This window comes from Blautia glucerasea (assembly GCF_020537505.1).
Lineage (GTDB): Bacteria > Bacillota > Clostridia > Lachnospirales > Lachnospiraceae > Blautia_A.
Map to the genome: position 1 here is coordinate 57672 of NZ_JAJBMO010000011.1, position 41367 is coordinate 99038.

Here is a 41367-nt window from a genome sequence, read left to right on the forward strand (position 1 = left end):
GTTGAAGGACTAACCGCCTACCGTTATGATAGCACCCATGATGTAAATTATAGCAGTCAGGGACATTGTATGCAATAAAAAAATACGAAACATAAAAGAGGCTGTAATGAAGATAAAAGATGTTGAAAAACGAACTGGAATTACAAGTTATAATATCAGATTTTATGAGAAAGAAAATTTATTAATTCCGAAAAGAAATCCTGTAAATGGATATCGTGAATATACAGAGGAAGATATTCTTTTGTTAAATCGTATAAAAATGTTAAGGATGTTAGATATTCCGGTTTCAGATATTAGAAAAATTTTATATGAAAAGGAAACATTAACCAGTGTTTTAAATACACATTTGCTTAAAATTAAAGAAGAAGAAAATAGACTTAGGCAGAATTATTTTTTATGCGAAGAGTTGATAAAAATGGATATGAGTGTGACTGATTTATCAGAAGAGATGTTAGATAAAATGGTATCTGGAAAAGAGGAATATATTTACCAATTGGAGAGAATAAAACGGCAGGACAGGATACAAAAAATTTTCGATACTTCTAAATTAATTGTTTGTATTGTAGGGGGAGTAATTGCAGTCATTATGTGCGTGCAATTATATTTGAAATTATGTAATACATATATGAGTGCTCCGTTTAAAGTAATAACTCTTATTTTGAGTTTGATTTTGGTGGTTTCAATATTACGGATTATAGTGTGTAATGAAACAAAATAAGAATGCGAAGATATTTTTGAGAAAAAGAGGACAAATAGAAAATGTTCTCTTTTTTTCTTGACCTTAAACTTTCTCTAAGGTGTATATATAAGAAAAACAGGGAGGCGAGAGATATGTATGTAAATGTAGAAAATGTAAATTTTGCTTATGATAAGAAGCCAATATTACATGATATTAATTTTGGAATGAATAAGGGAGAGATAACAGGCTTAATTGGTCCTAATGGCGCAGGAAAATCAACAATGCTAAAACTCATGATAAAAAAAATGAAACCTGATAATGGTAAAATTATTATTGGTGATAATGATATATTTTCTATTAAAAGAGAGAATAATCCTGTGACGTTCATTCCAGATATTCCAGTGTACTATGAAGAGTTGACTGTTTGGGAGCATCTTCAGTTTATTAAAGCACTGTACCCTGAGAACTCAGTGACAGTTGATTCATTAATTCGAGAATTTAATCTTAATCAGCACCTTAACAAAATTCCATCAGCACTTTCAAAAGGAACGTTGCAGAAACTTATGATTGCACTTGCATTGTTGCGGCAATACGATGTGCTACTGGCAGATGAACCGTTTAATGGGTTGGATCCAGCACAAACATATAAATTCAAAAATACTTTAAAAAATTTGAAGAAACAAGATAAAACGATACTCATATCTACACATTTACTAAGTTTGGCTGAAGATTTTTGTGACAGATATATTTTTTTATATGATGGAAGAATAGTCGAACAAGGAACAAAGGCAGAAATATTACAAAAGCAGCAGATGAATAAGGGAACTTCGTTGGAACAAATATATATGTCCTTAATTGGTGGGGGAGAGCATTATGCAGGAGTACAGAAAACTGTTATGTGTGAATAAGATTAGAGAAACTAAAAGATTAATAGAAAATATGCTGATACCTATATTGTCTTTGGTAGTTGCGGCAGCTGTTGTTGGATATCAAATTGTGATTAATTTTTTTCCAATAATTCGGAAGATAAATGCATGTAATCTTCGAATATGTTATCTGGTATTTGGATTTTTGATATTATACTCGTTTGGCGTTTGTTTTATTAATGTTAAACCGGCAATTATAATAAAACCGGCATCATTGTTTTTCATTCAAGAGAAAAGGATAAGACAAATGATATCAATAAAATATATAGGGTTAACCTTAAAGGACATTATATTTTCAATCATTCTTTCAGCTTGTATTAATGGAATCCATTTGAATAGAAATTTTCTATTTATATTACTCATAATATTCTTGCTATTAAATACAACCAATTTAATGAGATGGAAAATATATCATGCAAATCAAAGAAGAGATATTGGAATATGGCTGTTGTTTAGTATAATCTTGGTAATATCGCTTAAATATTTTTTTATGTGCATTATAGATATAGGAATATGGATGTATATGCTAGTTTATGATTTTGGTGTTCTGGAAATAAATGCTTTAAAGTATGAAGATGAGATGCAATTTTTGGAAAAGGTACGTATTGCTCAAAATTTTAATAATACTGTATTGTTAAATCAATATGCAAAAGAAAAAACGGTGAGATATTTACAGAGAAAAAATAAAGTATCCAATTTTTTATGCCACTTTCCATTGATATGGAAAGCTCAAATATCTATTTATAGATTAGGCAGAAATTGGATAATAATGGGAATGATTTTGTTTGCGATATGTTTAGGAATTTATAAAATGCCTTTCTGTTGGACGCTACCGTTTTTGCAACAAGAAGAAATTCGTTATATGTTATGGTTAGGAAGTATATTTGCCGTTTTTCGATTGACCTTACGGAGTATGGTTCAACAGCTGGATAGTATTCTTGAAAAAGCCACAGACGGCTTATTTATTCCTATATCGGAAAATCAAATTGTGAAACAGTTTATAGTTATACCAATTACAATTATTTGTGGTGAAGGAATTATAATGGCTTTTGCTGTAAACAGCAGTATAGTGCAAATACTGTTAGGATGTGCAATACTTATATGTGCGACAGTCCTGAATCTCTGGCTAGAAGTAAAATATAAAGATTTTCTGGTGAAAAAGGATTTTATTTTAAGTATTGCTGTTTTCTTAGGAGCATTGATACTTACCAAATAGATGAGAGATATTATAGTGAGAAATGAAGTCGCTGTGATACCATTTTGATACTAAAAAATGCAGAGAATAGAAATATAGCCTGGAAAATCCACAACACAAGAAAATATGGACACGGAAATCACAGAAAATAATGGAATTTTAAGAACCTCACAAACGTGAAGGTGGACGTACTGTAGGATCAGGACGTGTTGCTACAATCATCGAGTAATACAATCTGAATATAGATTTGTTATCGTAAGATAACATTGTGTCCAAACGTAAGATACCCCGGAACCGCAAGGTTTCCGGGGTTTTTCTGTACTCTAAGAAAAGAATTATTCGTAAATTTATCAGGTTAGTAATAGTGAAACATTTATCAGCAAGATGAAATACAGATAAATTTATAATTGAAAAATAAGACCAGCGGTGCCAAAACGGTGCCAAAAAGAAACTCCTGCGAATGTTTGCTATTCACAGGAGTATTTTTTTACCAGCCTTTGATCTGTTTGATTTGTTCAGCACGTTCTGGATCACGATGATATTGTAATTTCAGACGGATAGTTTCCACAACTTCCTGTCTGGATTCATCATCAAGCTGATAGAACGATGTAAGCAGATTATCTACATCAGGCATACTGTTCTTACCGAAAAGGTACATCAGCGGATACATAGAATTTTTTAAGTAAGTCTTTACACGACTTGCGTCTAATGCTCCGTTCAAACCGTCTGGAAGTGTAGGATAAATCTCTTCTTCCTTAATTGTGCCAGAAAATGGACTGGCAGAACATATCTCATTCACATCAATTTGCAATTCATTCGCAAGTCTTAATGCAAAATCAAATCGAATATTGGAATCTTTTTGAATAATTGAATATAAGGTTGTAGCACTGATTCCGGTTGCCTTTGCAATTTTGCGGACATTTGTGCCTTTTTCATCAAGATATTTCTTTAAATTTTTACCGTCACCCATAGAATCCTCCTTTTTCATATATTAGAAAATTACGAAAAACATAAATCTATAAAATATCATAACACAGACGTGGAATAAAATAAAGAAAAAATAGTGTACGAAGTTCGTAAAAATGTGTTTACGAAATATTGACAACGATAGAAATACATGATATTATCAATTTACGAAAATCGTACAGATATAGAAATACAGTAAACGTATTCTATATCTGGAGAGGAAAGGAGGAGGCAATATGGCAAGTTACAATTATATGATGAGTGCTGATGAAGTGGCACAGGAATTAAACTGCTCAAAATCTCATGCCTATAAACTGGTGAAAGCTATGAATAAAGAATTATCTGCACAGGGATATATTACGATGGCTGGAAGAATACCAAAGGCGTTTTGGGCAAAAAAGATGTATGGCTATGAAATAGCAGAAAATTAGGGAGGATCAATATGGCTTACAGAGAAAAAGACACAAAAAAATGGACAGCCCAGTGGTTTGAGACAAATGTCATGGGTGAGAAGAAAAAACGCAGAAAGCGTGGATTTGAAACAAAGCGAGAAGCATTGGAGTTTGAACGAAGCAAAAAGTTGAGCAATGAGCGAAGTATGGATATGAAGCTGAGCGATTTTATTGAGATTTATTTTTCAGACAAACAAAATGATCTGAAAGATCGAACAATCAAAAATAAAAGATATATGATGCAACAGCATATCGTTCCATACTTCGGAAATCAGATGATGAGTGAAATCAAGGCTTCACAGATTATTCAGTGGCAGAATGAAATTCAGAAAAAAGGCTATTCAGATTCTTATCTGAGAATGATTCAGAATCAGTTGACCAGTCTGTTTACACATGCAGCTAAAATCTATGACTTGCCGGTTAATCCATGCAAGAAAGTGAAACGAATGGGAAATTCAGATTCAAGAAGTTTGAACTTCTGGACACTGGACGAGTACAAACAGTTTATACAGACAATGGAGCAAGGAACAAGATATTATCTTATGTTTGAGATGCTGTTCTGGACTGGATGCAGGATCGGGGAGCTGCTTGCGATTACAAAAGCTGATATCAATTTTGAAAAGAATCAGCTTAGTATCAATAAGACTTATTACCGGACAGGAATGCAGGATATTATCACAGAACCGAAAACAAAACAGTCCTTTCGGACAATCGAAATTCCGGAATTTCTGAAAGAGGAAATTAAGGAATTTGTAGATGGTCATTACGGAATGCCGGATACAGAAAGATTATTTCCGGTTGTTCAGGAAGCGGTACAGCATAAGATGAAACGGCAGATTGAGCTGGCAGGAGTGAAGAAAATTCGAGTGCATGATATCAGGCACAGCCATGTGGCTTATCTTATTGAGAAAGGTGTGGAACCGTTATTGATTCGGGACAGATTAGGTCATAAAGATATTCGTATCACATTGAACACTTATGGACATCTTTATCCAAATCAGCAGAGAAAGATTGCAAATCTTCTGGATAATGAAAATGGAAATGCTGTTACCGGATTGGGAGAAGAAAGAGATGAATGTTGAAAAGGCAAAAGAAAAAGCCCAGATAAATAATCTGAGCAAGTTCTCTGATAATCAGATTCACTGATATACCATCTTGGCAGATTCAGTATATCACGAATCGGGAAATACGACAATTCCCGAATATCTGTTCATCAGAGACTTGCCCGGAAGGGCAGGAGGAGATGATGGAATGAATATGAATGAAAAAAATAAAATTGAGAATTGTAGAATAGAACCAAAACTGAAACTGATCAATATGGATTCAGTAGAGGTGGAACAGGTAGAATGGCTGCTTTATCCGTTTATTCCTTATGGAAAAGTGACCATTATACAGGGAGATCCAGGAGAAGGCAAGACAACGATGGTACTTCAGATTATTGCAAAACTGACCAGAGGAGAGCCGATTCTTCCTGTTACTGATAAAACGAAAACAAAAGAAAAACGAAGTGATGAAGTCGATAGTGAGAATGAAGATTTAGATGCTGAAGATAATATGCAGGAACAGTCTTCTGTGTCACCTGTAAATGTAATCTATCAGACAGCAGAAGATGGACTTGGAGATACTATCAAACCCAGATTACTTGCTGCAGGTGCAGATTGTTCAAAGGTGTTGGTGATTGATGACAGTGACCAGCCACTGACAATGGCAGATGTCAGATTGGAAGAAGCAATCGTGCAGACAAAAGCAAAAATGGTTGTTCTTGATCCGATACAGGGCTTTCTGGGAGCGGACGTAGATATGCACAGGGCAAATGAGATCAGACCACTGATGAAGCGTATCGCAGTGCTGTCAGAAAAATATCACTGTGCAGTTATTTTAATCGGTCATATGAACAAAAACAGCAACGGCAAATCTTCTTATCGAGGACTTGGCTCCATTGATTTTCAGGCTGCTGCAAGAAGTGTTCTGATTGTCGGGCGAGTGAAAGATGAACCGGAAGTAAGAGTGGTATGTCATACGAAGAGTTCTCTTGCACCGGAAGGAACGTCCATTGCATTCAGACTGGATAAGAATAATGGGTTTGAATGGATTGGAGAATATGATATCAGTGCCGATGAACTTCTTAATGGAGACGGAAGAGGACAGAAAAGTCGGAAAGCAAAAGAATTTCTCCTTGAGATACTGGCAAATGGAGGAATGACTCAGAAGAAAATTGCAGAAGAAGCAGAAGCCAGAGGAATCAAAAGTAAAACGCTATGGAACGCCAAACGGGAACTTGAAATTGATTCCGTAAAACGTGGAAAGCAATGGTATTGGATGTTGCCAGAATAAAAATGGAAGATGGCAAGATTACCATTTCTTAAGAAGAGGGGATCTTGCTACCTTGAAAGGAGAACAGATGCAAAATAAAAGTGTACAGATTCCATACGAGTTATTCTTTCAGCTCTTGCAATATTTTTTGATGGATAACTACGATGGTGAAGAAATAATACGGTTGGGATTGGAGAAAAAACTGGATGCAATGGTGAATCGTGAAGTATACAGCAAATCCAAAACAGCACCAACGGAAGAAGAAAGAGAAAAGTTCCGGCAGGAATATCTGGACAGACGGGAAATACCGGAGAACTTTCGATGGTAAAGGTTCTTTCTGAACACTTTATTACAGGAGCGTGTCACGCACCTGTAGATAGCAGACAAGGAGAATGTTGGTAAGGTGTAGTCGGGAGTTGACTGGCGTAGAAGAGAATTTTCAAAAGGGAGCCCTGATTCAGGGCGCCCCTGCGGAAACGGTAGATGAAAGGAGATTGGCACAATGAGAGAAGGAAGATTAGGATATAACAGTTATAACAAAAGATATGGATTATTATCATCAGATCTATGGATTGATACAGGATTTCACTGTGGAGAATGCCTGGAAGTGTTGCTTGATGATGAATGGGTTCAGACCAGAATGGAAATGAATCCTGCAAGAGAATGGTATCTTGTAGGGACACCGTATTGTGGTGATTTGGAATATATTCGGGCAAGGATACCGGAGTAAAGGTCTCTGTACCCCCGGAGGGCGCAAGGGTACTTTTGATGGACGGTACGGCTGTCGAAAGTGCTTTTGCGTTACTTTTGACAAAAGTAACAAAACCGCCGTATCCGGCGAATATTTCTTTTTATACTATAGCTGGCAAAGATACAAATTTATGTGCCATGTCTGGCACTGGTTTTAGAAAGCGGGGTGAGGAATATGACGATGAAACGAACAATCAGTGGTATGATCGGGACAGGGTCTCTGGCTCATAACAGACGAGATTTTATAGCAGAAAATGTTGATCCAGACAGAGTGCAATTAAATATTTGTTACCGGAATGAGAATCTGAAAGAAGTCTATAAAGAGCTGTTTGATGAAGCTGTAGAACGGTATAATGTCGGGAAAAGAAAAGATCGGCAGATTACAAATTATTATGAAAAGATTCGCCAAGGAAAACAGGAAAAGTTGTTCCATGAAGTGATTTTCCAGATTGGAAACCGAGAAGATATGGCTGTTGGAACAGAAGCAGGAGATCTGGCTGTAAACGTACTGGATGAGTATGTAAAAGATTTCCAGAAACGGAATCCGACACTTCGGGTATTTAGTTGCTATCTGCATCAGGATGAGGCTACTCCACATCTCCATATTGATTTTATTCCTTATGTGACGGACTGGAAAGGAAAAGGAATGGATACCAGAGTTTCACTGAAACAGGCATTAAAAAGTCTTGGATTTCAAGGTGGAAATAAGCATGATACGGAACTGAATCAGTGGATAAATCATGAAAAAGAAGTTCTGGCAGAGACTGCAAAGCAGTATGGAATTGAATGGGAACAGAAAGGTACTCATGAGGAACATCTGGATGTCTATAACTTCAAGAAAAAAGAACGGAAAAAGGAAGTACAGGAATTGGAGCAGGAGAAAGAGCATCTAACTGCTGAAAAAGAAGAATTAACAGCACAAATTGCAGAATCCAGAGCAGATATCCAGAATTTAAAAGACGATAAGGAACAGGCAATCAAGGCGAAGCAAGAAGCAGAACAAAAGGCAGGGAGCGCAGAAAAAGAACTAAAAAGCCTGGAAGATCGCAGAGAACAGCTACAACCGATTATGGATAGTGTGAGCAAAGAAATCAAAGAATATGGAACGGTTAAAATGTTACTGCCGGAGGCGGGCACGCTAGAACGGGCAGTAACCTATCGAGATAAAAAAATTAAACCACTGTTTCTTCAAATAAAGAATAAGGTTGCTGTAATGGCGGCTCAGGTTAAAGAACTTACGAAAGAGGTGGAAGGTTGGAAGAGAAAATATCAAAAGGTGAAACAAAAATATAATGCTATTCAGAGAGAACTGGATGATATACGTAAAGATAATCAGAAATTGTCAGAAGAAAAAGATATATTACAAGGTGTTTCTGATAGGTATGATCGTGTTGTGCGTGTTCTTGGAATAGAAACTGTAGATACAGCAGTACAGCAGGATATTCAAAACGAGAAAGTCCTGGAAGAAAAGCGACGGATGGAACAAATGCCGAAGGGAAATATTCATGAAAGATTGGCATGGGGAATGAAAAAAAGCGAGATGGAGAATCAGCAGCGTAAGAAAACTAAATCAAAAAACAGAGAAATGGAGAGATAAGATTATGGAAACACACATTTATGATGAAAAGAACGGATTAAGCTATACTTTGCATGGAGATTATTATTTGCCGGATTTGGTATTGAATGAAGAAGAACCGATATATGGGAAATATGGAATGCTGAGGAAACAGTTTCTGAAGGAACACAGATTAGCAAAATATCAATATTTGTTGTTGACTGGAAAGCTGACGGAACACCTGAATCAAATTGATCAGGAGAGCAGAGAGCAGGTGGAAATGCTTATGGAACAGATGGCAGAAAAACAGGGCGTAACTGAAGAATTAAAGGTACAGAATCGGACGAAGTGGGTTAGACTGATGAATAATATAAAAGTTAGTGCAGAAGAAATGGTGTTGAAAGAAATACTTTATATATAAGTATTGTTTGTAAAGGACTGAACAGGAAAAGCATAATACTATCCGGCTTATTAAGATTTATTTCACATCTCTTGATTTTTATTACGGTTACTGATATAGTTATTACAGTAACCGTAATAAGGAGGGAATGCCATGAGGGATAATGTGAAAAGTGGTGCACTCACAGAAGTGACATTCTATATTTTGCTTTCACTCTATTCACCTAAACACGGATATGCTGTCATGCAGTTCATTGAAGAAAAAACAGGTGGGCGGCTTTCATTGGGAGCAGGCACTTTATATGGTGCATTAAATTCAATGCTGGAAAAGGGATGGATTGAGCTTTTCGGAGATAGTGAAGGTAGAAAAAAAGAGTATCTTATCACTGTAAAAGGAAAGGAGATAGCTGAAAAAGAACTTATCAGACTTCGTGAACTTGTAGGTATTGCAAGCGGAATTGTAGGAGGTACACTATGAGCAAAAAGTGTTATCGTTTTTTTGGTGGGCTATTAACGGTACAGAAAAACTGGCTGAATAAGATGGCTGAAAAAGGTTATCGCCTTATTCGAACGGGAAAATTACTCTATGAATTTGAAAAATGTAAGCCAGGTCAAGTTCAATATTGCGTGGAGTTTATAGGACAAAAATCAAAAGCTAATGCTGAAGATTACCATGATTTCTTGGAAGAAATGGGATATTCCGTATTCTATAAAAATATCAATCTTAATTATTCTGTTGGTAAAGTTCGCTGGCGTCCGTGGGCTGAAATTGGCGGTCGTGTTGCAACAAACACTACAACATTTAACAGGGAATTGCTGATTGTAGAAAAAGAAAATGATGGAAAACCTTTTGACCTTCATACGTCCTATGAAGATAGGGCAAATTATTACAGTAATTTGCGAAATCCCTGGCTTTTATTAATGCTTATGCTCGCGGTATTTGCTACTGTAAATCGGTCTGTTATTTTAGGCATAGTTGCTGTGATTTTTCTAATCCCTGTCATTATATACCAGTTGCAAATTATGAAAAATAGGCATGAAGCGAAGATGAAGGAGTGGTGATTCAGGATAACAAGGTTGGTTTAGTTGATGCAATGTAATACACTGTCGTTTGAGGGTTAGTAGCTCGTTCTTAAACTTGTGGGCAGTTTGTTGCTGATGATATAAATATTAGAGAAAATTAATTGAAAGTTAAAAAAAGAAAGTAATAAGTAAACAAAGGCTCAATTGTAAACATGTATTGGGAACGCTATAATGGAAATAAGGACAGGAGGTGTGAACAATGCGTATTGGTGAGCAGATAAAAAACTATCGAAAAACTGCGGGATTAACACAAGAACAGGTGGCAAATTATCTGGGTGTTTCTACTCCAGCGGTAAATAAATGGGAAAAGGGAAATACATATCCCGATATCTCATTACTTCCAGCTTTGGCACGACTATTGAAAATTGATATGAATGAATTGTTTTCGTTTCATGAAGAATTGACAGAAAAAGAGATTGGACAATTTGTGAATGAACTTTCGGAAGTTTCATTGGACAGCTTTACAGAGGCTTTCGAGATGGCATCTCGTAAAATACAGGAGTATCCTCATTGCGACTTATTAATATATACGATCGCAACCGTTCTGAACGGATCTTTGACTTTGTCAGATCTTAATGACGAAGAACGAATGGAATATAATACAGCTATTATTGAGTGGCTGGAACGAACAGCAGATAGTCAGGATGAAAGAGTGAGAAATTCAAGCGTTTTTATACTTGCAACAAAATATGTCCAAATGGAGAAATATGAAGAAGCAAATGCCCTTTTGAAAAAAATTCCTGATACTGTAATTGATGCAACGATTATGAAAACAAGTGTATTAGCACATCAGGAAGGAATAGATACGGCTGCATTATTCTTAGAAGGGAAATTGCTACAGGCAGTTATCAATATCCAAAGCTACTTGTATAAGTTAATAGAAATGGAAGAAGAGACAGGAAATCATGATAAAGCAGAGAAAATTGCTGAGATTACAGATCACATGATATCATTGTTTGGACTATGGAATTATGGCAACACAGTTCCATATCTGCTGATTGCTGGATATCGAAAAGATGTAGAAAAATGTATCCAGTTAATTAAGCGATTATTAAGTGAATCACAGAAGCCTTGGAATATGACACAATCCCCTTTGTATTACAGGTATGAAGATACTGCACAGGGAAAAGCTTTTTCGGGACTTGGAAAAAATTTTGTTCGTGAATTGTATTCGGAAATTGAAAATAAGAAAGAGTATGAATTCTTGAGGGGGAATAAGGAACTCGAATCAATTTTTGAGGAACACTTGAAATAGGTTGTAAAAATGTATGGAAATAGATGTAGTTGAGAAAGAAGAAAATTTTTGACATTTCCACAGATGCGTGCTAATATGATTATAGAAAAAGAGTGCTACCGATAGACGGTTAGTCCACATACTTATTGATTACAAAAATAACCGTTCAGTTTGCAGGCTGGGGCGGTTATTTTTGTGGTTTATGATTATCTTTGCCTAATGTATATCCGATACTAAAGCAGGTTAAGCCGAAGCTCACTACTGCTATGAAGTCCACAATACTCATTGGCTTAGCCCTCCTTTCCACTGGATTCCTTTACAGGTTTCTATGTAATCAGAGGGTCACAGTCCCTCTGGAGAAGGACTAACCGCCTACCGTTATGGTAGCACCCATGTTTCGATTATAACAGTTAAAAATTACCGGTGCAATATAAAGTTGGTAGAGAAGTATCTAGTATCTACAGAAGAGAATCGGTTTGAGTATTCTCCGGTGCCAAAACGGTGCCAAGAAATCAGGCAAATCAAAATAGGTGGTGCAATTCAGCTGTTTTTCACTGTATTTTGGAGAGAAAACCATAAAAAATATGAGATAAAACGGGATTAAAGTATCGTGAAGGTGGACGTACTGTAGGATCAGGACGTGTTGCTACAGTTATCGAGTAATCACTGACTACAGATAATAATATAAATTTGGTATCGTAAGATACCGTGTGTCCAAGCGTAAGATACCCCAGAAACCTTGTGTTTCTGGGGTTTTTCTGTTGTGTAAGTAGTACAAAAGTATTATTTAAAATGGAATAAGACAAACTAGAGTCAGTAAATGAAAAATTCGCTTTTTACAAAAATGAATAGTTCTGGTTCTATTTTGGTTCTAAAAAAGAAAAGCAGACCTGCATGAATGTGAAAATTCATGTGGGTCTGCTTATTTTGTATCAGTAAAAAATGAATGAAGAAATGCTTCCAAGAGCTTACGTTGTTCTGGTTTGAGTCGCCATATTTCTCTAATCAGTGAATCAACGTTTGAGGTATGATTGCAATATTCATCAAAAAATTCTGCCAAAGAAATATGAAGTGCGTCACATGAGGATATTGCTTATGTTTATCTGAACAAGCGGGATGGGCTTCCTATTGATTTTACTGCAAATGCCCGAAATACCATACAGGATGGGGTTCTTTATATGTGCGGAACTATCGGGGCGGCCAGCATTGATCTGAATGCCAGACCTGTGGAGAAACCGATCCGGCTTTATGTGGATCAGGTTACAGAGGATGGGAAGGAAGTTGATTTTTCCAGCGGGAATATCGTATTTTCTTCCAAAGCGCACCGTGTAAATATGGATGTAAAAACCATCAATTTTGTACATCGGAAAATGTATGTGGGCTATTTCCTTGAGGGAATGGACAGTAGTGAGACGATAGTAAAGAATACAGATTCAATAGATATCAGCTATACCAATCTGGCTGGTGGGAATGATACCTACCATTACAAGGTATACGATGCCGATTCCAACCAGTGCCTGGCGGATCTGTCTGTTTCTTTCCGGAAAAATTACAAATTCTGGGAGCAGGCCAGGGTGAAGGTGCAGTGTTATCTGGAATTTCTCCAGGAAAAGGAGGCAGAGATTTCGGAGCTTGCTTATAAGGACCTGGTGACAGGTGTGTTCAACCTGAATTATTTTGAACAGGAAAGAGCCAGGATTGATGTGAAAAAGCTGACCGCGCTTGTGTCTGTAGGTATCAATCACGTAGAATATTTCAAGAGCAAATACGGAATTTTTTATACGGAAAATATTTTGCGGACGGGTGTATCAGTTATGAAAAAATGCGCTCCCGAGGAGATTAAAATCTGCAGAGTGTCTGAAAATATCTTTTACTTTTGGTTTACGAAATCGGTGCAGCTGGAAAACTACATTCAGGATATTAAGGACATGTTCCAGAAAAAAGGGGAAGAATCGGATGTGCCCTATTCTTTCTCGGTAGGTGTGATTTATAATAATACAGTGGGAAAAGAGAACATCGATGAACTGATCGACCGCTGCGGTAAGATGAGATTGCTGGATGAGAAGCATGCGGAGGCGAAGTTTATTGAAGGGAAGATGAAGATGCTGTAGGGAAAAATGGCGGCTGACCAGGCTGCGCACAAAAAAGGCTGCTTCTGTGGATAAAATGCTAAAAAGTAGTCCTGCATGGGGATAATTGCTTCATGCAGGACTACTTTTTTATAGTTTAATTAAATTCCTCTGGCTCTATATATTTCTCGTTGGAGTAGCTGAACCCATTCTGATATTTCACAGTCAGATATAATGTCTTGTCACCATCTGCAATTTTGACGAAGCAGATCCCTTTGTCATTAAATTTGTCTGTAATATCAATAGACTGGTTATGGTAGTAAACCCATACGCTTCCGTCATCTTCGTATTCCACGTCTGGGGAGTCGATTTCGGACATAAGTTCTTCTTCGGTAAGAGGACGTTCCGTTCCGTCGGCGTTTATTGCAATGCCACCGCCGCCAGATTCGTGAAGCTGTCCATTTTCATCGGAGTATTTTAGGGTGTATGTGCCGTCATCAGAGACATCTAGGGCAGCGGTGGTCTGATCTCCGTGAAGCCAGAGCTGGATGGTGCGCTGGATTCCGCCTACATTTGCGGCGTAGGCAGTGCCGGTTCCTCCAAGGATAATGCAGCCTGCGATCACGGCTGCCGCTGTCTTCATTTTTGTTCTTTTCTGTAATCTAGCCATAGTTTCAACCTCCCGAAATGAGCTCTCAGAGGTCTGCAATACGGAAAAAGCTTTTTTATATTTTTCGTGGTTAGTCATTTTCCCATTCCTCCTTCAAAGAATCCTTAAGCAAAGCCCGTCCACGGGAAAGCCGGACCTTTACGTTGCTTTCTGAAAGCTTCAGTATATCGGCGATTTCCCGGACGGAATAGTCTTCATAATAAAACAGGTGGATCACAATACGGAACTTATCTGGAAGCTTCATCACTTCCTCGAACAGATCCCTGGACTGTGAATCTGGAAAAGTAAGGGTTTCCATATAATCTTCCAGAGAGCATTTATTTTTCTTCCAGAAAGTCCGGTTGATATTCTTTGCCTTATTAATGACCACCCGAAGGAGCCATGCCCGGATGTGCTGCTCATTTTCAAATTCTTTTCTGCTGGTGTAATATTGAACGAACGTCTCCTGAACTACATCCTCTGCGTCCATCTGGTTCTGGCAGATGTTAAAAGCCGCCGCGTAGAGGCTGTTCTGGTAAAGCTCGATCAGCTGTTGAATCGGTTGTCTCATGAGAACTCCTTTTGCCGCAGCCCCGGTCGCTGTGGTAAATGTGCGCTGGTGGAGGAGCGGTTTTTTATGTTTTCTTTTAGGTACCTTCACTAATAATACAAATGAGAGAACAGAAAGGTTACAGAAGAAAAAAATTTAGGAAAATATAATGTCCCTGAAGTAGCGTCCAGGGACATTGAGGTCGATTGTTTAGATGATAAATACGACATATTGTTGTAAAGTAATTGATTTCCATATATGTTGATGCTGCTGGCTGTGATTGGGATATTAGGAAAATCATAGTGGGATAGGTTAGTCTACTACAGGAATTTTGCTGATATCCTGCTTTACGTTGCGGAACTGGGGCGGGAGGTCTTCCGGGGACATCCGCTTGAGGGCTTCCACAGAGCCGGTTTCCTTGGCGGTCTCGTAATACCAGCATTTGTAATCCAGCACATCCATAGTATGCTGCAGTTCCTCCATCTGCGCCTGGAGAAGCTGGTGCTGCTTATAGAAAAGCTGGAGACGTTCGTCAATCGTGCTGTCTCCTTCCATAGTCAGATGAATATATTCCCGGATATCCTTCAGGGACATGCCCGCTTTTTTCAGGCAGCTGATGACCTGCAGCCATTCATAATCCTTCTCGTGGAATACGCGGATTCCGTTTGTGGAACGTTCCACGAAAGGCAGAAGCCCTTCCTTATTGTAATAGCGCAAGGTGGAACTGGGAACACCCAGCAGCTTTGCCATTTCTCCAACTGTGTATGTCATTGTAAATTCCTTCCAGGGTAAAATGAATTGTTACTGTTCACTGGTAGCGTTCCGCGAGGTGTTTTTTGTGAACAAAGTTCACAGAAAACCCGAGAATTGCGGCGCAAAATCATGCGAATACATGATTTCTGTGCATCGCGAAGCGTGTTGCTGTGAACGGAGTGAACAGTAACAAATGAATTTCGTGTTCAATGAGAAAATTATAGCATAAATTGTGAAAGATAGCAAAATATGGTATGCTATAAAAAACAGAAATTAGTTTAATGGAGAGTAAAAAATAATATGGATAAAACAGATGAAGGCTTACTTGGAAATGAGAAAATCGAGGAGGCAATCGCGGCGCTTCAGCAGCAGCCCACACAGGAATTGCTGGCGCATGCCTTGACAGTAGTGCGAAGACGCATGCGTGAAAACGGCCAGGTGATCATTGCCGTAGAGCCAAACGCGGCAGCTGGACAGATGAAATTACAGGCGGTAAAAACCTCCGACGGAAAGAACTGGTGGGCAGTTTTCACCAGCTTTGACGAAGAACTGAAAGGCAGTGGAAGCGTTATGTCAACCTTTATGACTGACATTGGAAAAGTCCTGGAGGCAGCGCTGTCCGAGGAAGAGATCAGCGGCGTGATCATCAATCCCTGGAACCGGACCTTGATGTTGGACAAAACGCTGATTCGGATCATATTAGGAAATGTGGCACAGTAGTTAAAAAATGCCAGGTGGGAAGATTTTCTCAGCTGGTGTTTTTTTATGCAAGAAATTATTGACAAACGATAATTCTAAGCTATAATAAAATTATAAATTATCGTTTTTCAATAATTTATAGGCCAGTTATTGCAAAAAGGAGGTTCTCCATGAAAGAAAAACACTTATTTACCCTCTTATCCGTGGAAGCCGCAGCCTGCGTTCTGTTCTGCATTTTACAGCGCAGTTTGTCCGGATTGTTTTCCACTTTGATCGCCTTTCCCTTTGAGCAGATCGGGGCTGGCCTGCGGGCCATGTCACTGTCCGGGACAGTTGGAAATGTGATCGCGATTATTCTATACATATTGCTTGGACTTATCCCTGCTGGAATCTGGGGATTCCTGCACTGGCGCAAGAAATCAGAGCCACTGGACTTCATGCTTCTGGTTATCAGCGTCCTTCTCTTCGTAACCCTGTATTACATGGTAAATCCGGGACTTTTGTCCTCCGGAGTGCCCGGCACTGGAAAATGGTCCCTGGGCAGCACCTTCTATTCAATCCTTCTGGGATACCTGCTGATCCGCGCTTTGCTTCACTATAAAAATGCAGGAACAGAAAAATTGCAAAAGGGACTCTGGTTCCTTCTGGGCGCGGTGAACGTGGTACTGGTGTACGGTATTTTCGGACAGGAGCTGGCGAACCTGCTTCAGACTCTGGAAACGGTGCAGAAGGGAAATACAGGCATAGAGTTGAGCGATGGATTTTTTACCTTTTCCAATCTCACTCCAACTTATGTGTTCCTATTTCTCCACTTTGCAATCCGTATTCTGCCTTATGTGCTGGATATTATAGTTGTTTTCCTGGCAAGAAGGCTTCTGGCAGCAATGAAAGAAGATCTGTATCAGGAAGAAAGCATAAAACTGGCAGAAAAACTTTCCCATTTTTGCATGTGGACCTTAGTCGCTACTATAGGGCTGGATGCAGCATTTAACCTACTGCAGTTGTTTTTCCAGAGCAGTCTTTACCAGCTTGAATATGTGGTGACCATCCCGGTATTTTCCCTGGCTTTTGTGCTGGCTGTGCTGCTGTTTGCAAGATACATCCGAGAAATGCAGAGGCTGAAAGAAGACAATGACCTGTTTATTTAAGGAAAGGAAATGATTTATGGCAATAAAAGTATGCCTTGAAGACGTATTGAAGGAGCGGGGAATGACGTCCAAGGAATTGTGCAGTCTGGTAAATATCACAGAAGCCAATCTTTCCGTCCTAAGAAGCGGGAAAGCCAAAGGCGTGCGGTTCCACACCATCAACCGGATTTGTTATTTCCTGCAATGCGATGTTGGGGATATCTTAAAATTCGATGGAAATCTGGAGGAGGATGAAAATGAAGATTAAGAAATCAAAGGGTAGTGGGGTGCTAAAAAGCTTGTTCGGATTTTCGGTTATGTTCATGGCATTTACCGCCAGTGGCTGTACTCTTGCAGTCTCGGATGCAGGCACAGACGGAAATGGTGACCGGCTGATCGGCGCCTTTATCACCTCCGAATATCTGGACCTATATGACATGGAAGGCTATCTGAATGATCATGCCTCCTCCCTTGTGAACAACAGCAGCATTACCATAGGAAACGACAGCCGTTATGAGGGAAAACTTGTGGCAACTGTGGATAAAGAAGGTGCCCAGTCTTCCTCTGAGTGGAAAATTTCCTTTGGAGATGTAAAAGGGGAATATATCCTAATGCCAGTGACGGAAGACGAGGATGGAAACACCTCTGTGGGAAGCCTTTGCTCCAATGGAGTAGGAGATCCGTATTTGAACTACAACGTGACCGATGATGGAGAAACCCAGGAAATCAGCGCCACCGTTTACCAGGTCTCTGGCAAAACAGAACACACCCAGTATGTAAACCCGGTTTTCCAGAAGGAAGATGGAGAAATTTATGCCATGGCTGGAAACGGTTATTCCAACGGCGTGGATGGCTCAGAAGGAAACACCATGGCAGCCACCCTTTCCGGTGAAACTACCACAGTGGAAAATGGAAAGACCAAGACAGAAGGCTGTAAAGTGACGGTTCAGTTTGCCACTATGTACAAGCCAGTGCGGACCATCATTTACCAGATGGATGAGGCAAATAAGATACTGAAGCAGACGACCTACAAGCCATCTGATGTGCCGGATACCTTAAAAGTGGAAGCTGGAACCGCTTATATTCTGGAAGAAACCAGAAAGGAAGACGCGTCTGGCAAAATGGTGACCACCAGGACAATTTTAGATCTGGATTCGTCCGCAGATGAGGAAAAACAGTACTTGGAAGCCTGGTATCCGATGGATGACGGGCTGATCGGTAAAAAAGACGTGGAGATTAAAAATTGAGAAAAATGCCGGGGCAAAGGTCACCCCGGCATTTTTGCGAGAAGTTGGGACGCGGAATATCTGGCTATAAGAAAATCCTATAGCCAGATATTATTTATCTGTATTAGACGTGAAACTCCAGGACTGGTATTATAATATCAGAAAATAAATCACAGTTAATTGATAGGAATAACGGAGATAATACGGATGAAACAGATTTTATGTTTTGGCGATTCAAATACATGGGGATACGACGGCGAGAGCAAGAAGCGTCTGCCATGGGGAAAACGGTGGACAAGCCTTCTTCAGGAACGGTTTGATGTGGAAAGTCAGAAATCTAATGCTGCCGAAGAAGCCGGAGACAACTGGAATCTCTCAAGCCAATCACACGCAAACGAGAATACAGGCACTAAAGAGAGTGTACGCATCATCGAAGAAGGTCTCTGCGGCAGAACCACCATCTTCGAAGATCCTCTGCGCGACGGCCGCCGGGGAACTGCCCTCCTTCCCACCTTATTAGAAACCCATGACGGCATAGACGCAGTGGTCCTCATGCTGGGCACCAACGACTGCAAAACTGTTTTCGGCGCCTCCGCAGAGGTAATCGGAAAAGGCATCGCCCGTCTTCTTGACCAGATCACTGCCTACGCGCCAAATGTGAAAGTCCTTCTGATCTCCCCAATCCACCTGGGGGAAAAAGTCTGGCAGGAAGGCTACGACCAGGAATTTTCCAAAGATTCCATCCAGGTATCCAAGGACCTGGAAAACGTATACGAGCGCATCGCAGGCGAAAGACACGTCCAGTTCATGCGCGCCGCTTCCTACGTAACCTGCTGCGAAGCCGACCAGGAACACATGAACGCCGCCGGCCACCAGGTTTTTGCGAAAGCCGTATATGAGAAGCTGGCACCATTGGTAGCATAAGCCGAAAATTGATACTTACTGCGCTGAGAAACAGTTGTTTTTCAGCGTATTTTTTTCGCGTATTTCCCACGAAAAAAGTCGAACTTGTTCCAAAAGAATACGAAATTCATACAGAATCAATCCAAAACAATAAAAAGTAATAAGGAATAATAAAAAACAATTGACAACACTACAACACTTTGCTATACTAAAATTACCAAAAAGAGGCGAGCAAAGAGAACATTTTTTATTTATGCAAAGGCGCATGAAACTACATCGTGACTAAGTTGCTAAATAGAAAGTGTTTTTTTACTATAAAGGCATTGACACCAGAATTTTATAAAATATTTTCTAAAAAATGTCCTGTCTTTATAAGAAAACACCTGCGGCAGCAGGCGATTCCGCTTCCTGCAAAGGCTTACTACCGTACCTGCATAAAGGACGGATAAGAAAGGAGAAAAACTATGAAAATGATGAAAGCAGCAGTTGCACTTGGCATGGCGCTTACCATGACCGTTACTGGTGCATCAGCAGTATTCGCAGAGGGTGAGTCACTCAGCGTTGCTACTGATTTCGAGATCAAGACACTTGTACCGTGGGCTGCATCCGAGGAGAATGCATTCCTGGTACTGAACCAGGCAGAAGAGGGTCTGTTCCGTATGGACGAGAACAACCAGCCTCAGCCGGCTCTTTGCGATACCTATGAGGTATCTGATGACAAGCTTACATACACATTCCACTTAAGAGACGGAATCCAGTGGAGCAATGGTGAGCCTGTAACAGCAGCAGATTTCGTATATGCATGGCTGAAACAGATGAGCGCAGACGCAACAAACGGCTACAGCTTCATTATGACAGACTACATCGTAAACGGACAGGAGTATAATGAGGGAAGCGTTGAGGCTTCTGAGGTAGGTGTTAAGGCTGTTGACGACCAGACACTGGAAGTTCAGCTGAAGAGCCCGACACCATACTTCCTGAACCTTACTACAATGGATATGTTCTTCCCGGTTAACGAAGCATTCTGCGAAGAGCAGGGCACAAACTTCGCTCTTTCCCCAGACAGCATGCTCTACTGTGGACCGTACGTGATCACAGATTATGATCCGGCTGTAGGCGTTACCTTCGCTAAGAACGACAATTACTGGGATAAAGATAGCGTAGCGGTCGAAGATGCACAGGTTCGTGTAATCAAAGATGCTGCAGCTGCATTAAGCGCATATCAGGCTGGAGAGCTTTCCCAGGTTAAACTTGATTCTGCAAACGTAGCAGCATACAAGGATGATCCGGAATTCTCCCAGGAGATCGATTTCCGTACAAGCTATGTACAGTTCAACCTTACAGATGACGTAATGAGCAATGTAAACATGAGAAAAGCTATTTCTCTTGCTATGAACAGAAGCGCTCTTACAGATAACATTCTTGCTGATGGTTCTGCACCAGGATTTGGTCTTGTAGCAGACGGCATGAGCGGTGACGGCGAGAAGACATTCCGTGAACTGAACGGAGATGTTTCCCCATACGATCCGGAGCAGGCAAAAGAGTACTATGACAAGGCAGTTGAGGAGCTTGGAAGCGCACCTTCAGAGGTTACTCTTCTTGTAGCGGATGACTCTGTATCCAAATCCGTTGCTACATTTATCCAGAGTGAGCTTGTTACAACACTTGGTCTGAACGTAGTAATCGATACCAAGACTGTGCAGGGACGTGGAGAGCTGATGGATGCGAACAACTATCAGTTTGCTGTAACTGCATGGGGCGCTGACTATGATGACGCTATGACATACCTTGATCTGTGGACAAACGGAACTCCATACCGTGGAAACTACAATGATGCTGATTACAATGCACTGATCTCTGACGCTAAGACTCAGACAGATGACGCAGTTCGTCTTGACGACATGCTGAAAGCTGAGAAGAAGCTGGTTGAGGAAGATGCAGTTGTTGCTCCTGTATACCACAGAGGTTCCGCTGTTCTGACAAAATCCAATGTCAAGAATCTGATCAGCCATCCGATCGGTGTTCCGCTTGAGTTCAAGTACGCTTCCTTCGAATAATCTCTTATTCAGGTGATTATTGGATATAAACCGGAAGCGGAACAAATCTCAGAGGTTTGCTTCAAATTCAAGTAATATTCCTTAAGGAATAAGTAACGGACCGTATACAGCAGTGGCTTACACAGCCGGTATACGGTCTGTTTTTCACAGAAAGAAAAGGAGTACTGTTCACTACGTGCACAGTAACAGAAAAGGTGATGTCATGCTGAAATATGTATTAAAGCGATTAGGGTACATCCTGGTTACCTTGTGGGTAATCGTAACCTGTACCTTTTTCATGATGAAAAATCTTCCTGGTACACCTTTTGACGCTGAGCGTTTTAGTATTATGACACCTCAGCAGCAGGAACGTGTGCTGGAAATGTACGGATTAAATGATTCTCTTCCAATGCAGTATGTGAAGTACATTAAAAACATGCTGAAAGGAGATTTAGGTACCTCCTTCACTTATGTAAACCAGGATGTTTCCAAGGTTATCACAGGACGTCTTGGACCATCTGCTCTGATTGGTATCCAGGCAGTACTGATCGGACTTGCAATCGGATTAATTTTAGGAATCCTGGCTGCCTGGAAGCACAATAGCGGAATTGATTACTTTACTATGATATTGGCAGTGCTTGGAGTCTCGGTGCCGAACTTTGTCGCCGCAGCCCTTCTTCAGTATTACATAGGTCTGAAATGGGGCGCTCTCCCGGTTGGATTCTGGACTGGCTGGAATTGTTCCGTATTGCCGTCCATTGCGCTTTCGTTCAGTGCAACAGCTATGGTTGCCCGTTTTATGCGTACCGAAATGCTGGATGTACTGGATCAGGATTACATCGTAACTGCAAGAGCCAAGGGGCTGAGCCAGATGAAGGTTCTTATGCGCCATGCAGTCCGTAACTCTATCCTTCCTGTTGTAACTATTTTAGGACCAATCGTAGTAAACCTTATGACTGGATCCCTTGCTGTAGAGAACATCTTCAGTATTCCTGGAATCGGAAGCCTTTTCGTAGACTGTATCAAGGCCAATGATTATCCGGTGATCATGGGTATTACTATTTTCTATGCCGCATTCTATATGCTGATTGTACTGCTTGTTGACCTGGCTTATTCTCTTATTGATCCGAGAATTCGTCTTGCCAAAGGAAAGGAGAGCTGATCGTGGACAAATCAAAAATTGACCGCAGCATGTATCAGAAAGCGAAAGTAGAAGCCTCTGAAAAAGAGCACATCGCAGCTCCTGCTTCCACTATGCTGGCTGACGCATGGATCCGTCTGAAAAAAAACAAGGCAGCAGTTGTAGCATTATTTATTCTGATCGGAATTATCCTGCTTGCCATTTTTGCACCGATCTTCAGTAAATATTCATTTAGAGACACTGATTATAACAATGTATATGGACTTCCAAGTGCAGCACACATTTTTGGTGCTGACCAGTTTGGACGTGACCTGTGGGTACGTACCTGGATGGGAACCAGAATTTCCCTTATGATCGCACTGGTAGCTGCAATCCTGGATCTGGTTGTAGGTGTTCTTTACGGTGCTGTTTCCGCTCTTTTCGGGGGAAAGGTAGACGCTGTTATGCAGCGTATCATTGAGGTACTGGTTGGAATCCCAAGCCTTATCATTGTAATCCTTTTCCTGATGGCATTCCCGGCTGGTGTAGGAACTATTATCGCTGCACTTTCCATTACCGGATGGGTAAACATGGCCAGACTGGTTCGTGCCGAGATCCTGAAGCTGAAGAATCAGGAATTCGTACTTGCTTCTCAGGTTCTTGGAACCAGCAAATTCAACATTATTATGAAGGATCTGATCCCGAACACAGTCAGCGTTATCGTAATCAACGTGATGTTCACAATCCCAAGCGCTATCTTTACCGAGGCATTCTTAAGCTTCATTGGTATTGGTCTGGCAGAGCCGCAGGCTTCCCTTGGTGTATTGATCAACGGTGGTTATCAGGTACTGCGAATGTATCCACATGTACTGATTTTCCCGGCAATTGTTATCGTACTGATTATGGTATGCTTCAGTATTCTGGGCGACGGACTTCGTGATGCCCTTGATCCGCAGATGAGAAAGTAGGTACAGCTATGGGAAAAATATTAGAAGTTAAGAATCTTACAGTCCACATCAAGACGCACAAGGGCGTTGTCCAGGCTGTGCGCGGCGTGGATTTTTACCTGAATGAGCAGGAGACACTTGCAGTAGTAGGAGAGTCCGGTTCCGGAAAATCCATTACTATGAAGGGCGTTATGGGAATCCTCCCAAAGAACGGAAAAGTAGTAGATGGAAGCGTAATGTTCCAGGGAAATGATCTGACCAAATATTCAGAGCGCCAGATGCAGCAGGTGCGCGGAAGTGAGATCGCCATGATCTTCCAGGACCCAATGACTTCCCTGAACCCGACTATGAAGGTTGGAAAACAGATCGAGGAAATGCTGAAGGAGCACCGCAAGGAGATGAGCAAGGCTGACCGCAAGGCAAGAGCGATCGAGCTTCTTTCCCTGGTTGGAATTTCCAATCCGGAGGCACGTTATGACCAGTATCCCCACCAGTTATCTGGTGGTATGAGACAGCGTGTTGTTATCGCCATCGCACTGGCTTGTGATCCAAAGGTGCTGATCGCAGATGAGCCTACCACAGCCCTTGACGTAACCATCCAGGCACAGATCCTGGATCTGATGCGTGATCTTCAGAAAAAGATCAAAACATCCATTATCATTATCACCCACAACCTTGGTGTTGTAGCAAATATTGCTGACCGTGTTGCGGTTATGTACGGTGGTAAATTAGTTGAAACTGGAGATGTGGCAGATATTTTCCATAATCCATGTCATGAATATACAAAAGGCCTTCTTCGTTCCATTCCAAAGGCACACGAAAAAGGTGGTGAGCTTCAGGCAATCCCAGGAACTCCTCCGGATCTGATGGAGCCGCCGGTTGGATGTCCTTTTGCGGCAAGATGTAAGGAAACTATGATCGTCTGCCAGAAATACATGCCGGATTATACCGATTGCGGCAAGAATCACAAGTCCGCATGCTGGATGCTTGACGAGATGGCACAGGAGGTAAACTCTGATGAAAAATGATGGTAAGCAGGTACTTCTTGATGTCAAGAACCTGAAGAAATACTTTGATGTTGGAAATAAAAAGATCCTGAAGGCCGTGGATGACGTTTCCCTTCAGATTTATAAAGGAGAAACTCTTGGTCTGGTTGGAGAGTCCGGTTGTGGTAAGTCTACTTTCGGAAGAACTGTGATCCATCTGTATGAGCCGACGGAAGGATCTGTAACCTTCGATGGCACCAGGATCGACAAGAACCTGGACGCGAAACAGAGACATGATCTTTGCAGAAGAATGCAGATGATCTTCCAGGATCCATATGCTTCCCTGAACCCAAGAAGAAAAATCCTGGATATTGTAGCAGAGGGAATTGACGCTCATGGCCTTGCAGCCAACAAAAAAGAGCGTAATGAGAAGGTAATTGAGCTTCTGGAGACTGTTGGTCTTCAGGCAGAGCATGCGGACCGTTTTCCACACGAGTTTTCCGGCGGACAGCGCCAGCGTGTTGGTATCGCCCGTGCCCTTGCAGTAAACCCGGACTTCATTGTATGTGATGAGCCGATTTCCGCTCTGGACGTTTCCATCCAGGCGCAGGTTATCAACCTTCTGGAGCAGCTTCAGAGAGAGCGTGGACTGACTTATCTGTTTATTGCCCATGATCTTTCCATGGTGAAGCATATCAGTGACCGTATCGGTGTTATGTACCTGGGATCTCTTGTTGAGCTTGCTGACAGCGAAGAGCTTTTCGAGAACCCAATGCATCCGTATACCAAGGCGCTTCTTTCCGCTATTCCGATTCCGGATCCGGATATTGAGAAGAACCGTCAGAGAATCATGCTGGAGGGTACACTTCCCAACCCCATCGGGCTTGGAGATGAGTGTAAGTTCTGCAGCCGCTGTCCTGTTTGCAAGGATAGCTGCCACAAGAGCCAGCCGAAGCTTGTTGAGGTGAAGCCGGGACATTTTGTTGCTTGCAGCCAGTGTGCGGAGTAATATTTCAGTTAGCGGATAAATAAGACAGCAGGAAACAGGAGGAAGAAGGATGTTCATTGAGGAACGGCAGACTGCCATCGAAAAAGTCCTTCGGGAACAGGGAAAAGTCCGGACCAAAGAACTAAGCGAAATGTTCCAGGTCACAGAGGACTGCATCCGTAAAGATTTGAAAACTCTTGAGAATGCCGGCAAATTAAAAAGAACTTACGGTGGTGCGATTCTTTCCCAGGATTACCCGCTGGAAAGAGATGTTATTGATAGAAGAAATTATCATGTGGAAAAGAAGATGGTGATCGCGGCCAAGGCGATGACGCTGATCAAGGAGCGGGAAGCCATTTTCCTTGACATTTCCACGACTAATATTGAGCTTGCCAAGCTTCTTGCAAAATCAAAAATGCAGCTTACGGTAGTAAGCAATATGATCGATATTTTGCAGCTGCTTGCGCAGAATCCCAAGATTACAGCTATAGGAACTGGCGGTATCATGTACCCTACGGTAAACGGATTCCTGGGTTCCGCAGCAATCCAGGTGATCCGGCAGTACAGCTTTGACCGGGCATTTATGGGAAGCTGCGGAATTGATATGATGGATCACACTGTCACCACACTTGGCGTGGAGGATGGACTGACCAAGAAGGCGGCAATTGAGAGCAGCCGTCACAAATATGCTGTGATGGAGCGGGAAAAATTTTATTTTAATGAATCTTACAAATTTACACAGCTTGATGAGCTGGACGGGATCATTACAGATGAGTTCCCAGACCAGTCGGTGCAGGATATGCTGGATTCCCTTGGAGTGACGCTCTATTAAGAGCTGGCAGCCCGGGAATGGAGCAACGAACTGTGAAGACTGGCAGGAATGCGGATTGATCCCTGAAATTTCCAGAGCGCAGAGCATTGTGAGAATAACTGGTTACAATGCGCTAATATCTTGCTGGGTGAAAGGAAAAAGAGGATATGAGCAAATTTACTTTGGAGGTTTGTGCAGATTCTGTGGAATCTGTACTGGCCGCTGAGAAAGGCGGAGCAGACAGGATTGAGCTTTGCGGGAATGTGGTGATCGGAGGAACGACCCCGTCCGAGAGTCTTTATCGTGAGATCCGTAAGCACAGCGATATTAAGATCCATGCGCTGATTCGTCCAAGATTTGGCGATTTTTGTTATACAGAATATGAATTTGATATTATTCGTTCAGAAGTGAGAAGATTCCGTGAGCTGGGCGCCCAGGGCGTTGTAATCGGTATGTTAAGACCGGACGGTTCCCTGGATGTGGAGCATCTGGCACAGCTTATGGAGGAAGCGAAGGGGATGTCAGTTACATTGCACAGAGCGTTTGATGTGTGCAAAGATCCTATGGAGGCTTTGGAGCAGGCGATTTCTCTTGGCTTTCACACGATTCTTACATCCGGACAGAAGAATAACTGTGTGGAGGGAACGCCTCTTCTTGCAGAACTTGTTAAGAAGAGTGCTGGTCGTATCCATATTATGGCCGGTGCAGGAGTGAATTCAGATGTGATTGCTCCAATCTATGAGAAAACCGGAATCACAGATTATCATATGACGGGCAAGGTTTTGCTGGACAGTGAAATGAAGTACCGCAAAGAGGGCGTGAGTATGGGACTGCCATCTTTGAGCGAGTATGAGATTTTCCGCACCAGCGAGGGTGAGGTGAAGAAGGCCCGGAAGGTATTAGAAACTTTGTGATAAGCATAAGGAAGCGAAAAGCGGACTGTGATTATCATGTAGAACGCTCTTTCACAAAAAAGAACATATCTTTCGTGAAAGAGCGTTTTTTGCTACAAGGAGGATGAATAGATGTTTCTTCAAAACAGTCAGAAGAAGATTGAAGAAGAATTTTTGAAATTAACAGAGAAGCTTGGAGCGGACAGGGAGCCGTTGAAGACAATCTGTGAGAAGCTGGATGGATGTGGAAGAGACCTGGGGCTGGCGATGAAGTATTTGTATGTGACAGCGCCTTATAGTGATCTGGTGAATTATTCCTTTGAGGATATTCAGGATTTCGCGGGACATGGACTGTTTCTTTATAATACTTTGGAGCGTGTGAAAGAGCTGCCGGAGGAAATGTTTTTGAATTATATCCTGGATCATAGAGTGAATGAGGAAGAGGTGCTACCTTGCAGAACTCTTTTCTGGAATGAGTTAAAAGACAGAATTGAAGGAAAAAATGCGAAAGATGCAGCAATAGAGGTAAATTACTGGTGTGCAGAGGAAGCTACTTATCATAGCGGGGACGACCGTACACTTCCGGCACTTACAGTGTACAGAAGAGGCTACGGACGTTGCGGCGAGGAGTCTGTTTTTCTGGTAAATGCCCTTCGAAGTGTGGGAATTCCGGCCAGGCAGGTGTATGTGCCAAGATGGTCCCACTGTGATGACAATCACGCATGGGTGGAGCTTTGGTGCGATGGAAAATGGTATTTCACAGGAGCCTGCGAGCCGCTTATGATCCTGAATAAGGGCTGGTTTACCAATGCCTCTTCCAGAGCCATGATGGTGCATTCACGCCTGTTTGATCTTTTCCCGGCAGAGGGGGAGGATGTGATCGGTAAAGAAGGTGCAGCAGTTATGCTGAACCAGACTGCGCGCTATGCTAAGGTGAAAACAGTTTCTGTGAAAGTGCTGGATAAGACTGGTGCTCCGGTGAAAGGTGCGCAGGTGCAGTTCCAGGTGCTGAATATGGGAGAGTATTTCCCTATTGCAAAGGCTGAGACAGACGAGAATGGAACTGTTTCTTTGGTAACTGGTTTGGGAAGCGTAAGAGTTCTGGCGTTCCTTCCGGGAATGGAGGGATTCGCACAGGCAGATCTGGATACCAGAGCGCTAGGTGAGATTTCCCTGACTCTTACTGGTGAGGCTGTGGAAGCTGAAGATTGGAGAGCAGTAGATGTGATTGCTCCAGTTGACACCCCGGTGAACCCAGACATGCCTACCCCGGAGCAGAAAGCCGAGGGAACCAGACGCATGAACGAGGCGAACAAGATCCGCAAAGAAAAGAAAGAGAACTGGGTGAATCCGGAACTGACCGCTTTTCTTGCAGGTGAAGATGAGAAGGAGCTTCGCCAGGCAATGGTGGATGTGCTTTCAGAGAAGGATCATACAGACTGTGTTTGCAATGTGCTGGAAGAGCATCTGGAATATGGAAAGGTGTATGCTAAGGAGTACCGAGATCTTGTTTTAAATGCTAATGGCTATAACCTCTATATTAATTACGTGTTAAATCCCCGTGTGGAAGACGAGCTCCTTCGTCCATACCGAAAAGAAATTCTCTCCTTCTTCACAGACGAGCAGAAAGCCGCTTTCCGTGTAAATCCGGCAGAAATCTGGAATTATATTCAGACCCATATCGTCGCTTACCCGGACAACGAGCGTGAAACCGTAATGGAAACTCCATATGAATGCCTGGTATCCGGCATTGGTACCCAGCGTTCCCAGAAGGTACTTTTCGTGGCAATTGCCCGGACGCTGGGAATCCCGGCAAGATTGAACCCGGATAATAAGGTAATGGAATATTGGGCAATGGATCATTTCGTTCCCGTTTTGAAACAGCAGGAGGGCGGCGCAGTTCTCATACTGAAAAAAGAGGCAGATGCTGTATGGAACTACTATCAGAACTGGACAATGGGACGTCTGGTTGGAAATGAGTATGTTTCCCTGAATCTTACAGGCAGAAGCTGGGAAGGGGACACTTTGGAGCTTGCACTGATTCTGGGAACCTACCGGATCATCACCACCAACCGTCTTCCAAACGGAAATCAGTTTGCCTGGGAGAAAACGTTTATTATAAAAGAAGGTGAGAAGCTGGAAGAAACCCTGCATCTTCGTGAAGCCCAGCTTGGGGATATGCTGGAGCGCATTTCTCTGCCAGAATTCAAGGTGAAAGATGCTGATGGAAACCAGGTAACCTGCGCTGATTTAACCAAAGGCGGCAAGAAAATCCTCATGTGGCTGGAAGAGAGCCAGGAGCCTACGGAGCATATTTTGAATGAAATGCTGGAACATGCAGAAAAATTCCATAAATTTGAAAATTCCATTTCCTTTATGATCCGTACCCAGGAAGCCAAACAGGATCCGCTTTTGGCAAAAGTACTGAAGATATTCCCGAATGTTTCTGTCTATTACGATTCCTTTGAGGAAAACATCGAGCTTCTGGGACGAAGAATGTATGTTGATCCGGACAAGCTTCCGCTGATCCTGGTAACAAATGGCGAGTCTGTAGGGATTTATGCAACCAGCGGATATAATGTAGGAACTGGCGATATGCTGATCCGTATTATGGAAGAAGTGCCGGAGGTGCAAGTATGAGTAAATACACAGAAATTCACCCAGATGGACAACGCGCATACCAGTTTGTAGCTGACACGGCATACGTCCGTGAATCCGGCACAAAGGGTGAGCACAAAGCAGCAGAATACATTCTGAAAGAAGTAGAGCAGGCTTCTGCCCAGCCAGGAAGGTCCGCCTACATCCAGACACCCCGCATGGAATTTTTCCAGTGTCCGGATTTTCAGCAGAAAAAGGCAGAGCTGGTAATCTGCCAGCCTTATGAGAAGGCTTATCCGGTGCGTGCCTACCTGAATGGCGCCTGTACCCCGGAGGAAGGCATTACCGCACCATTTCTCTTCGTGGGAAAGGGCGACGACATCAGTCTTTCCAAGGCAAAAGGGGCAGTTGTGCTGGTCTGCGATCCTATTCGTGAAGATATGATAAATAAAATAAAAGCAGCAGGTGCACTTGGCTTTGTAACCGTATGCGGCACGCCACTGGATCAGGGGGAAGCCCGGATTCCCACCCAGTACCGCCGCAAGGCAGGTGATCTTCCAGGCGCATCTGTCCATTATCTGGATGCAGTGGAAATCGTGGAGAAACAGGCTTCCCAGTGCTGCCTGAACATTCAGCAGAGCGAGATTTCCCGCAATTCCGCCAATGTGGCAGTACGCATTCTGGGAACTGATTTTCCAGAAGAAATTGTTACAGTAACAGCTCACTATGATTCTGTTCCGGAAGGCCCTGGCGCATATGACAATATGTCCGGCGGAGCCATGGTGATGGAAGCTTTCCATCATTTCGCAGAGCACAGACCAGCCAGAACCATGGAGTTCATCTGGTTTGGCTCCGAGGAAAAAGGTCTGGTTGGAAGCCAGAATTATGTGAAATCCCATGAGGGAGAAATGAGCAGCCATGTGTTTAATCTGAACGTAGACCTGGCAGGGCAGCTCCTGGGCGGAAATGTACTGGGAGTCACCGCTGATCCTACGGTTTGCGTAGAACTGAAGAATCTTATGGAAGAGAACCAGCTTGGTGTTACCATTAAAAATCAGGTCTGGGCCAGCGATTCTAATACTTTCGCATGGAAAGGTGTGCCAGCGCTTACCTTAAACCGTGACGGCTTTGGCATGCATACAAGACACGATACAGTAGAATATATATCCCCTCGCGCACTGGAAGAAGGGGCGAAAACTCTCTGCACAGCAGCTGCATGGGTGGCAAACGAGCCAGAGCTTTCCTTTGAACGGGAAATTCCAGAGGATATGAAGCGGGAGTTGGAAAAATATTTTGCCTGATGATAAAATTCTGAAATATAATTTCACAGAGATATGGGCGATTATGTAAATTTATCCGTAACTATTCCGTCAGGTGTTTTTGGTGAACAAAGTTCACAGAAAACCCGAGGATTGTGGCGAGAAATCATGCAAAGCATGAGTTCTGTGCATTGCGGAGCGTGTAGCTGTGAAGGCACTGAACAGTTACATTTTTTCTTTTAAAAGATGTCTGTTGGCGAGTATTTATGAGCGAAATTGCTGGCAGATGTCTGAAAGAATTTTTACAGGAAAGGACATTACAAAATGAACAAAGTAATCGAAGAAAGAACAAAACGTACCGAATGGTACCGTGACGCCCGTTTCGGTATGTTTATTCACTGGGGACTTTATGCAATCCCCGCCAGAGGAGAATGGGTGCGCAGTGTGGAGCAGATCCCACATGAGGACTACTGCCATCTTACCGAAGAGTTCACAGCTGAGAACTACAATCCAAGAGAATGGGCGCGTCTTGCGAAAAAGGCAGGCATGAAATACGCTGTGCTTACAGCCAAACACCACGACGGCTTCTGCCTTTTTGACACCAAACTGACTGACTATAATTCCATGAACGCAGCCTGCCACAAAGACCTGGTAAAAGAGTTCCTGGAGGCATTCCGTGCGGAAGGAATCAAAGTCGGCCTGTATTTTTCCATTATAGACTGGCGCCACCCGGATTTCCCTCACTACAGTGATATGCATCATCCAATGCGCAATCATCCGGAATGCTCCAATGAAAACCGCGATTTCGACCGTTATCTGGAATTTATGTTTGGGCAGATCAAAGAGCTTCTTACCAATTATGGTAAGCTGGATCTGATGTGGTTCGACTTCTCCTATGGCGATATGAAGTGCGACAAATGGAAAGCCCAGGAGCTGATTTCCATGGTGCGTTCCATCCAGCCCTGGCTGATTATTGATAACCGTCTGGAGGGCAGTGCTGAGGACTCCGGTTCTATCCTTACAGCAAATCCTACCGAATATTCCGGCGATTTCGCATCTCCGGAGCAGATGATCCCGCCAGCAGGAATCCGCAATGAGCTTGGTGATCCGGTACCATGGGAAGCCTGCCTGACCCTGAATAACAATTGGGGCTATTCCTCCAGTGACCGTCATTATAAATCAGCTGAAATGGTCATCCACATGCTGGTTGAGTGTGTCAGCAAGGGCGGAAACCTGCTCCTGAATGTGGGCCCTGACGCAAAAGGCCGTATTCCGAAGGAATCTGTGAAGATTCTGGAAGAAGTAGGGGAGTGGATGGATGAGAATTCCAAGAGTATCTACGGCTGCGGCTACGCTGAGATTGATAAACCGGAATGGGGCCGTTACACCCGCAACGGAAATAAGATTTATGCCCACGTTATGGAATCTCAGGCAGGAGCAATCCCTCTTACCGGAATTCACGGTAAGATCAAAAAACTCCGCCGTCTTTCCGACAATTCCGAGGTAAAGCTTACGGATTACTGGAACCTGAAGGAATACTCCCAGAATCAGTTCTTTTTCCTCAACGCTGACACCTGCGACAGCTACCCCCTGCCTGACAGCCGTGACACTGTTGTGGAAGTAACATTGGAAGAAACTGAAGAATAAACAGAGAAAAAGTGGAACTTGGAGCCAAATAAGTAGACCTTGAAGTCACCAAAATAGACATATAAACCCAAATGTGGATATTTAGGCTACAAAAGAGAAGCTTGAAGTCATCAAAATGGATATTCAAACCACAAAGATGGACATTGAGTTATTAGCAAAAAAGAGAGACAGTGCACACATATGCCCTGCCTCTCTACTTTTTTAGAAATCCCTTATTTCATAACTTTCTCCAGCACTTCCATCATTCTCCGTGCAGCTTCTCTCAGCTTCTCCAGAGAGTTTGCATAAGAAATTCGAACATATCCCTCTCCACTGTTTCCAAAAGCAGTACCAGGAGTCATGGTTACATAGCACTCCTTCAGGATATACTTGCAGAACTCATCCGAAGTCATTCCTGTCTTTTTGATGTTCACGAACATGTAGAAGGCACTGTCCGGTTTCTGGCAGCTGCAGCCAGGAATCTGGTTGACGGCTTCGTAGATGAAATCCCTTCTGCGCTCATATTCTGCCACCATCTCAGCGGAAGGAGTATCATCTCCCTGAAGGGCAGCCACAGCAGCAGCCTGAACGAAGGAGTCGGGACAGGAAATGCTGTAAAAGCTAAGCCATATTTTTTCTTATATTCATCCCCAACTGCTTTACGGATGTCCTCGTAACCAATAACCGATCCATAATAGACTTTTTCAGCGTCCAGGGCCTCCTTTGCAGCCTCACAGATGTGTTTTGGAGTATCAAAATCAGGCTCGCCAATCTCAAGGTGAATAGCTGCCTGTTATGCAATATGCAGGATCGTAAACACCAGCGGAATTGAAACCAGGGAAAACAGGGTGGTGATAAACACGCCCTTCGTGGCCAGCACCTGGTCTTTTTTATACTGGGTAGCAAAAAGAACCACCGTATTGCCTACCGGCATGCTCAAAAGCACAAAGATAATTCCGCGGATATAAGCATCTGATATGGTCAGACAAAGGAGAGGCCAGATCAGAATCGGCACCAGCAGCTGCTTCAGTGCCGTAAAAATATAAATTTTCCAGTCGTTAAACATCTCTCTAAAAGGCATTCCCGCCAGATTTGCCCCGATCAGCAGCATAGCAAGCGGAGAGGTAAGTCCGCCGATACTTCCAATAGCGCCCGTCACAGGGGCTGGTACCTGAACCGGGAAAAAGTACAAAAGCAGGGCCAGGATGGAACCGATCATTCCTGGATTCAGGATCGCTTTCAGACTCAGTCCGCTTTTTTTCCCGGAACCGTAGTGCATCATCCATACGCCAATGGAATAGGCGCTCAGGTTAAAAAGAATGTTCAGCACTGCCGCATAGAGCAAAGCCTGTTCTCCATATAAAGCTGTGATCATGGGAAAACCCATAAATCCCACGTTGGAGTAAGTATTCATAAAAGCGTACACACCCTGCTGGTTCTGGGGCAGGTGAAGAAGCCGGACTGCGGAGAAGCTGACCAGGGGAAGCAGAAGGTAGACGACCAGGGATACGAGGAAAACGGTGATAACCCGGCTGGAATCATCGGCCTCCGTTCTTGTAAGAACCGAATTCAGGATGATCAGGGGCATGGTCACATTTACCATCAGTCTGGTCAAATGGGAATCTACCTCGGGGTTGAGGATCCCTAGCTTAAATAAACCATATCCGCAGAACATGATGAGAAATAATTGGATCATCTGGGCAATTAAAACGTGGATATCCATAATAAGGACCCTCCTTCTGTACGATACTTAGCAACTATTTTGCAGCTTGCATTCGGCGTAGTGCATCATTGTGAAAATGTGGAGCTGTTACCATAACTAATTGTATTTACTGATAGAAAATAGATTTACAGGATGCTGTTTTGGGTATTTCCATCAACAGGAAATCTACCGCATTCTCTGTAGAAGTCCGAACCAGCTCCCTTGCTGCTTCATCTGTGGAAAAGCTTACATGGGCTGTATAGACTACATTTTCCATCTGGCAAAGCTCTGCGAAAACCGGATTATCTGGATACCTGCCTTTGAAATCTTTTCGGACGATATCATCTTCCCCTTCGTATACGTTGAAGGCAAAGGCAGATAACTTACCGCTTTTCAGGCTGTCCAGAACAGCTGCGGCAACACCGGCAATATTTCCGACGCCAAGTGTGGAGGCCAGGGCGGAGCAAACGGCTGCAAGGGAACTGATCCCTTTTTCAGAACCTAATTTCCTCCTCGATGTAGATTAGCAATCGAAGTGTTCAGGCCTGTTTCGTACGATTCCTGTTTATCTTGGTATTTAGGCTATCACATAATATAGTGGAAAACAAGTTGTGGTTAGCTATGTTTATCTATTGCCAGAAAAAATGGAATACCATAGTTTTTCACAATATAAAAAGAACCCCGGAAATGAATATTCCGAAGCTCCTTTTTGGGGGATATTCTGTCAGCCAGCCTTTTGTATAAAAATTTTGCTAATTCAAACATTCCAGAAATTCCCCTTCCGGCGTCTGTAACCTGGACGCCATGTTTATTTCGGGAAAAAATAGTGATTCCCAATTCTATTTCCAGCTTCTTCACTTCATTGGAAAGAGTAGGCTGTGTAATGTACAGAACCTGACTGGCCCTGGAAAAGCTGCCTTGCTCTGCAATCATGACCACGTATTTCATTTGCTGCAGATTTGTGCCTGTCCCTTCTTTGGTTATCGTAAATAAGATAAAATATTCTGTACTTCCAGCGAGCTGTCTTAGTATTCTTAAAAGGCTCGTTGTTCACGAAATAAAAAAGCGAAGAGGCAAACTCTCTGTCTGCCTCTTCGCATATTCGAATCATAGCATATTCAAAAAGAAAATACAAGCCTATTTTTTATTCTTCCAAACACTTCGCGCCACCATACAGATGAGAATCGTAATTACCATATCCGGCAGTGTATTTCCCACAGGAATATCAATTCTCATTAAAATTCGGTACAGAACAAATCCGATCACCCAGATCACCGCATTCGTGATGTCAACCGACTCGCCCAGGCTGTCGGTACGTTTCAGCAGGAAGAAGTCTGCAATCTGAATGGCGATCATCGGTGCAAATACAGATCCGATGAGATACAGGAAATCGGTAATGTTGTCCATTGGATATACAATTGCAGCAATTGTTCCGATGATGGTTACAGCAATTGCGGCATATTTTCCATTTATTTTGGAAAATACCGATTCAGATGAAATTCCGGCGGAGTAAGCATCCAGGAATGTGGTGGTAACAGTGGAAAATACAATGATCAGAAGACCTGCAATTCCAAGTCCGGCCTTCACCATAATCTGGGCAATATCGGATTCACCGGTATAAATAGCGGCGCCCATACCGATTACATACATCCAGCAGCTTACCAGGCCGTAGACAACGGAGCTGACAGCGGTTGCTTTCACTGGCTCCTTCGCCTCGCGGGTATAGTCGCTGATCAGCGGCAGCCAGGACAGTGGCATTGCCACGGAAAGCTCAACCGCTGCGCCGAAGGACATGGCTTCCCCGCCAATGGCAAGCGCAGTTCCGCCATCAAAGAAGATCAGCTTGCAGAGCACCAGTGTGAGGATAAAAAGTGCTGCCATAGCGATGGTGTTGATTTTCCCAAGGTTGGTGATGCCAATAAAAATCCACAGTACGATCAGTGCACCAATTACCAGACACCATACCCAGCTTCCGGTATGTAACACGCCGTCTGCAGCCAGTGCTCCGTCGTAGATCATAATGGCAGTCCAGCCAACCAGCTGGAGCACGTTCAGGAAGGAGAAGAAGATTCCGCCCTTTTCCCCGAAGCTCATTTTTACAGTTTCCATGGCGCTGCGGCGTGTTTTTCCGCCTATGACTCCGGCTAGGAAAAGCATGGTGCAGCCGATAAGATGTCCGATAATAATGGCAAGAAGGCCTTTTTGGAAGCCCAGCGGGGCAAAGTAAGTTCCAGTGAGGATTTCCGCCAGGGAAACACCTGCGCCGAACCAGATCAGGCCGTTTTCGAAGATGGAGGTACGTTTTTCGGTCATGTTAGTTGTCCTCCTTTGCAAGTGTAAACTCATTTTTGATCGCAAATCCATGATCCATAGGTCCGCTGCCTTTTCCCAGATCCAGCATAGCAGCCAGTGCCCCGGAAATATATTTCTTGGCCCGCTCCACGGAAGTATCCAGGTCAAATCCCTTTGCCAGATTAGAGGCAATGGCACTGGATAAGGTACATCCTGTTCCGTGGGTGTTGGGATTCTGGATCCGTTTTCCCTGGAACCATTTGTGTTCCCCATCACGCCAAAGAAGGTCGTTAGCGTCATTTAGCTGATGACCACCCTTGCAAAGCACTGCGCAGTGGTATTTTTCCCCGATGGCAGCAGCGGCTTTGAGCATATCATCTGCAGTTTCTATTTTCATTCCGGAAAGTACCTCAGCCTCCGGAATATTCGGTGTCAGGACAGTTGCCAGGGGAAGAAGCTGGCTTTTCAGCGCTTCGATGGCTTCGTCGTTGATCAGTTTGGCGCCGCTTGTGGCAACCATAACCGGGTCCACTACAATATTTTTCGCCTGGTACTGGTGAAGCTTCCGGGCAATGGTTTCGATCAGCGCACTGGAAGATACCATTCCAATTTTTACTGCGTTCGGATAAATATCTGTGAAAATATTATCCAGCTGATCGGCCAGAAATTCTGGCGAAGCCTCCATGATTCCTGTTACACCGGTAGTATTCTGTGCGGTAAGTGCTGTGATGGCACTCATTGCATATACTCCATTGCTGATCATTGTCTTGATGTCAGCCTGGATACCGGCGCCTCCGCTGGAGTCACTTCCAGCGATTGTTAATGCTGTTCTCATAATGTTTCATCCTTTCTCCTGGCCTTGTCTGATCCACTCTGTAATTTCCTGGCTTGTCACTTGCCGTGCATATTGACAGAAGCGTTTCAAACAGGCACTTGTATTATTTATGCATTAATTTTATATAGCGTCCGAAAGTGGTGCCCCCAGCCGAACGCTGCATTGGGTTACGGCTCACAGAGTGACCAGTAACCTGCATTGCTGCCATATGAAAAAAAGAGACACCCGCATGTGGTGTCTCCGAAAAAAATCAAAACCATGATGACTTCCTACGGCGGCATTATCCGCATCAGGTAAAGGGTCGAAATTCACAATTTCCTCTCAGCTTGTCTACAAGCTCCCCTGTTCTTTTGTTATTATAGTAATAATGGGAAAAATTGTCAATAAGTTATTGAAATCCTTAAAAAAAGCCGAAATAATGAGAAAAATCCCTCAATTCAACCAGCGGTAGGGTGACGGATCTCCTGTTTTGTGGCAGAATCAAAATCCAGCCTTATTGAAAAAGAACATATATTTATTTGGCATCTAACTCCATGACCAGTACCTGGTATCCATGCAATTTAACAGTCTCTCCATCCATAACCACATCCGGATAGTTGTTGAGCAGCACCTTTTTGCATGTCGTCGGAAGTGTGATTTCCTGCTCCTCCCACTGATAATTGCCAACCACCAGCAGAGTTTTATCGCCCTTACGGTAGTAAGCCATCAGATTGTGACGGTTCTCCATAAACGGCTCCAGAGCACCGTACACAACCGTCTCTTTGTATTCAGGATTTTTGCGAAGTGCGATCAGCTGTCTGTAAAAATGGAATACAGAGTCAGGATCTTTTCGCTCATCCTCCACATTAATGGAAGTATAATTGGGATTTACCCGAAGCCATGGCGTTCCAGCCGTAAATCCGGCATTTTCCCCACCCGTCCACTGCATAGGGGTACGGGCATTGTCACGGCTGTGGCGCGCAACGGCTTTCAGAGCTGCTTCAGGAGTAAGCCCTGCGTCAAGTGCAACCTTATACTCGTCCAAAGTAGAAATATCATCCACCTCATCAATAGACTTAAATGGCACATTTTCCATACCAAGCTCCTGCCCCTGGTAAATAAACGGCAGTCCGCGAAGCATGAAATTCAATGCTGCCAGCAGCTTTTTACTTGTGTCACAGCAGTCCCCCTCCGGAATGTAGTGGCTGACACCGCGAGGCTCGTCATGGTTCTCAATAATATTGGAAACAAATCCGAAATCCCCCATTTTTGCCTGTGTCTCAAAACAGCAGCGCTTGTAATCATCTGGAGTGATCTCTTTATAATCATACCAGCCCTTCTCAGAACCGCCGAAAATGGTCTCATTGAAATCAAACATAGAAGAAAAATATCCGTTATCCCCGATGAAATCCGGAAGCTCCTCGTCCTTTGCGTTAAAAACCTCACCTACGGAAAAAGCATCGTGAGGCTTGAAGGTGCGGTCCCGCATTTCTCCAAGAAATTCTCCGATCCCGGTAGCTTCCTCCAGCATTTTTCCAATGTAGCAAAGGCCGTCCTCACGGTCTGGCTCATAGTCGTGCATGGGCAGAGCCTTCTTGATATTGATAATGGCGTCAATGCGGAAGCCGCCCAGACCCTTGTCCAGCCACCAGTTGATATTCTTGTAAACCTCTTCCCGAAGCTCCGGATTTTCCCAGTTCAGGTCCGGCTGATTCTTGTGAAAAACATGAAGGTACTGCTTGTTGGTTCCCGGCAGATCCTCCCACACCGGGCCGCCGAAATAGGAGCGCCAGTTGGTAGGAAGCCTGCCATCCTCCTTGTCTCTTAAATAGAAGAAACGGCCGTATTTTCCGTCTGGATCCTCGCAAGCCTTTTTGAACCATTCGTGTTCATCGGAGCAGTGGTTCACAACCAGGTCCATAACAATATACATGTCCCGCTTCTTCGCCTCAGCAATAAGACGGTCCATATCCTCCATGGTTCCGAAGCGCGGGTCAATGTCATAATAATCGGAAATATCGTATCCCTGGTCGGCCAGCGGGGAGCGATAGCAAGGGGAAAGCCAGATAATATCCACTCCCAGATCTTTCAGATAATCCAGTTTCTCTATAATTCCCGGCAGATCGCCGATCCCGTCGCCATTTGTGTCATAAAAACTCTTTGGGTAAATTTGGTAAGCAACCTTATCCTGCCACCATTTTCGTTTCATATAATAGATCCTCCTACAAAATGTTTTCGATGTGTTTTTTTAAGTTGGTTTTGTCATTGAGTACATTATACATACATATGGTGGAAATATCTTCCCTTAATCTGATGAAAAAATACGATATTTTGACATTTTAGAAATTATGCTATTGAACCTTGTGAATGAGGGCTGGTTAGGACATGCTTCTAAAAGCACTTCTTGCAGAAAGCCTTTTTCAAACATGCTTTAGTCTGCTGACTCGTTTGCCTGCTCTCGCTTGCGATAGTGCAGCGGCGTAGTTCCTGTGTACCTGCGGAATTCCCTGAGAAAATTTCCCATATTATTATATCCGCAGTCCAGGCAAACCTCAGTTATGGGAAGAGAGCTGTCTCTTAGCATCTGCATTGCCTGACGGATCCGATATTCATTCAGATATTCCACCGGCGACATCCCGAGCGCTTTTTTGAAAAAACGGCAAAAATACTGCTCGTTCAGTCCGATGAGAGCGGCAAGGTCCCGGATATAGATTTTCTCCTGGTAATGCTCCCGGATATAGGTGATGGCTGTTTTGATGGTTTCCACCCGGTGGTTGTCCGGCTTCTCTGTCTGGGAAAAAAGCTGCTGCTGTTCCAGAGTGGCGAAAAATTGCAAAAGAGAAGCTTTGATGATAAGCTGGTCCGCTAAATCTACCGATATCGTTCCCGAAGCGCGCAGGGAAGTGAGATGGAAATGCTCATTGTCGTAGGTCAAAGTTTCAGGTGAGCTGCTTCTGGAAAAGGCATCCGCAATGTTAAAAAATATAGCGCGAAGAGCAGAAAATGCAGGATGCTCTTTGGAAATTGATCTTGGAAAGTGCAGCTGCCCATTTTGCATAGGCTGGATCAGCTGGGCTTGCACCGTGTCATAAAAAGGTGAGCAAAGCAGTTCGGGCTGGAATACAACCGCATATTCCTGCAAGGGTTCCCTGGAAGCAGAACGGATGCTGTGCAATTCTCCAGGATTGACGAAATAAAAGCATTCGGATCGGATATCAAAAGCTTCCATATTGATTTCCATTCTAAAATTTCCGTCTGGAAAATAAAGGATTTCGGCTTCCTTGTGCCAATGGTGCTTTACCATAAATCCATGTCCGCACATCTGCGTCTGATAAAAAGCACAGGGAAAAGACTGGGTTCCATGAGGATTGGTTTCTTTCAAGTCAGGAGCTTGCTGCTGATACATGGGTACCTCCGAAAAATAGGGAATGAGTTTCTTCTATTATAAAAAGATTGTTATATTGACGCTATCATGGATGGGGAAAAAAGTCAATGCTAGTCTGGAGCCTGCCCCAAAAATCATTCCTGTTGCAGAAAGCCTTTTTCAAACACGCTCTAGTACAGCATTAATTACAACTTGGCTTGGCGGATTTTTTGGAGAAAATATCGCTTTCTGATAGGCGGATGGTGTTGATAAGTAAGTTGCACAAAAAAATATAGAATTTTTTGTAAAAAATGCTTGACTTCTACTTGCGGCAGTGGTAATATAAATAAGCTGTCGCAAGGAATTGCTTCTGAAATACTGAAAAATAAAATAGTTTTCAGAA

The 41367-nt window shown here is 43.0% G+C and carries 42 protein-coding genes, 1 pseudogene and 1 riboswitch; of the genes and pseudogenes, 29 read left to right on the plus strand and 14 right to left on the minus strand.

The features are described 5' to 3' along the window. Nucleotides 1-106: 106 nt before the first annotated feature. The 3 genes from LIQ05_RS10740 (at nt 107) to LIQ05_RS10750 (ending at nt 2821) form a co-directional block, all read left to right on the plus strand. A complete protein-coding gene (locus LIQ05_RS10740; protein ID WP_117468465.1) occupies nt 107-718 on the plus strand; it encodes a MerR family transcriptional regulator in 612 nt (203 codons plus the stop codon). A 113-nt stretch (nt 719-831) separates the two neighbouring features. Continuing rightward, on the plus strand, nt 832-1587 hold the full coding sequence (locus LIQ05_RS10745) for an ABC transporter ATP-binding protein (protein ID WP_226820509.1): 756 nt from the start codon (nt 832-834) through the stop codon (nt 1585-1587). Then, nucleotides 1553-2821: a hypothetical protein gene (locus LIQ05_RS10750; RefSeq protein WP_118363924.1), complete on the plus strand. Its 1269-nt coding sequence runs from the start codon at nt 1553-1555 to the stop codon at nt 2819-2821. The genes LIQ05_RS10745 and LIQ05_RS10750 overlap by 35 nt, the downstream gene beginning before the upstream one ends. Before the next feature lie 466 nt (nt 2822-3287). On the opposite strand, the gene LIQ05_RS10755 is transcribed toward LIQ05_RS10750, so the two are convergent. After that, complete coding sequence (locus LIQ05_RS10755; RefSeq protein WP_008790928.1) at nt 3288-3770, minus strand: helix-turn-helix domain-containing protein; 483 nt, start codon at nt 3768-3770, stop codon at nt 3288-3290. A 232-nt stretch (nt 3771-4002) separates the two neighbouring features. Here LIQ05_RS10755 and LIQ05_RS10760 point away from each other — a divergent pair, with 232 nt between their 5' ends. The 11 genes from LIQ05_RS10760 to LIQ05_RS10810 all read left to right on the plus strand — a co-directional run bounded on the left by LIQ05_RS10760 (nt 4003) and on the right by LIQ05_RS10810 (nt 13663). Continuing rightward, on the plus strand, nt 4003-4197 hold the full coding sequence (locus LIQ05_RS10760) for a hypothetical protein (protein ID WP_008373537.1): 195 nt from the start codon (nt 4003-4005) through the stop codon (nt 4195-4197). A gap of 11 nt (nt 4198-4208) precedes the next feature. Then, entirely contained in the window at nt 4209-5300 is a 1092-nt protein-coding gene (locus LIQ05_RS10765; protein ID WP_226820510.1) for a site-specific integrase, read from the plus strand. A gap of 169 nt (nt 5301-5469) precedes the next feature. Further along, nucleotides 5470-6552, plus strand: coding sequence for an AAA family ATPase (locus tag LIQ05_RS10770; protein ID WP_055152729.1), 1083 nt, complete (start codon nt 5470-5472; stop codon nt 6550-6552). A gap of 67 nt (nt 6553-6619) precedes the next feature. Then, nucleotides 6620-6859, plus strand: coding sequence for a hypothetical protein (locus LIQ05_RS10775; protein WP_008373545.1), 240 nt, complete (start codon nt 6620-6622; stop codon nt 6857-6859). Between the two features lie 174 nt (nt 6860-7033). Beyond that, nucleotides 7034-7261 carry a DUF5348 domain-containing protein gene (locus tag LIQ05_RS10780; RefSeq protein ID WP_008373546.1) on the plus strand — a complete coding sequence of 76 codons (228 nt, stop codon included), beginning with the start codon at nt 7034-7036 and terminating at the stop codon, nt 7259-7261. A gap of 201 nt (nt 7262-7462) precedes the next feature. Continuing rightward, nucleotides 7463-8878: a plasmid recombination protein gene (locus LIQ05_RS10785; RefSeq protein WP_015541741.1), complete on the plus strand. Its 1416-nt coding sequence runs from the start codon at nt 7463-7465 to the stop codon at nt 8876-8878. Between the two features lie 4 nt (nt 8879-8882). Then, nucleotides 8883-9257 (plus strand): TnpV protein, encoded by a 375-nt coding sequence (locus tag LIQ05_RS10790; RefSeq protein WP_226820511.1) that lies wholly within the window; start codon nt 8883-8885, stop codon nt 9255-9257. Nucleotides 9258-9389: 132 nt separating this feature from the next. Continuing rightward, on the plus strand, nt 9390-9713 hold the full coding sequence (locus LIQ05_RS10795; RefSeq protein WP_004850579.1) for a PadR family transcriptional regulator: 324 nt from the start codon (nt 9390-9392) through the stop codon (nt 9711-9713). Then, nucleotides 9710-10297 (plus strand): DUF2812 domain-containing protein, encoded by a 588-nt coding sequence (locus tag LIQ05_RS10800; RefSeq protein ID WP_004850578.1) that lies wholly within the window; start codon nt 9710-9712, stop codon nt 10295-10297. Before LIQ05_RS10795 ends, LIQ05_RS10800 begins: the two co-directional genes overlap by 4 nt. A 220-nt stretch (nt 10298-10517) precedes the next feature. Then, nucleotides 10518-11573 carry a helix-turn-helix domain-containing protein gene (locus LIQ05_RS10805; protein ID WP_226820513.1) on the plus strand — a complete coding sequence of 352 codons (1056 nt, stop codon included), beginning with the start codon at nt 10518-10520 and terminating at the stop codon, nt 11571-11573. A 1157-nt stretch (nt 11574-12730) separates the two neighbouring features. Beyond that, on the plus strand, nt 12731-13663 hold the full coding sequence (locus LIQ05_RS10810; RefSeq protein ID WP_226820514.1) for a diguanylate cyclase domain-containing protein: 933 nt from the start codon (nt 12731-12733) through the stop codon (nt 13661-13663). Between the two features lie 115 nt (nt 13664-13778). On the opposite strand, the gene LIQ05_RS10815 is transcribed toward LIQ05_RS10810, so the two are convergent. From LIQ05_RS10815 to LIQ05_RS10825, 3 genes are all read right to left on the minus strand, one after another. Further along, nucleotides 13779-14291 carry a hypothetical protein gene (locus LIQ05_RS10815; protein WP_226820516.1) on the minus strand — a complete coding sequence of 171 codons (513 nt, stop codon included), beginning with the start codon at nt 14289-14291 and terminating at the stop codon, nt 13779-13781. A gap of 70 nt (nt 14292-14361) precedes the next feature. Beyond that, a complete protein-coding gene (locus LIQ05_RS10820) occupies nt 14362-14841 on the minus strand; it encodes an RNA polymerase sigma factor (protein ID WP_226820517.1) in 480 nt (159 codons plus the stop codon). Nucleotides 14842-15132: 291 nt separating this feature from the next. Beyond that, nucleotides 15133-15591, minus strand: a complete 459-nt coding sequence (locus tag LIQ05_RS10825) for a MerR family transcriptional regulator (RefSeq protein ID WP_226820518.1) — start codon at nt 15589-15591, stop codon at nt 15133-15135. Between the two features lie 282 nt (nt 15592-15873). Between LIQ05_RS10825 and LIQ05_RS10830 the strand changes: the two genes are divergently transcribed. From LIQ05_RS10830 to LIQ05_RS10900, 15 genes are all read left to right on the plus strand, one after another. Then, nucleotides 15874-16293 carry an SseB family protein gene (locus LIQ05_RS10830; RefSeq protein ID WP_226820519.1) on the plus strand — a complete coding sequence of 140 codons (420 nt, stop codon included), beginning with the start codon at nt 15874-15876 and terminating at the stop codon, nt 16291-16293. A gap of 149 nt (nt 16294-16442) precedes the next feature. Next, a complete protein-coding gene (locus LIQ05_RS10835; RefSeq protein ID WP_226820520.1) occupies nt 16443-17420 on the plus strand; it encodes a hypothetical protein in 978 nt (325 codons plus the stop codon). Between the two features lie 16 nt (nt 17421-17436). Continuing rightward, a complete protein-coding gene (locus LIQ05_RS10840) occupies nt 17437-17667 on the plus strand; it encodes a helix-turn-helix domain-containing protein (RefSeq protein WP_118583284.1) in 231 nt (76 codons plus the stop codon). Further along, complete coding sequence (locus tag LIQ05_RS10845) at nt 17657-18646, plus strand: hypothetical protein (RefSeq protein ID WP_226820521.1); 990 nt, start codon at nt 17657-17659, stop codon at nt 18644-18646. The genes LIQ05_RS10840 and LIQ05_RS10845 overlap by 11 nt, the downstream gene beginning before the upstream one ends. Nucleotides 18647-18832: 186 nt before the next feature. Next, a complete protein-coding gene (locus LIQ05_RS10850) occupies nt 18833-19549 on the plus strand; it encodes a GDSL-type esterase/lipase family protein (protein ID WP_226820523.1) in 717 nt (238 codons plus the stop codon). Between the two features lie 443 nt (nt 19550-19992). Further along, nucleotides 19993-21585, plus strand: coding sequence for a peptide ABC transporter substrate-binding protein (locus LIQ05_RS10855; protein ID WP_226820524.1), 1593 nt, complete (start codon nt 19993-19995; stop codon nt 21583-21585). 175 nt (nt 21586-21760) lie between these two features. Continuing rightward, complete coding sequence (locus tag LIQ05_RS10860) at nt 21761-22726, plus strand: ABC transporter permease (protein WP_226820525.1); 966 nt, start codon at nt 21761-21763, stop codon at nt 22724-22726. Nucleotides 22727-22728: 2 nt separating this feature from the next. Then, nucleotides 22729-23652, plus strand: coding sequence for an ABC transporter permease (locus tag LIQ05_RS10865; RefSeq protein ID WP_226815283.1), 924 nt, complete (start codon nt 22729-22731; stop codon nt 23650-23652). Between the two features lie 8 nt (nt 23653-23660). Beyond that, on the plus strand, nt 23661-24659 hold the full coding sequence (locus LIQ05_RS10870) for an ABC transporter ATP-binding protein (protein WP_226820527.1): 999 nt from the start codon (nt 23661-23663) through the stop codon (nt 24657-24659). After that, on the plus strand, nt 24649-25626 hold the full coding sequence (locus LIQ05_RS10875; RefSeq protein ID WP_226820529.1) for an ABC transporter ATP-binding protein: 978 nt from the start codon (nt 24649-24651) through the stop codon (nt 25624-25626). The genes LIQ05_RS10870 and LIQ05_RS10875 overlap by 11 nt, the downstream gene beginning before the upstream one ends. 49 nt (nt 25627-25675) lie before the next feature. Further along, entirely contained in the window at nt 25676-26437 is a 762-nt protein-coding gene (locus LIQ05_RS10880) for a DeoR/GlpR family DNA-binding transcription regulator (RefSeq protein ID WP_226820531.1), read from the plus strand. Between the two features lie 146 nt (nt 26438-26583). Further along, nucleotides 26584-27330 (plus strand): copper homeostasis protein CutC, encoded by a 747-nt coding sequence (locus LIQ05_RS10885; RefSeq protein WP_226820533.1) that lies wholly within the window; start codon nt 26584-26586, stop codon nt 27328-27330. A 111-nt stretch (nt 27331-27441) separates the two neighbouring features. Continuing rightward, nucleotides 27442-29949: a transglutaminase domain-containing protein gene (locus LIQ05_RS10890; protein ID WP_226820535.1), complete on the plus strand. Its 2508-nt coding sequence runs from the start codon at nt 27442-27444 to the stop codon at nt 29947-29949. After that, on the plus strand, nt 29946-31208 hold the full coding sequence (locus tag LIQ05_RS10895) for a M28 family metallopeptidase (protein ID WP_226820537.1): 1263 nt from the start codon (nt 29946-29948) through the stop codon (nt 31206-31208). Before LIQ05_RS10890 ends, LIQ05_RS10895 begins: the two co-directional genes overlap by 4 nt. A 282-nt stretch (nt 31209-31490) precedes the next feature. After that, nucleotides 31491-32813 (plus strand): alpha-L-fucosidase, encoded by a 1323-nt coding sequence (locus LIQ05_RS10900; RefSeq protein ID WP_226820538.1) that lies wholly within the window; start codon nt 31491-31493, stop codon nt 32811-32813. Between the two features lie 212 nt (nt 32814-33025). On the opposite strand, the gene LIQ05_RS10905 is transcribed toward LIQ05_RS10900, so the two are convergent. From LIQ05_RS10905 to LIQ05_RS10950, 10 genes and pseudogenes are all read right to left on the minus strand, one after another. Beyond that, nucleotides 33026-33424: an aminotransferase class I/II-fold pyridoxal phosphate-dependent enzyme gene (locus LIQ05_RS10905; protein WP_320051480.1), complete on the minus strand. Its 399-nt coding sequence runs from the start codon at nt 33422-33424 to the stop codon at nt 33026-33028. A gap of 161 nt (nt 33425-33585) precedes the next feature. Then, complete coding sequence (locus tag LIQ05_RS10910; RefSeq protein WP_226820539.1) at nt 33586-34515, minus strand: AEC family transporter; 930 nt, start codon at nt 34513-34515, stop codon at nt 33586-33588. 106 nt (nt 34516-34621) lie between these two features. Next, nucleotides 34622-34771 carry a hypothetical protein gene (locus LIQ05_RS10915; protein WP_226820540.1) on the minus strand — a complete coding sequence of 50 codons (150 nt, stop codon included), beginning with the start codon at nt 34769-34771 and terminating at the stop codon, nt 34622-34624. A gap of 141 nt (nt 34772-34912) precedes the next feature. Continuing rightward, nucleotides 34913-34984: pseudogene (locus tag LIQ05_RS20310) on the minus strand (hypothetical protein); the annotation flags it as partial. A gap of 125 nt (nt 34985-35109) precedes the next feature. Next, nucleotides 35110-35442: a helix-turn-helix domain-containing protein gene (locus LIQ05_RS10925; protein WP_226820542.1), complete on the minus strand. Its 333-nt coding sequence runs from the start codon at nt 35440-35442 to the stop codon at nt 35110-35112. Between the two features lie 189 nt (nt 35443-35631). After that, complete coding sequence (gene cytX, locus LIQ05_RS10930; protein WP_226820544.1) at nt 35632-36807, minus strand: putative hydroxymethylpyrimidine transporter CytX; 1176 nt, start codon at nt 36805-36807, stop codon at nt 35632-35634. Nucleotide 36808: 1 nt separating this feature from the next. Beyond that, nucleotides 36809-37621 (minus strand): bifunctional hydroxymethylpyrimidine kinase/phosphomethylpyrimidine kinase, encoded by an 813-nt coding sequence (gene thiD, locus LIQ05_RS10935; protein WP_226820546.1) that lies wholly within the window; start codon nt 37619-37621, stop codon nt 36809-36811. A gap of 249 nt (nt 37622-37870) precedes the next feature. After that, nucleotides 37871-37975: riboswitch (TPP riboswitch) on the minus strand. Between the two features lie 160 nt (nt 37976-38135). Further along, nucleotides 38136-39809, minus strand: a complete 1674-nt coding sequence (locus tag LIQ05_RS10940) for an alpha-glucosidase (protein ID WP_226820547.1) — start codon at nt 39807-39809, stop codon at nt 38136-38138. A gap of 222 nt (nt 39810-40031) precedes the next feature. Beyond that, a complete protein-coding gene (locus tag LIQ05_RS10945) occupies nt 40032-41006 on the minus strand; it encodes a helix-turn-helix domain-containing protein (RefSeq protein WP_226820548.1) in 975 nt (324 codons plus the stop codon). 138 nt (nt 41007-41144) lie between these two features. After that, a partial coding sequence (locus LIQ05_RS10950; RefSeq protein WP_226820550.1) for a hypothetical protein occupies nt 41145-41367 on the minus strand: 223 nt, incomplete at its 5' end.

Excerpts from the sequence above, each read along its gene's own strand:
- LIQ05_RS10770 (WP_055152729.1), top strand. The coding sequence starts at position 5,470 with ATGAATATGAATGAAAAAAATAAAATTGAGAATTGTAGAATAGAACCA.
- LIQ05_RS10940 (WP_226820547.1), bottom strand. The coding sequence starts at position 39,809 with ATGAAACGAAAATGGTGGCAGGATAAGGTTGCTTACCAAATTTACCCA.
- LIQ05_RS10890 (WP_226820535.1), top strand. The coding sequence starts at position 27,442 with ATGTTTCTTCAAAACAGTCAGAAGAAGATTGAAGAAGAATTTTTGAAA.
- thiD (WP_226820546.1), bottom strand. The coding sequence starts at position 37,621 with ATGAGAACAGCATTAACAATCGCTGGAAGTGACTCCAGCGGAGGCGCC.
- LIQ05_RS10875 (WP_226820529.1), top strand. The coding sequence starts at position 24,649 with ATGAAAAATGATGGTAAGCAGGTACTTCTTGATGTCAAGAACCTGAAG.
- LIQ05_RS10785 (WP_015541741.1), top strand. The coding sequence starts at position 7,463 with ATGAAACGAACAATCAGTGGTATGATCGGGACAGGGTCTCTGGCTCAT.
- LIQ05_RS10820 (WP_226820517.1), bottom strand. The coding sequence starts at position 14,841 with ATGAGACAACCGATTCAACAGCTGATCGAGCTTTACCAGAACAGCCTC.
- LIQ05_RS10915 (WP_226820540.1), bottom strand. The coding sequence starts at position 34,771 with ATGGAAAATGTAGTCTATACAGCCCATGTAAGCTTTTCCACAGATGAA.
- LIQ05_RS10755 (WP_008790928.1), bottom strand. The coding sequence starts at position 3,770 with ATGGGTGACGGTAAAAATTTAAAGAAATATCTTGATGAAAAAGGCACA.
- LIQ05_RS10880 (WP_226820531.1), top strand. The coding sequence starts at position 25,676 with ATGTTCATTGAGGAACGGCAGACTGCCATCGAAAAAGTCCTTCGGGAA.
- LIQ05_RS10790 (WP_226820511.1), top strand. The coding sequence starts at position 8,883 with ATGGAAACACACATTTATGATGAAAAGAACGGATTAAGCTATACTTTG.
- LIQ05_RS10910 (WP_226820539.1), bottom strand. The coding sequence starts at position 34,515 with ATGGATATCCACGTTTTAATTGCCCAGATGATCCAATTATTTCTCATC.
- LIQ05_RS10760 (WP_008373537.1), top strand. The coding sequence starts at position 4,003 with ATGGCAAGTTACAATTATATGATGAGTGCTGATGAAGTGGCACAGGAA.
- LIQ05_RS10740 (WP_117468465.1), top strand. The coding sequence starts at position 107 with ATGAAGATAAAAGATGTTGAAAAACGAACTGGAATTACAAGTTATAAT.
- LIQ05_RS10925 (WP_226820542.1), bottom strand. The coding sequence starts at position 35,442 with ATGAAATACGTGGTCATGATTGCAGAGCAAGGCAGCTTTTCCAGGGCC.
- LIQ05_RS10850 (WP_226820523.1), top strand. The coding sequence starts at position 18,833 with ATGAAACAGATTTTATGTTTTGGCGATTCAAATACATGGGGATACGAC.
- LIQ05_RS10765 (WP_226820510.1), top strand. The coding sequence starts at position 4,209 with ATGGCTTACAGAGAAAAAGACACAAAAAAATGGACAGCCCAGTGGTTT.
- LIQ05_RS10855 (WP_226820524.1), top strand. The coding sequence starts at position 19,993 with ATGAAAATGATGAAAGCAGCAGTTGCACTTGGCATGGCGCTTACCATG.
- LIQ05_RS10885 (WP_226820533.1), top strand. The coding sequence starts at position 26,584 with ATGAGCAAATTTACTTTGGAGGTTTGTGCAGATTCTGTGGAATCTGTA.
- LIQ05_RS10845 (WP_226820521.1), top strand. The coding sequence starts at position 17,657 with ATGAAGATTAAGAAATCAAAGGGTAGTGGGGTGCTAAAAAGCTTGTTC.
- LIQ05_RS10815 (WP_226820516.1), bottom strand. The coding sequence starts at position 14,291 with ATGGCTAGATTACAGAAAAGAACAAAAATGAAGACAGCGGCAGCCGTG.
- cytX (WP_226820544.1), bottom strand. The coding sequence starts at position 36,807 with ATGACCGAAAAACGTACCTCCATCTTCGAAAACGGCCTGATCTGGTTC.
- LIQ05_RS10830 (WP_226820519.1), top strand. The coding sequence starts at position 15,874 with ATGGATAAAACAGATGAAGGCTTACTTGGAAATGAGAAAATCGAGGAG.
- LIQ05_RS10945 (WP_226820548.1), bottom strand. The coding sequence starts at position 41,006 with ATGTATCAGCAGCAAGCTCCTGACTTGAAAGAAACCAATCCTCATGGA.
- LIQ05_RS10870 (WP_226820527.1), top strand. The coding sequence starts at position 23,661 with ATGGGAAAAATATTAGAAGTTAAGAATCTTACAGTCCACATCAAGACG.
- LIQ05_RS10750 (WP_118363924.1), top strand. The coding sequence starts at position 1,553 with ATGCAGGAGTACAGAAAACTGTTATGTGTGAATAAGATTAGAGAAACT.
- LIQ05_RS10800 (WP_004850578.1), top strand. The coding sequence starts at position 9,710 with ATGAGCAAAAAGTGTTATCGTTTTTTTGGTGGGCTATTAACGGTACAG.
- LIQ05_RS10835 (WP_226820520.1), top strand. The coding sequence starts at position 16,443 with ATGAAAGAAAAACACTTATTTACCCTCTTATCCGTGGAAGCCGCAGCC.
- LIQ05_RS10900 (WP_226820538.1), top strand. The coding sequence starts at position 31,491 with ATGAACAAAGTAATCGAAGAAAGAACAAAACGTACCGAATGGTACCGT.
- LIQ05_RS10895 (WP_226820537.1), top strand. The coding sequence starts at position 29,946 with ATGAGTAAATACACAGAAATTCACCCAGATGGACAACGCGCATACCAG.
- LIQ05_RS10825 (WP_226820518.1), bottom strand. The coding sequence starts at position 15,591 with ATGACATACACAGTTGGAGAAATGGCAAAGCTGCTGGGTGTTCCCAGT.
- LIQ05_RS10780 (WP_008373546.1), top strand. The coding sequence starts at position 7,034 with ATGAGAGAAGGAAGATTAGGATATAACAGTTATAACAAAAGATATGGA.
- LIQ05_RS10840 (WP_118583284.1), top strand. The coding sequence starts at position 17,437 with ATGGCAATAAAAGTATGCCTTGAAGACGTATTGAAGGAGCGGGGAATG.
- LIQ05_RS10805 (WP_226820513.1), top strand. The coding sequence starts at position 10,518 with ATGCGTATTGGTGAGCAGATAAAAAACTATCGAAAAACTGCGGGATTA.
- LIQ05_RS10810 (WP_226820514.1), top strand. The coding sequence starts at position 12,731 with ATGTGCGGAACTATCGGGGCGGCCAGCATTGATCTGAATGCCAGACCT.
- LIQ05_RS10745 (WP_226820509.1), top strand. The coding sequence starts at position 832 with ATGTATGTAAATGTAGAAAATGTAAATTTTGCTTATGATAAGAAGCCA.
- LIQ05_RS10775 (WP_008373545.1), top strand. The coding sequence starts at position 6,620 with ATGCAAAATAAAAGTGTACAGATTCCATACGAGTTATTCTTTCAGCTC.
- LIQ05_RS10795 (WP_004850579.1), top strand. The coding sequence starts at position 9,390 with ATGAGGGATAATGTGAAAAGTGGTGCACTCACAGAAGTGACATTCTAT.